Genomic DNA, 56,198 nt, shown 5'->3' with positions numbered 1-56,198 from the left:
TCGCGCAGATGGTGGTCGTACCGCTGCTCCAGCGGCACCGGATTCTCACCCAGGTCTCCGGTGACCACCTGGAGGTGATCAAGCTGATCCCGCCGCTGATCATCACCGAGCGGGATGTGGACCGGTTCATCGACGCGTTCACCGATGTCATGGACGACGCGCACCGGGGCAGCGGCCTGATGTGGGACTTCGGCCGGACGCTGGTGAAGCAAGCGGTCGGCAACCGCTGAGCGCCGCGGTCGGCCCGGTCGGCGGCGGAGAGTACGGGCACGGGGTGGGAGGTCGGCGGGGCCGACTTCCCACCCCGTGGGAGATACCGCGTCAGAGCTCTGTCCGGCGGCGCCGGATGACGACGACGAGATCGACGACGGCGAACAGGGTGAGCAGCCCGCAGGCCACCGCGAAACCGGTGAGGGTGCCCCGGCTGGGGGCGCCGTACGCGGGGGAGTTGGCCGCCCAGATCGCGAAGGCCGCGGTGGCGAGGGCGAACAGCGGTGTGAAGGTGAGTGAGAGCAGATAACGCAGCTTGAGGTCGCTGCGGGCGGTGGCGGGCTCGGTGCCGCTGCGCCACCGGCGCGGGGTGGTGGTGCGCATGTCCGTTCACCTCCCGGATCCGGGTGCGGCCGGTGTGGGCGGTCTACGATTCCAGCGTACGTCCGGGGCGAGCAGGGGAGCGGCGATGGCGGACGCGGAGGGCTATGCGGGGCTGCGGGTGGAACGGGCCGAGGAGCTGGCCCGTCGGCACGGCTGGGCCTCGGTCCGGGTGCTGCCGCCCGGGGCGATGATGACCATGGACCACCGGGAGGGCCGGCTCAACCTCGCGGTGCGCGACGGGGTGGTGGAGCGCAGCTGGGAGGGGTAGGGCCGGCCGGCCTCCGGGAGCCGGTGAGCCGCCGCTCGGCGGCGGCGACCAGGGGTTCGAGCAGGGGCAGCGAGAGCAGCACCAGCAGGCCGGCGGCCCAGCCGGCCAGGACGTCGGTGACCCAGTGGGTGCCGAGGTAGAGGGTGGTGAGCCCGACCGAGCAGGCGGTGGCGGCGGCGAGCACCGCGCCGGTGCGCCGCCAGCGGGCCGCCAGGTAGGCCAGGACGCCCCAGGTGACCACGGCGTTGGCGGTGTGCCCGGACGGGAATATGGTGCCGCCGGAGAACAGCTCGGGCGAGCCGACGTACTGGGCGTAGTGCGGGCCGAGGCGGCCGGTGGCGATCTTCACCGCGCCGACGGTGGCGTTGAGCAGCAGCAGGGCCACAGCCATCACCAGCAGGGGGCGCAGCCGCCGTAGCCGGTGGGCGCGCCAGCCGAGCCAGGCGAAGGCCGCGACGGCGGACGGACCGCGCTGCCCGGCCACCACCCAGATGTCCAGCAGTGGCTCCAGGCTGGGCCAGCGTTCGTACGGGCGCATCAGCCGTACCGACCAGTCGAGGTCGACCAGCGCGGTGTTGAGCAGCACGCCGGCCACCACCAGCAGATAGCCGAGGGCGGTGAGGGCCAGCGGTCCGGCCTGCCGCCGGGCCGTCGGCGGACCGGACGCCGCGGGGGTGGGGCGTGGGCGCTCGCGGCGGGAGGTCAGGTTCTCCGGCAGTTCACTCGGCGCTTGCACGGTGGTGACGGTACCCACCTGTCCGGCGGCAGTCCCCGGGGAGTGGAGATTTTCCGGGGAAATCGGGGACAAGGCTGAAATATAGCTGCTTGGAGGTGCTTTCCCGATATTCTTCCGTCGAATATCGGTGTGGCCTTCGAATGGTTATTCCAAAGGGTGTGCAAAGCGAACGGAGTGGGAGGCTGGTCGGCCGGCTTCCCACTCCGTGGTAACCCTGCGTAGGTTCGGTGCTCAGTCGAGGGGGCCGCCGGCCACGTAGATCACCTGTCCGGAGACGAAGCCCGCACCCTCGCCGGCGAGGAACGAGATGGTGTGCGCCACGTCCTCCGGGACGCCGACCCGCTGGACCGGGATCTGGCCGGCGGCGGCGCGCTTGAAGTCCTCGAAGTCCATGCCGACCCGGGCGGCGGTGGCGGCCGTCATGTCGGTGGCGATGAAGCCGGGGGCGACGGCGTTGGCGGTGATGCCGAACTTGCCCAGCTCGATGGCCAGGGTCTTGGTGAAGCCCTGCAGACCCGCCTTGGCGGCGGAGTAGTTGGCCTGGCCGCGGTTGCCCTGGGCGGAGGACGAGGACAGGTTGACGATCCGGCCGAAGCCGGCGTCCACCATGTGCTTCTGCACCGCCCGGGTCATCAGGAAGGCGCCGCGCAGATGAACGTTCATCACCGTGTCCCAGTCGGACTCGGACATCTTGAAGAGCAGGTTGTCGCGCAGCACGCCCGCGTTGTTCACGAGGACGACCGGGGCGCCGAGTTCGGCGGCGATGCGGTCGACCGCGGCCTGTACCTGCCCGGCGTCCGAGACGTCGGCGCCGACGGCGAGGGCGCGGCCGCCCGCCGCGGTGATCCGGTCGACGGTGTCCTTGCAGGCCGCCTCGTCCAGGTCGAGGACGGCGACGGCGTACCCGTCGGAGGCCAGGCGCAGCGCGGTGGCGGCGCCCAGGCCGCGCGCGGCGCCGGTGACGACGGCGACCCTGGGGGCGGTGCTCTGCTCGGTCATGCTCGCTCTCGTCTCTCTTGGTGGACCGCTGAGGTGGCCACACCTTACCCGCGAGTAGGGTGCCCGGCCAGGGTGGAGAGCCGCAGGTGACCGAGGGTAAGGACCGACCGGTCGGCTTTCTCCTGCGAACGGGTTACGGTCGGGGCGACGCGGCGAGTAAATATGCCAATGTTGCCGAACCTGCGTCTACTATCCGCCCCCGCCTGCCAGCGAGGGCCCGCCGTTTGTATAGTGTCCGCCAGCAGCCACCGGCTGCACGGCTGGAGCGCCCTCCCTCACAGCGGGACGCCCACTCGCCGTTACTGCCCCACCCGGGTGTCCCACACACACCGGGTGTGACATCGGGACGGATACATGGTGCTGGGGGAGATCCCGACGACCCGCGTGTCCGCGCGACTGCAGCAGTCGCCCGGACACCTCATCCGCGTTGCACAGCAGGTACACACCCGTCTGTGGTCCGAACATGTCGGAGCCGATCTCACGGCCCCGCAGTTCGCCGTACTGCTGGTCCTCGCCCTGGAACCGGGCGCTGACCAGCGGACGGTCGGCGAGAGAGCCTCGCTGGACAAGGCCACGATGGCCGAGATGGTCGCTCGGCTGGTCCGTCGTGGACTGGTGCTGCGAAGGCGCGATCCGGCCGACGGCCGGCGCAAGCTGCTCGCTCTCTCGCAGAGCGGCGCCCAGGCGGTGCGCGAGGCCACCGGCGGAGTGGTCCGCGTGCAGCGCACGCTCTTCGAGCCGCTCACGGCCGAGGAGCAACTGGAAATCGTCCGCGTGATGGCCAAGATAGCCAGGCTGGAGCCCGCTGCGGTCGCCGTCCTCACGGACGCGCGGCCGATGCTGGACGCCCAGCGGGCGATCGGCTATCTGATCAGGGTGAGCCAGCAGGTTCACACCAAACTCTGGTCGGAGCACGTCGGTTCGGACCTGACGGCGCCGCAGTACGCGGTGCTGGACGCGCTCGAACTGGAGCCGGGCGCCGATCAGCGGACGGTCGGCGAGCTGGCCTCGCTGGACAAGGCCACGATGGCCGAGATGGTCAGCCGTCTCGTCCGGCGCGGTCTGGTGCAGCGTCGGCGCGACCCCTCGGACGGGCGGCGCAACCTGCTGTCGCTCTCGCCGGCGGGGCAGGACCTGCTGCACCGCTCGGCCGCGGGCGTGGCGGAGGTTCAGCGGTTGTTGCTGGCCGCGCTGGAAGAGGAGGAACACGCACCCGCCCTGGCGTTGATCGCCAAGGCGGCCAGGCTCTAGGCGCCCTTCCTCGCGCGCTAGCCAAAACGATTCGCCACCGTGCCGGAGGTCCTCCTGTCGAGGGCCGAAGGAGCGTGGTCGGACCGGTCGGTAGGGCTGCGCGCCGAGCGGCGGGACGGTTCCGGCCGACATCGCGGGCCCTTCACACCGAAGGCCGCCCACCCCGAACGGGGTGGGCGGCCTTCGGTGTTGACGCTCGGTCGGGGGCGGTGCCGTCGAACACCGGTCCGGCGTCGACGGCGCCGAGGCGGCGTTAGTTCCAGTCGAAGCTCTGCGGGTCCGGGCCGATCCGCTCGCCGGTGGCGATGCCGGCGATCGCGGTCAGGTCGGCCGCGTCCAGCTCGAAGCCGGTGACGTCCAGGTTCTCCTTGATCCGGGCCGGGGTGACCGACTTCGGGATCGCGATGATGCCGCTCTGCAGGTGCCAGCGGAGCACCACCTGGGCGACGGTGCGGCCGTGCTTCTCGGCGATCTTCACCAGCACCGGGTCGGCCAGCAGCTCCTTGCCCTGGCCCAGCGGGCTCCAGGCCTCGGTGGCGATGCCGTGCTGGGCGTGGAAGGCGCGCAGTTCGCCCTGCGGGAAGTACGGGTGCAGCTCGACCTGGTTCAGCACCGGGGCCACCGAGGCCTCGTCGAGCAGGCGGGTGAGCTGCTCGGCGCCGAAGTTGGAGACGCCGATGGACTTCACCCGGCCGCCGGCGAGCAGCTGCTCCAGGCCCTTCCAGACGTTCAGGAAGCTGCCGTGCATCGGGCGCGGCCAGTGGATCAGGTAGAGGTCCACGTAGTCCAGGCCGAGCTTGGCCAGCGAGGCGTCGAACTCGCGCAGTACCGCGTCGCGGCCCTGCTCGCCGGACCAGTCGCGGGTGCCGGAGTTCCACAGCTTGGTGGTGATGTAGAGGTCCTCGCGGGCCACGCCGCCCGCGAGCGCCTCGGTGATCGCCTGGCCGGTGCCGGCCTCGTTCTCGTAGATCGCCGCCGTGTCGATCGAGCGGTAGCCCGCCTGGATGGCGTTGCGGACGGCCGCCGTCGCCTCCGCGTCGGGAACCTGCCACACGCCGAAGCCGAGCTGCGGGATCTGCGAGCCGTTGTTGAGGGTGATGCTGGGGATCTTGCTCACGGGAAGGGGTGCCCTCCTGGTTGACCATCGTTTCCAGTGAAGGCCAACCGGTGGCGCCGCGGGATTGTTCCCGTCCGGCGAAAGAATTTTCCGACGCGTTGTACCGGCGTACGCAGGGGTTCTCGGCGCCGGGTCCGTCGGGCGGCCGCCGGGAAAACCTGTTGCGCAGGTCACATCCGGATTGGCAGGCTCGCTGCCATGACGTCCTGACCAACCCCTCGCCGTGACCGTGCCGGCCGCCTTCGCCGCTGTTCCCCCACCCCTCCCGGTCGCCGTTCCGGCGCCCGGACCGCCGCCGTTCCGGTGCGCCGTGAGGTCCGAGATCCGGGCCGCGCCACCGGCCGTCCGCGCCACCCGCCCGTACCACCCGCAACGGAGCGTCATGCCGCTCAAGACCTTGCCGCTGGCTGATCCCGGCAGCCCCGATCTCTCTTCACCGCTCGCCTTCCTGCGCTGGCTGCAGCGCAGCCAGCGGCGCGGGCAGGTGCTCTCCACCTGCTGGGCGCTGCTCGAGATGGGGTGCCAGGCGGCCCTGCCGATACCGCTCGGACTGGGCGTCCAGGCCGCCGTCGACGGCGACGGCGCCGGGATCTGGCGGGCTGGGGCCGCCGTCCTGGCCCTCGCCGCGGTCGCCTCGCTCGGCGCGGTGCTGCTGCACCGTCAGGCGGTGTGGAACTGGATCCACGCCGCCACCCATGTCCGTCAGCTGGTGGCCCGTCAGGCCTCCGGCCTCGGCGCCGGGTTGTCCCGCCGGATCGCCACGGGCGAGATCGTGGCCGTCGGCAGCGGGGACGTCGAGAAGATCGGCTGGTATGTCGAGCTGATCGCCCGGCTCCGCGCCGGGGTGGTCGTCTGGCTGGCGGTGGGCTGCGCCGTGCTGGTGGCCGAACCACTGCTCGGCCTCATCGTCCTGCTCGGTGTACCGGTTCTGGCCGCCGCGGTCTGGCCGCTGCTCGGCCCGTTCGAACGGCGCTACTCCGAACAGCGCGCGCTCGGCGGCAAGGCCACCGAGCTGGCCGCCGACACCGTCGCCGGGCTGCGGGTGCTGCGCGGCATCGGTGGCGAGGAGCTGTTCCTGGCCCGGTACCGGGTCGCCTCGCAGAAGGTCCGCGCCGCCGCCGTCCGCTCGGCCCGGGTCCGGTCCCTGATGCAGGCTCAGCAGGTCCTGCTGCCGGGACTGTTCGTGGTCGGCGTCACCTGGTACGGCGCCCACCTGGCCGCCGACGGCCGGATCACCATCGGCACCCTGGTCGCCGTGTACGGCTCCACCGCCTTCCTGGCCGCGCCGCTGCGCATCCTGGGCGAGGCCGCGCACGCCTGGAGCGTCGCCAGGGTCTCGGCCGGCCGGGCCGTCCGGGTGCTCTCGCTCAGCCGCACCGACGGCACGGCCGGGGCCGCGCTGAGCCGGCCCGGACAGGCCGACCTGTACGACCCGGCGACCGGCCTGACCGCCCGCGCGGGCGAGCTGACCGCCGTGGTCTGCGGCGACCCGGACTTCGCCGGCGCACTCGCCGAGCGGCTCGGCGGACACGTCCCGCTCGCCGACGGCGAGCAGCCGCAGCCCTCCGTCCGGCTCGGTGGCACCGAGCTGGACACCGTCCCGCTGACCGAGGCCCGGGCGGCGGTGCTGGTCCACGACAAGGAGCCGGTGCTGCTCTCCGGCACTCTGGCCGGGCTGTTCGACATCCCCGCCTCGGGCCGGTTCGCGCCGGCCGACGCGCTCGCCGCCGCCCGTGCCGACGACGTCCTGGACGCCCTGGTGGACGGCTCGCCGGACTGCGCGGGGGACGCGATGCGGGCGCGGATCACCGAGCGCGGCCGCTCGCTCTCCGGCGGCCAGCGTCAGCGGCTGGCGCTCGCCCGCTCGCTGCTGGCCGACCCGCCGGTCCTCGTCCTGGACGAGCCCACCAGCGCGGTCGACGCCCACACGGAGTCGCGGATCGCCGCCGGGCTGCGCAGGCACCGGGAGGGCCGCACCACCGTGGTCTTCGCGACCAGTCCGCTGCTGCTCGACCAGGCCGACCGGGTGGTGCTGGTGCTGGACGGCCGGGCCGTCGCGGCCGGCCGCCATCGCGAGCTGATGCACACCGAGCCCGGCTACCGGGCCGTGGTCACCCGCGACGAGGAACCGGCCGCCGTCGGGGAGGGCGCATGACCGTCGTCCGCCCCCCGGCCCGTCCGGCTTGCCCCACCCACCTGGCCCGCCCTGCCCGCGGCGAACGTCCGGCCCACCGCGACCGCCCGGCCGGAGAACAGAGGAGCACCGTATGAAGCCCCCCGCCCATCAGGAGCAGGGGCCGGCCACCACGCTGCCGGTCGGCTCCCCGGCCGCCGTGCGCTCCTACCTGCGGCTGCTCGCCCGGCGTCACCGGGCCGGCTTCTCGTCCGTGGTGGCGCTGCACTCGGTGGCCACCGTGGCCGGGCTGGTCGGGCCCTGGGTCCTCGGCACCCTGGTCGAGTCACTGGCCACCGATACCGCCGAGACCGCCGTCGCGGCCGCCGTCGGCTGGTACCTGCTGGCGCTGGTGGTGCAGTCCGCCTTCACCTGGTGGTCCCGGATGCGCGGCAGCATCCTCGGCGAGCGCGTCCTGGCCGACCTGCGCGAGGACTTCCTGGTCCGCTCGGTCGCGCTGCCCACCGGCGTGCTGGAGCGGGCCGGTACCGGGGACCTCGTCTCCCGGGGCACCACCGACATCGACCGGCTGGACAAATCGGTCCGCGAGGCGGCGCCCGAGCTGGCCGTCGCCGTGGTCTCGCTGCTGCTGGTGCTGGGCGCGCTGGTGATCACCTCGCCGCTGCTCGCGCTCACCTCGCTGATCGGCCTGCCGCTGCTGCTCGCCAGCTCCCGCTGGTACTTCCGGCGGGCCCCGCAGTCCTACCGGAACGAGTCGGCCGGCTACGCCGCGGTGAACACCGTGCTGGCCGAGACGGTGGACGCCGGGCGGACGGTCGAGGCGCTGCGCCTCGGCGACCAGCGGGTCCGGCTGACCGACCGCAAGCTCGGCGAGTGGCTCGCCTGGGAGCGGTACACCCTCTGGCTGCGGTCGGTCTGGTTCCCGACCATCGACGCGGTCTACGCCCTGGCCGTGCTCGGGACCCTGGTCCTCGGCGGGCTGTTCACCCTGCGGGGCTGGATCACCGTCGGCCAGCTGACCACCGGCGTGCTGTACGCCCAGGCGCTCGTCGCCCCGGTCGACCTGATCCTGCGCTGGTACGACGAGCTGCAGATCGGGCAGGCCTCGCTGGCCCGGCTGGTCGGGGTGCGCGAGGTACCCGAGCACGAGAGCGACGAGGACGCCCTTCCGGACGGCCGGCAGGTCCGGGCGACGGACGTCCGGTTCGGCTACCGCGAGGGCGCCGACGTGCTGCACGGCATCAGCCTGGACGTCGCCCCGGGAAGCCGGGTGGCGCTGGTCGGGCCGTCCGGCGCGGGCAAGTCCACCCTGGGCCGGCTGCTGGCCGGGATCTACGCGCCCGGCCGGGGCAGTGTCACGCTCGGCGGGGCGGCGCTGGCGAGGATGCCGGCCGAGCGGGTCCGGGCACAGGTCGCGCTGGTCAACCAGGAGCACCACGTCTTCGTCGGCACCCTGCGGGACAACCTGCGGCTGGCCGTGCCGGAGGCCGACGACACCGAGCTGCGCGCCGCGCTGGACGCGGTGGAGGCCGGTGACTGGGTGGACGCGCTGCCGGAGGGCCTGGACACCGAGGTCGGTTCGGGCGCCACCGCGCTGACCCCGCCGCAGGCGCAGCAGCTGGCCCTGGCCCGGCTGGTGCTGGCCGATCCGCACACCCTGGTGCTGGACGAGGCCACCTCGCTGCTGGACCCGCGGGCCGCCCGGCACCTGGAGCGCTCGCTCTCCCGGGTGCTGGAGGGCCGGACGGTGATCGCCATCGCCCACCGGCTGCACACCGCGCACGACGCGGACGTGATCGCCGTGGTCGAGGGCGGGCGGATCAGTGAGTACGGCAGCCACCCGGAGCTGGTGGCGGCCGGTGGTCCGTACGCGGCGCTCTGGCGCTCCTGGCGCGACGAGCGATGACGCGAACGGTCATGATCGACTACAGCTGGTGAGCGAAGGTAAACCCGCACGGGGTGAGATTGCCCCGTGTGGGTTACTCCTGGGCGCGTAACCGGACAAATCGGGTTCGCGGCCAGCAGACTGCGCGGGTGACCAAGATTTCAGACGGCTCGTCCGGTTCCAAGTGCAGCGAAATCGCGGGAATCCCCACCCGGTACATCGGGATCGGCGTCATCGTCGTCCTGGCGGTGTGGTTCCTGTTCGCCAACCTCGACAAGGTGAAGATCCAGTTCTGGGTGCTCACCGTCACCGCGCCGCTCTGGATCGCCCTGCTGGCCACCCTGCTCGCCGGCGGCGCACTGGGCTGGCTGCTGAAGGGCCGGCGCGGCAAGTGACCACCGCCCCCGGGGCCTCCGGCTTCACGCCGCTGATCGAGCTGCGCGGCGTCAACAAGCACTTCGGGGACCTGCACGTCCTGCAGGACATCGAACTGACGGTCGGGCGCGGGGAGGTCGTGGTGGTGATCGGCCCGTCCGGCTCCGGCAAGTCCACACTCTGCCGGGCGATCAACCGGCTGGAGCCGATCGAGGCCGGCACCATCGTGATCGACGGGCAGGCGCTGCCCGAGGAGGGCAAGGGGCTGGCCCGGCTGCGCGCCGAGGTGGGGATGGTGTTCCAGTCCTTCAACCTGTTCGCGCACAAGACCGTGCTGCAGAACGTCTCGCTGGCCCAGATCAAGGTCCGGGGCCGCTCCCGGACGGAGGCCGACGCCAAGTCCCGGGCGCTGCTGGAGCGGGTCGGTCTGGCCTCGCAGGCGGACAAGTACCCGGCGCAGCTCTCCGGCGGCCAGCAGCAGCGGGTCGCCATCGCCCGGGCCCTCGCCATGGAGCCCAAGGCGCTGCTCTTCGACGAGCCCACCTCGGCCCTCGACCCCGAGATGATCAACGAGGTGCTGGACGTGATGCGCCGGCTCGCGAACGAGGGCATGACCATGGTGGTGGTCACCCACGAGATGGGATTCGCCCGCGCCTCCGCCAACCGGGTGGTCTTCATGGCCGACGGGCGGATCGTCGAGGACCGCGCCCCCGAGGCCTTCTTCAGCGCTCCCGAGAGCGCGCGCGCCCGGGACTTCCTGTCCAAGATCCTGAAGCACTGAGGCGGCGCCATGAGGGAGATGACCGCCGCACGGCTGCTCGCCGTCGCCGCGCTGGCCCTGCTGCTCACCGGCTGCGGCAAGCCGGGCACCCCGCCGCCCAAGGGCCCGCAGGCCGGTGCCCTGCCCAGCTACCAGGTGCGGAACGCCGCTGACATCACCGGCTCGCCCACCCTGGACGCCGCGCGCAGCCGCGGCCACCTGGTGGTCGGCGCCAAGGAGGACCAGCCCTACCTCGGCGAGAAGAACCCGGCCACCGGGGAGTACTCCGGCTTCGACATCGAGATCGCCAAGATGGTCGGTGCCTACCTCGGGTTCGCCCCGGACCGGATCGAGTTCAAGACCATCGCCTCGGCCAACCGCGAGACCGCGCTGCAGAACGGTCAGGTGGACTTCTACGTCGGCACCTACACCATCAACGACAACCGCAAGAAGCTGGTCGGCTTCGCCGGGCCGTACTTCATGGCCGGACAGTCGCTGCTGGTGCGCAAGAAGGACAACAGCATCCACGGTCCGGAGGACCTGAACGGCAAGAAGGTCTGTTCGGCGGCGGGATCCACCCCGTACCAGCGGATCCAGCAGCAGTACCCGAAGGCCAAGCTGATCGGCTACGACACCTACTCGGCCTGTGTGGACAACCTGATCACCGGCCAGGTGGACGCCGTCACCACGGACAACAGCATCCTGCTGGGCTACGCGGCCAAGGTGCCGGACGAGCTCAAGGTGGTCGGCCCGCTGTTCTCCCAGGAGCCGTACGGGATCGGGACCCCGAAGAACGACACCGTGCTGCGCGACGCGCTGAACGACGCCCTCGTCCAGCACGAGGAGAACGGCGACTGGAAACGGGCCTTCGAGGCCACCCTCGGCCTCTCCGGCGCGCCCGCGCCCACCCCGCCGCCGATCGACCGGTACTGAGAGGGCCCGCGCTGTGAAGACGCTGACCGACAACTGGTCGATCTACTGGAACGGCTTCCTCGGCACCCTTTCACTGTTCGCGGTGAGCGCCGTGCTGTCGCTGGTGCTCGGCGTGCTGATCGCGAGCTTCCGGGTCTCGCCGGTGAAGCCGCTGCGGATCTTCGGCACCGGCTGGGTGACCCTGCTGCGCAACACGCCCCTGACGCTGCTGTTCTTCATCGTGGTGCTGGGCCTGCCGCGGTTCGACATCACCCTGCCGTTCTTCACCTTCGCGGTGCTCGCGCTCGGTTGCTACACCTCGGCGTTCGTCTGCGAGGCGATGCGCTCGGGCGTCAACACCGTGCCCTCCGGGCAGGGCGAGGCGGCGCGCAGCCTGGGGATGACCTTCGGCCAGACGATGGGGCTGGTGGTGCTGCCCCAGGCGTACCGGTCGGTGGTCGCGCCGATCGGCAGCGTCATGATCGCGCTGGCCAAGAACACCGCGATCGCCGGCTCGTTCAGCGTGACCGAGCTGCTCGGCACCTATCGGACCATCAACGAGCTGGGCTACAGCATCGTCTGGACCTTCGTCTGGATCGCTGTCGGATATCTGATCATCACCCTGGCTATCAGCGCCGTCTTCAATCTGCTGGAACGACGAGTGGCGGTGTCGCGATGACCCTTCAATCCTCGGCGCTGTACGACATTCCGGGCCCACGGGCGATCGCCCGGCACCGGCTGTACGGCGTGATCGCGCTGCTGGTCATCCTGGCGCTGATCGGGTGGATCGTCTACATGCTGTTCCACACCCACCAGTTCACCTACCGGAAGTGGATGGCCTTCGAGTACCAGGGCGTCCAGGAGCTGCTGCTGCGCGGGCTCGGGAACACGCTGAAGGCCTTCGGCTGGACGGTGCTGTTCGCGCTGCCGTTCGGCGCGCTGTTCGCGGCCGGGCGGCTCTCCGACCACCGGGTGGTGCGCCGGCTCTCCACGCTGGTGGTCGAGTTCTTCCGGGCCATGCCGCTGCTGGTGATGATCTTCTTCATCTTCGTCGCGCTCAAGGTGCAGCCACTCTGGGCGCTGGTGGCCGGGCTGGTGCTCTACAACGGTTCGGTGCTCGCCGAGGTGTTCCGGGCCGGTGTGCTGGCGGTGCCCAAGGGGCAGCGGGAGGCGGCGTTCGCGCTCGGGATGCGCAAGACCCAGGTGATGACGTACGTGCTGGTGCCACAGGCCAACCGGGCGATGCTGCCGGCCATCATCAGCCAGCTGGTGGTCGCGCTCAAGGACACCTCGCTGGGGTTCCTGATCACCTACGAGGAGTTCCTGCACGCGGGCAAGCTGATCGCCACCAACCTGGACTACGATCTGCCCTTCATCCCGGTGGTGATGGTGATCGCGCCGATCTACATCGGGATGTGTCTGCTGCTCTCCTGGCTGGCGCACCTGGTCGAGCGCCGCGGCCGACGCCGCCCCAGCATGCGCGGCGGCCCGCCGGTGGCCAGGGCGGAGGTGGCGATGGGGCTGCCGCCGTCGGTGCAGCAGTAGCCGGGAGCGGTGGGGGAGACGGTTCGCTCCTGGACCATAGGTGCGGATGGGGTTATGCCAATGACCTCCAAAGTCTGCTTATGATTACCCGCGCGGGGAGCAGCGGACGGGCGGTCGGAGGGCGGTGGAGCCGGTGTTCGACTCACGCCACATCAGGACCTTCCACGAGGTCGTCCGGGCCGGTTCCTACTCGGCGGCCGCCCGCGAACTCGGCTACACCCAGCCGGCCATCACCCAGCAGATGAAGGCCCTCGAACGCACCGTCGGCGTACCGCTGTTCACCCGGGCCGGGCGGGGGCTGCGGCTCACCGAGGCGGGCGAGGCGCTCTCCCGGCACGCCGAGGTGATCCTCGGCAGCCTCTCCGCCGCCCAGCAGCAGCTCGCCGCGCTCGCCCGGCTGCGCGCCGGGCGCGTCCGGGTCTGCGCCTTCCCCAGCGCCAACGCCACCCTGATACCCGAGGCGATGGCCAGGCTGCTCGCCGAGCACCCCGGGGTCCGGGTCGAACTGCTGGAGGCCGAGCCGCCGGACTCCGTCCAGCGGCTGCTGCGCGGCGAGTGCGACATCGCGCTGGCCTTCCGCTACCCGGGTGTGGCCGCCGAACTGCCGGACGGCCTGGACGAGATACCGCTGATGGAGGACCTGCTCACGGTCCTGCTGCCGGTCGGCCACCCGCTCGGCCGCCGGCACGCCGTCCGGCTGGCGGACCTCGACGGCGAGCGCTGGATCGCCGGCTGCCCGCGGTGCCGGGCCAACCTGCTGCACGTCTGCGCGGAGGAGGGCTTCGCCCCGGACATCGTCTTCTCCACCGACGACAACCTCGCCGTGCAGAGCCTGGTCGCCGCCGGGGTCGGCATCGCGCTGATGCCCGCGCTGGTGCTCTCCTTCATGTGCCACCGCAAGGTCACCGGCCGGGCCGTCGAACCGCACCTGCGCCGCCAGGTCAGCGCGTACGTGCTGCGCGACCACCGCCGGATCCCCGCCACCGCGCTGGTGCTGGACCAGTTGCGGTCGGCCGCCGCGGCCAGGGTCGGCTGCTGAACCCATAAGCCCGCGTTGGGTAACCCTGAAGAAACCCTCGTTGGACGTGATAGGTCGGCCGGGTCGAACCTGCTGGCATGACACCCTCAGCCACGGTCGGCAGTGACCGGCTCACCGAGCGTATGGCCGCCCTGATCGGCGAGATCCGCGCCGTCGTGGACCGCGGCCTGCCTCCGGAACTCACCGCCTACCTGGTCGGCGAACGACTCGCCCCGCACCTGCTCGCCGGCCCTGACGGCGCCGACGCGCTGCTCACCGCTGGCCAGCGCGAGGGCGACCCGGACCGCTACCGTCAGCACGTCCTGCACGCCGAGCCCGACGGCGGCTTCTCCGTCGTGGCCCTGGTCTGGCTGCCCGGCCAGGAAACCCCGATCCACGACCACGTCTCCTGGTGCGTGGCCGGCGTCCACCAGGGCCAGGAGAGCGAGACCCGGTACCGGCTGGTCTCCGACGGGCGCACCGCCCACCTCGTGGAGACCGAGCACGTGGTCGGCCCGGTCGGCAGCGTCGCCGCCTTCGCCCCGCCCGGTGACATCCATCTGGTCCGCAACGCCTGCGGTTCCACCGCCATCTCGATCCATGTGTACGGCGCCGACATATCCCGGCTCGGCACCAGCATCCGGCGGGTCTACCGGCTGCCCGCCGACGGGCGACGGTGAGCGCGCGGTGGCACTGACCGTCCGGGAGCGGCACACCCGCACCCGTCTGCTGCCCCCGCTCGGCGGGGACGCCCCCGGCCTGCTGCTCGCGGCGCTCGGGGTGGCCGCCGCGATCGCCGTCCACCAGGCCGTCCCCGCCGTGCCCAAGCTGACCGCCGCCGTCGTACTCGGGATCGCGGCGGCCCACCTGCCCGGGCTGCGGCCGGTGGTCCGGGGGGTGGCCAGGTCCGGACTGTCCACCGCCGGGCGGCGGCTGATGCGGATCGGCATCGTGCTGCTCGGCCTCAAGCTCGGCCTGGACGACGTGCTCGGCCTCGGCTGGGCCACCGTCGGCATGGTGCTCGCCGTGGTCTCCGTGACCTTCGCCGGCACCTGCTGGCTCGGGCGCCGGCTCGGCCTGCCCGGCGACCAGCCGCTGCTGGTCGCCACCGGGTACTCGATCTGCGGGGCGTCGGCGATCGGCGCGGTCAGCCAGGCCGCCGGCAGCGAGGAGGAGGACGTCGCCGCGTCGGTCGCCCTGGTCACCCTCTGCGGGACCCTCGCCATCGCCGTCCTTCCGCTGCTCCAGCACCCGCTCGGGCTCGGTGAGGCCGACTTCGGGCGGTGGGTCGGCGCCAGCGTGCACGACGTCGGCCAGGTGGTCGCCACCGCGCAGACCGGTGGGGCGGGTGCGCTGCGCGAGGCCGTACTGGTCAAGCTGATGCGGGTGGTGCTGCTGGCGCCGCTGGTCGCCGGAGTCGCCGTCGCGGTGCGGCGCGCGCACCGGGCCCGCGCTGCCGGGTCGGACGGGTCGGACGGGTCGGACGGGGGAGCGGCGGGCGGGCGGGCCGGGCGCCCGCCGATCGTGCCGCTGTTCGTGGCAGGCTTCCTCGGGATGATCGCGCTGCGCAGCACCGGTGTCCTGCCCGAGCGCGCGCTCACGCTGGCCGGCGACGCCCAGGAACTGCTGCTGGCCGCCGCCCTGTTCGGCCTCGGCAGTGCCGTGCACCTGCCCAGCCTGGTGCGTACCGGCGGGCGGATCGTTCTGCTGGGCCTCGCCTCGTGGGTGATGATCGCGGGGATCTCCTACGCGGGGGTGCTGGTCACGACGTGAGCGAGGGACGCGGGGGCTCCGCTATTGTCGGGCGGGTACTCGCTCGGCGAGAGAGCCCGAGCCCGGAACCGAGCTTCGAGGAACGCCGCATGTCCACCGCACTGCCCGAACGGGACGGTTACGACGCCGTCGTCACGCTCGACCGGCGGGAGGGCCCGTTCGGCGAGGTGGTACTGCGGCAGCGCGGTCGGCACTTCGAGATCATCGCCAACGGCTGCTTCCTGATGGACACCGCCGACGGGCGTTCGGAGCGGCTGCTGATCCAGGCGGCGCTGGACGAGCTCGACCGCACCGGTGCCGCGGTGGAGCGGCCGTCGGTGCTCATCGGCGGGCTCGGGGTGGGCTTCTCGCTGGCGTACGCGGCGGCCGAGCCGCGCTGGGGCCGGATCGCCATCGTCGAGCGGGAGGACGCGATCATCGACTGGCACCGCACCGGGCCGCTGGCGGCCTTCTCGGCCGGCGCGCTGGACGACGAGCGGGTCGCGGTGCTCCACACCGATCTGCTGGAGTACCTGGCCGCGGCGGACGGCGAGCGGTACCACGCGCTCTGCCTGGACATCGACAACGGCCCGGACTGGACGGTGACCGACTCCAACGCCGGGCTGTACGGCGCGGACGGGCTGGCCGTGCTCCGGCACCGGCTGCGGCCGGGCGGGGTGCTGGCGGTCTGGAGCGCGCAGCCCTCCCCGGCCTTCGAGGAGGCGCTGCGCGCGGCCGGCTTCGCGGACGTGGTCACGCACGAGATCCCGGTCGCCCGGGGCGTGCCGGACGTGGTGCACCTGGCCCGCCGCGCCGGCTGAGCGGGCGGCGGGCAGGTGCGGCGACAGCCGGGTTACTTCAGGCCGTTGTCCACGGCGGCCATCAGCTCGCCGCCGGCGGTGTCACCGTCGAAGGACCAGACCATCGCGCCGGCCAGCCCCTGGGACTTGATCCAGGCGGTCTTGCGGGCGATCTCGGTCGGGTCGTCGTAGGTGTAGAACACCGTCCCGTTGTAGAGGTACGAGAAACCGGCCACCGGATCCCGGTAGAGGGTGTAACCGCCGCTCGTGGCCAGGTCCTTGAGCTTGTGGTAGTCCTCGAACCCGGCCTCGTAGCTGCCCGGCGCGGGGCCGGTCGCGCTCTGGAAGAGGCCGTTGGTGGTGCCGCGCGGCACGCCCGTCCAGCCGCGTCCGTAGAACGGGATGCCCAGGGTCAGCTTGCTCTTCGGGGCGCCGCCGTTGACGTAGGCGTTGATCGCGATCTCGGAGCTGAACTGGCGGTCCGGGGTACTCGGGTCGCCGGCCGCGAGCTTGATCGCGGACTGCTGGTTGGTGCTCATCTCCCAGCCGCCGTGGTAGTCGTAGCCCTGGATGGTGGCGAAGTCGAAGGCGCCGAACAGGCCCGGGACGTCGATGCCCGCGGTGATCTTCGCCGGGTCGGCCGGGAGGAAGGCGCTCAGCGTGTAGTGCTTGCCGGTGGTGGTGCCGAGCGCGTCCAGCTGACGGCGGAACTCCTGGGCCAGCAGGGTGTAGTTGGCCTTGTCGGCGGGCTTGTAGATGTTGCCGAGGTGCCCGTCGGAGTTCGGCCACTCCCAGTCGAGGTCGATGCCGTCGAAGATGCTGGCCGCGCTGCCCGCGCCGCCGCGGCCGTCGATGACCGGCAGGTTCCCCTTGATGTACATGTCGATGCAGGAGCTGACCAGCGCCTTGCGGGAGGCGTCGGTGGCCGCCGCGTCGGAGAACCACTTGCTGTACGACCAGCCGCCGATCGAGATCTGGATCTTGAGGTTGGGGTACTTGGCCTTGAGCTGCTTCAGCTGGTTGAAGTTGCCGGCCAGCGGCTGGTCCCAGGTGTCCGTGGTGCCCGCCACCGAGCTGCCGGCGTCCCAGCCCTTGCCGAAGTCGGCCCAGGCGTCACCGGCGCCGTCGCCCGCGTTGGGGTCGGAGTCGTTGCCGGCCGCCTTGTTGGTGATGAAGCACTGCTTGGTGGTCGGGTGGATGTTGGCGAAGGCGTAGTTGAGCGTGGTGAGGCGGCCGGCCGAGCCCGAGGTGTCCAGCTTCTTCACGCTGTAGCCGCGGGCGTAGATGGACCACTGGGTGAAGTAGCCGATCTTCAGCGCGCCCGGGTTGGTGCCGCCCGGCTTGGTCTTGCCGGTCACCGGGCCGGAGGCGGTGGAGACGTTTCCGGCCGCGTCGCGGGCCTTCACCGTGAAGGTGTACGAGGTGTCCGGGGCCAGGTTGCCGACGGTGGCGGCGGGGTCGGTGACGGTCGCGGCGAGCGCGGTGCCGTTGTAGACGTCGTAGGCGGTGACGGCGACGTTGTCGGTGCTGGGGGCCCACGCCAGGGAGATGCTGTTGGCGTCCGAGCCGGTGACGGTCGGGGTGCCGGGGGTGGTCGGCGCCTGCCTGTCCGGGTCGGTGGGCGGCTTGGTCGTGACGCTCAGCGGACCGGCGGCGGCCGAGCGGTTGCCCGCAGCGTCGAAGGCCTGCACGGTGAACTGGTAGGTGGTGCCGGCGGTCAGGCCCTTGACCGTGACGGCGGTGGTGCTGCCGTCGGTGGTCGCCACCTTGGCGCCGTTCTGGAACACGTCGTAACCGGTGACGGCGACGTTGTCGGTGCTCGCCGTCCAGGACAGATCGGCCGTGGTCTGGGTGGAACCGGTGGACTGGAGGCCGCCGGGAACGCTCGGCGCGGTCTGGTCCCCGCCCGTGCCGTCACACGGCTGGCCGTTCAGCTTGCAGTTCAGCAGCGGCGCGTAGGTGCCCGAGTAGGAGACGTTGAAGCCGAGGTTGTACGAGCCGCCGGGCGGCAGGCTGCCGGCCCAGCTGGGGTTCTTGACCGTGACGTGGGAGCCGGAGGTGGTGTAGGTGGCGTTCCACAGCGAGGCCAGCGTGTTGGCGGTCGGCAGGTCGAACTCCAGGGTCCAGCCGTTGACCGGCGCGCTGGAACCGTTGGCGATGGTGTAGCTGCCCTCGTAGCCGGCGCCCCAGTCGCTGCCCTTGGTGAACGTCGCCGTGGCGGAGCCCGCGGCGGTGGCGGGGCCCGCGGCGGCGGTGGTGGCGGGCAGTGAGACGGCGAGTAGTGGGACGAGCAAAGTCCCGGCCGCGAGCAGCGGCAGTTTGATCCGACGTCGTTGCATGAAGATGGCTCCTGTCCTGGGGCCTCCGGGCATGCCGGGTCGCCCCGTTACCTGTGGGGAGGTGTCAGGTGCGTGGAGCAGCGTGCGGGAGCTCCGGCCGTGGGGTGGCGCGGAACGGGAGACCTCGGGCCGTCGGGGTGCCACGGAGGGTCCTGTGCTTACCGAGGGTAAAGAGCCCTTCGTCAACTGGCAATAGGTCTGTACCAGTTGGCGGCCGTGTGCATGGCAGAGCCCTGCGGCGGGCCTTGGTTGACCTGGGGCTTTGTCAACAGCATTGGGCCGGTTGGCTGTTCGGTGTGGCTTCGGTGCGGAGGGAATGGGGGTGGGGGCTTCTGGCAACGGCGCGGTGGCCGTCCCGTCTGGGGACGGGACGGCCACCGGGGCGCGGTTGGGCCTGGCGTTCGGCCTCGGCCTCGGTTTCGGCCTGGGCCTCAGCCGAAGGGGCTGGTCTCCGGTGCGGCGGCCGGGGCGGTCTCGGCCGGGGCGGGGGAGGGGAGGTCCTGCGGGGCGAAGGGGTTGAAGTCCGGCGGCGGGATCATCACCGGCGTGCCCTTCGGCTTGCGCTCCGGGTCGTCCGGGGTGTCAGCGCCCTGGGCGGAGACGGTCGGCGGGGCCGAGGGCGGCGGCGGGACGGGCGCGGGCTGCCGCGGGATGGTGGTGCCGAACGGGTCGGCCGGCTGGTCGGCCGTCACCGTGCCGAACGGGTCGGCGGTGTGGACGGCGGCCGGGACGGTCTCGGCCGGGGCGGGGGACGGGAGGTCCTGCGGGGCGAAGGGGTTGAAGTCCGGCGGCGGGACCATGACGGGGGTGCCCTTGGGCGGCTCGTCCTGCGGTCGTTCGGCGGGCGCGGGGTCGGCGGTCGTGTCCCGCAGGTGCGCCGGCAGCGGGGCGGAGGCGTCGGGTGTGGTGCCGTCGGGTGTGGTGTCGTCCGGCGAGAGGGCGCCGGACGTGCTGTCGGGTGCGGCCTCGTCGGGGGCGTCGGGGGCGGAGGCGTAGGTCAACGGTGCGGGCTCGACGGCGGGTGGCGCGGCCTCGACGGGCACGGCCGGCGCGGTGGTGACGGCGGGGGCGGGCAGCGTGCCGGGCACGCCGTCCCAGCCGAACTGCACGCTCTTCAGCAGCTCGGCGAAGACCTCGGTGTACAGCTCCCAGTCCTGCGGCTGGGCGGTGGACAACTGGACGCAGAGCACCGAGACGCCGTCCGGCAGCGGGACGAACGCCTCCACGACCGAGGTGACCACCCAGCGCCGCAGTCCGTCGGCGGCCAGCGGGCCGGGCACCGGGATGCTGCGGGCCTCGACCAGGACGGCGGCCGGACCGGCGGGCAGCAGCACCGTCCAGACCTCGGCGTGCCGGCGGACGGTGGCCAGTTCGGTGGCGAGGCCGGTGATCGGCAGCGGGTGGCGGGCCAGCGAGACCACCAGAGTGGCGTCGGTCGCCCGGCCGTTCGCCTCCAGCGCGGACACGCCCGCGTAGACCGCGCCCGAGGAGGTGACCAGGTCCGCCAGGGTGGCGGCGATCACCGCGAAGTCCCGGCGCGGTGCCGGGCCGGTACCGCTGAACAGCTCCTCGGCGGTCTCGGCCAGATGTGCCGTCAGCTCCTCGGCTGCCGCGGCGGCGGCCGGATCCGTACCGTTCCCCGCTGCCGGGCCGGTCGGCACCGTCCGGGCGGAGACGCCCGCCGGGCCGCCCGGGGCGGTCAGCGGGTGGAAGCCGGGCGGGAGCACCAGCCGGACCTCGGCGCCCGCGCCGGTGGGCAGTTCGACCGCTTGCCGGGTCTGCTGCCCGGATGCCAGCGCGGCCAGCGCGGCGGCGAACGGCGGGCGCAGCTTCAGGTCGGCGATCTCGCCGGTCACCGGCAGCTCGAACAGCGCCGCCGAGGTGGTGCCCCGGTCGGCCACCGCGCCGCGGACCGCTCCGCCGCCGTAGCGGGCGAGCAGCCCGGCGGTGACCCGCTCGGCCACCGGGGTACCGCTGCCGGGACGGGTCGTGCCGGCGGTGAGTACGGTGCCGAGCCGGTCGACGGCCGCGTGCACCGGGCCGTTCGGCGCGAGCGGCAGGTTGAACAGCGCCTCGGCCTCGGGGTGTGTGCCCGCGCGCAGGGCGGTCAGCGAGGCCGCGGGGTGGCGCGAGGTGAGCTCGTCGAGGAGCGCGTCGGTGAGTGTGCCGAGGGTCGCGGAGACCTGCTCCGCCGCTGCGAAGGGGCTGGTCTCCGCACTGAACTGGCCGTGCTGGGTCAACTGGTGAGCCCCCGCTCTGCTGCGTGTACGTGTGGTGGTGCCGGCAGATCCGTGCACATTCCTATCAGAGGCCGCCGCCGGGGCAGAACCGGCCGCCGGGGGGCCGGGCGGCCGGGCCCGTCAGAGGGCGGCCGGAGGGACGGATCCGGAGGCCAGCGCGGCGACGGTGTCCGCGATCCCGGGGGCGGCGAACAGGGCGGCGAGGTCGCGCACCAGGCGCCCGGTCGGGCCGTCGGGGCGCTCCCCGGCGAAGAACCCGGCGAGTTCGGCGGCCAGCGCGGGCTCCCGGGCGGCGGTCAGCGTCAGGGCGGCCACGAACTCCTGCACCAGGTGGAGTTGGAGCTCCTCCAGCGGCACCGAGCGGTCGGCCAGCCACTCCAGTGAGGTGATCTCGGCGTTGGCGATCCAGGCGCGGACGGCCAGTCGCAGACCGGGGCTCGGCGACGGGACCGCCAGATGGGCCAGGATCTGGTCGTGCGCGGCCCGCCGGACCTCGTCGATCACCGCCGAGGTGCCCGGGCTGGCCGCCACCGAGCCGCCGCGCAACAGGGCCGCGAAGCCGGGGCCGTGGCTCTGGACGAAGTCCAGGTAGCGGCCCATCACCCGGTACAGCCGCTCCGACAGCGGGCCATCGGCCGGCTCCTCGAAACGGCCCGCCAGCTCGTGTCCGGCCCGGCGCAGCGACTCCTCGTACAGCGCCTGTTTGCCGGGGAAGTAGTGGTAGACCAGCGGCCGGGAGGCGCCGGCCGCCGCCGCGATGTCGTCGATCGACACCTCCTCCGGCGGGCGGCGGCTGAACAGCTCCAGCGCGACGGCGATCAGCTGCTCGCGCCGCTCGTCCACGCTGAGCCGCCGACGCGGCCGTTCGGCGCCTCGGTCGCCGCTCCGGCCGCGGCCGTGGACGTCACCGCTTCGGTCGGGGCGTGCGGACGTGGGCGACGCCGACGGCGTTCGGGAAGCCATGCGCGCCACCCTATCCGGCCCGTGCCGCGCGCCCTAGCCGGGCGCATCGGACCGTCCAACAGGGCGGTCCGATACGCCCGGACCGGGGGAGTGGCCCCGTCAGGGGGATCCGGCCCGCCCTCCGCTTCCGCCCCCCCCCGGAGCACCGGCGCGGGCGGTCCTGGTGCCGCGTCAGCACTCCCACTTGTGGGAGCGCAGGTAGGTGCCGGCCCCGGAGAGGTTCAGCTTGGCGTCCTTCGCCAGACAGAACACCTTGGTGCCGCCCCAGTCGGTGGCCGTGTAGGCGGACACGGGCGCACCCGACTCGCCGTGGTTGTAGACGGACCGAACCCGGGTGCCGGCGGCCCAGCCGCACACGATCTGGCCGTTGGACCAGTCCGCGTCGTCGACCCGCCACTCGCACCTGGATCCGGTCCCGTTGTCGCCGGTCCAGGCGCAGAACAGTCCGGACGCGCAGTCCGGGTAGCCGGTGGCCGTCGCCTCGGCGGAGGCCGGGAACAGCCCGCTCAGCGTGGCCGCCACGGCCATCCCCGACACCACTCGCACCACCCTGCTGATTCGCACCATCAGATCCCCTCGTCCCAGGTCGCTCGGGCATTGCCGTGGTCACGGCAGTGCGGACACGAACCTAGAACCCCCAACCGCCGGGCGGCAGGGCGCGACCAGGAGCGCGGAGGATCGTGCACGGGAGTGCGGCTCACCGGATCACGCCCCTGCTGGAGGAAGCGTCGCGCGGAACTCCAGGTAGCGGCGGTACGCCTCGATGCCGTCCGGGACGAACTCGTCGCGGGCCAGCCGGGCGTCCAGCTCCCGCGGGGTCAGCCAGGCGTGCCAGGCGACCTCCGACTCCTGCGGCGCGACCGGGCCGTTCCACCGGGCCTCGTACACGTCGCACCACCAGGAGAGGCCGTCCCGCCGGAACAGGAACTTGAACAGCGGGCGCGGCTCGATCCCGCTGACCCCCAGTTCCTCCTCGGCCTCCCGGACGGCCGCGCCCGGGTAACTCTCGCCCGCGCCGACCACCCCGCCGACGAACATGTCGTACACGCCGGGGGCGAACATCTTGGTGTCGGTGCGCCGGTGGACGAAGAGCCGTCCGGCCGGGTCGCGGACCAGGACGAAGACGCACCGGTGGGTCAGCCCCCGCCGGTACACCTCCCCGCGCGTGGCGGTACCGGTCACCCGGTCGTGCTCGTCGACGACGTCCAGCAGCTCTTCGGCAGGGTTGGTCATGACGGACAGGTTAGGGTTCTCCGGGCCCGGATCGAACGCGGGCACGAGTACGGAACGACGGGTTGAGGCGGCACGCGGTGGTGGAGATCCGGGGCGGGACGGCCGAGGGCTTCGAGCCGGTCAGGGCGGCCTTCGCGGGCGGCTTCCGTGAGCACGGCGAGCTCGGCGCGGCGTTCGCGCTGTACGTGCGCGGCCGCAAGGTGGTCGACCTGTGGGGCGGCGACGCCAGGCCCGAGGTCGGCGGGCGGCCCGCGCCGGCCGTGCCGTGGACGGCCGGCACCGCGCAGGTGCTGCGCTCGGTCACCAAGGGCCTGACCGCCACCACGGCGCTGCTGCTGGCCCAGCGTGGGCAGCTCGACCTGGACGCGCCGGTCGCCGAGTACTGGCCGGAGTTCAAGGCGGCCGGCAAGGAGCGGGTGCCGGTGCGCTGGCTGCTCTCGCACCAGGCCGGGGTGCCCGCGCTGGACGTGCCGCTGGGCCTGGCCGACGTGCTCGGCTGGGAGCAGGCGGCGGCCGCCGTCGCCGCCCAGGCGCCCGCCTGGGAGCCCGGCACCGCGCACGGCTACCACCCGTACACCTTCGGCTGGCTGGTCGGCGAGGTGGTGCGGCGGGCGAGCGGGCGGACCGTCGGCCGGTACTTCGCCGAGGAGATCGCCCGCCCGCTCGGCCTCGACCTGTGGATCGGACTGCCGGCCGACGCCGCGCACCGGGTCGGGCGGCTGGTGGACCTGCCCGCGCCGCAGGCCGCCAGGACCGGCCCGAGCGGGCTGCGGCTGCGCCCCAAGCAGGCGGTGCGGGACGCCTACCGGGACCCGGCCTCGCTGACCGCCCGGGCGTTCGCCTCGGTGCGGCCCGAGGTGGACCTCAACGACCCCGTGGTGCAGGCCGCCGAGATACCCGGCGCGGGCGGCATCGGCACCGCCCGCTCGCTGGCCCGGTTCTACGCCGCGCTGATCGGTGTCGCCGACCGGCAGGGGGGTGGCACGGCGCCGCCGCCGCTGCTCGGGCCGGAGCTGCTGGCCCGGGCGGCCGGTCCCGCGGTCAGCGGGCCGGACCGGGTGCTGATCGTGAACTCCGCCTTCGGCCTGGGCTTCTTCCGGCACGGCCCGACGTCCCCGATGGCCTCGCCGGCGAGTTTCGGCCACCCGGGCCGGGGCGGTTCGCTGGGCTTCGCCGACCCGGACCTGGGCATCGGCTTCGGGTACGTCACCAACGGCATGCAGCCCGGCGTCACGGGGGACATCCGTTCCCGGGGCCTGATCCGGGCGGTGCGGGCTTGCCTGGACGGGGGCGCCGCGGACCACCTGCGGTAGGGCCGGGCGGCGCCACGTGCGTGTGCTTCGCGCGTCGGCCTGTGCGGTGGACCGGGCCGGTCAGGCCTGGCCGGTCTCGAAGCGGCCGATCCGGTCGCCGACGACGGTGAACCGCCAGACGGTGCGCATCTCGCCCCAGGTCTCGTTGCTGTAGTTGGCGATCAGCGACCGCCCGCTGTCCGATTCCGACTGGACGTCCATGTGGCCGCGGCTGGAGAAGATCTCACGGTCGATCCAGTCCCGCAGGTCGCGGTCGGAGCCGTCGTCGGACATCGTCGCGTCCGCGGTGAGCAGGTTCAGGAAGGCGTCCTGGTCGCCCGCGTTGATCGCGGTGACGGCGGCGCGGACGGTCGGGTCGGAGAGTTTGGCGGTGGCGATGGTCATGCGGGGTCTCCCAGGAGTGAAGGGTCGGGACTCCTGTTTATGGCGTCACCCGGTCGTGTTCGGGCATGTCGGCGGCGCGTCGGAGATTTCGGACATCCATGTGCTTGGATCCCGATATCGGTGAGGTGCTCAGCGAGGGAGACGCGGCCGGGAGCTCGTACGGGCGCCGGGCCGCGGGCCACGGGGAGTGGTTGCGGGGTGGGAGGCCGGACCGGCCTCCCACCCCGCTTCTTCGCTTCCCCGGTGAGGGGCGTGCCGTCGCCACCGGGGCGCGCCGGGTCTAGAAGAAGCCGAGGGCGTCGGGGGAGTAGCTCACCAGCAGGTTCTTGGTCTGCTGGTAGTGCTCCAGCACCGCCTTGTGGTTCTCCCGCCCGATGCCGGAGTTCTTGTAGCCGCCGAACGCCGCGTGTGCGGGGTAGGCGTGGTAGCAGTTGGTCCACACCCGCCCGGCCTGGATGGCCCGCCCGGCCCGGTACGCGGTGTTGCTGTCCCGGGTCCAGACGCCCGCGCCGAGCCCGTAGAGGGTGTCGTTGGCAAGGGTGATCGCGTCGTCGAAGTCCTCGAAACGGGTGACGGCGAGCACCGGACCGAAGATCTCCTCCTGGAAGACCCGCATGCCGTTGACGCCCTCGAACACGGTGGGCGTCACGTAGTACCCGCCGGACAGCGCGCCGCCGAGGTCGGCCCGTTCGCCGCCGGCCAGCACCTTGGCACCCTCGGCCTGACCGATCTCGATGTAGGAGAGGATCTTCTTCAGCTGGTCGTCGCTGGCCTGGGCGCCGACCTGGGTCTCGGTGTCCAGCGGGTTGCCCTGGCGCATCGAGCGCACCCGGTCCAGACCGTCGGCGAGCAGCCGGTCGTACACCGAGGCCTGGATCAGCGCCCGGCTCGGGCAGGTGCACACCTCGCCCTGGTTGAGGGCGAACATCGCGAAGCCCTCCAGCGACTTGTCGTAGAAGGCGTCCTGCTCGGTGGCGACGTCGGCGAAGAACAGGTTGGGGCTCTTGCCGCCGAGCTCCAGCGAGACGGGGATCAGGTTGCCGCTGGCGTACTGGGAGATCAGCCGGCCGGTGGTGGTCTCGCCGGTGAAGGCGATCTTGCGGATGCGGTTGCTGGACGCCAGCGGCCGGCCGGCCTCCAGGCCGTAGCCGTTGACCACGTTGAGGACGCCGGGCGGCAGCAGGTCGGCGGTCAGTTCGGCCAGCAGCAGCACGGACGCCGGGGTCTGCTCGGCGGGCTTGAGCACCACCGCGTTGCCCGCCGCCAGCGCGGGGGCGAGCTTCCAGACGGCCATCAGGATCGGGAAGTTCCACGGGATGATCTGGCCGACCACGCCCAGCGGCTCGTGGAAGTGGTACGCCACGGTGTCCTCGTCCAGCTGGGAGAGGCCGCCCTCCTGGGCGCGCAGCGCACCGGCGAAGTAGCGCAGGTGGTCGACGGCGAGAGGCAGGTCGGCGGCCAGCGTCTCGCGCACCGGCTTGCCGTTCTCCCAGCTCTCCGCGACCGCCAGTGCCTCCAGGTGCTCGGCCATCCGGTCGGCGATCCGCAGCAGGACCTGGGCGCGTTCGGCGGGCGGGGTGCGGCCCCAGGACGGGGCGGCGGCGTGGGCGGCGTCGAGCGCGGCCTCGATGTCCTCGGCGGTGCCGCGGGCGACCTCGGTGAAGATCTCGCCGGTGACCGGGCTCGGGTTCTCGAAGTACTCGCCGCGGACCGGCGGCGTCCACCGGCCGCCGATCCAGTGCTCGTAGCGGGGGCGGTAGGCGATGATGCTGCCGGGCTGTCCCGGGGGCTGGTAGACCGTCATGCTCGGGTGTCTCCTCGCGATGTCGGGCGCCGCCCCGGCGCACGGAGGGGCGGCGCGCCGGGCCGCGAACCGGGCGGCCCGGCGGAGGGTACGGACACACATGGACCGGGCGTCCCGCCGGGGCACCCGCCGCCGATCACGATAGCCGGGGACGGCGGGCGCGGCTACGGGCCGTGCGGGTCGGCTCCACGCAGAGTGGCGGGATCCGGGCCGGGTGGGGCGCCGCGGGCCGGTCAGGCCGTCTGGTAGCGGCCGGTGCGGGCCTCCCAGTCGAGGTAGCCGGCCAGCCAGGTGAGCAGCCCGTCCGCGTACCGCTGGGCGATGATCCGCTCCACCCTCGCCAGGCCCAGCTCCCGGTAGACGGCGGGGAGTTGACCGTGCAGGTGGTGGCAGCGCCCGACCATGAGCTGGGCCTCCGCCATCACCACCGCGCACGCCTCCTCGGCCGAGCAGCGGCGCTCCCGCTGCTCGATCATCACCAGGTTGTTGACGTCGCCGCGCGGCGCCTCCAGCGGGAAGGACCGGACGTCGTTGCTCAGCGAGGGGATGTCGGCGGCCAGTTGGCGCAGTTGGCGCAGGACCGGGTGGTGGAGGATGGCGGCGGGCACCTCGAAACGCCCGAGGCGCTCCACCATGTCGAAGATCGTCTCCATCGCGGCGGTGCCCCGCCTGAGTACCAGGTAGCCGTCCCGGTCCGGGGGGCGCTCGGAGATCCGCCCGGCGGCCTCGGCCGGGTGGCTGGCCAGGTACCACTCCCAGTTGTAGGCGGCGCGGGCCTGCCAGCGGGCGGGCATGCCGCTCACGCTGCGGTCCCAGAGGTCCGCGAAGGCCGTCTCCACGGGGGAGGCGGCGTTCGGGCGGGCGCCGTGCAGGACGGCGACCAGCCGCTCGCAGATCGGGGTCACCTCGGTGGGGCGGCGGCCGATCGGTCCGTCGAACTGGTCGTCGAAGAGGAAGTAGAAGCCCATCAGGTCGGCGGCCAGGGCGAGTTCGTCCGGGTCGGCGTCAGGGTAGCCGAGCGCGGCGAGCTCGACCACCTCCCAGTGCGCGTAGGAGGGGTGGCCGGGGTCGGGGAGCAGCGGGTGGCGGGTCAGCCAGTCGCGGTGCAGTGCGGCGGCGTACGGTCCGTGGAGACTGCGGCGGTGCGGGAACGGAATCTGAAGTGATGTGTCGTCAGACATCGGACTCCCGGTGCAGCGAAGGGTGGGGGCACTTCTGGTGCGAGCAGTGGTCGTGGGGGAGTTGAGGCGGCGCCTCGACAGCCGGAGGCTTGCATGACAAGATCAACTCAGCCTCGCGGGCCGTAGAGTATCCGATGCAATGATCCGACGTTAGGGATATAGGGCAATTGCCCTGGGTCGACGGCCCGAACCCTCAATCTCCGCCCCCGCCAGGGTGAATGCCGCGCGGCATGCCCTCGGCGGCGCTAATCTCGGCTCCACGAGCAGGGAACGGCGAGGCGGAGGCGCGACGGTGACCGAGCAGGGACACGAATATCGGGCGGTGGGCGGCACCAGCCGGGAGGGGGACGCCGCGACACACCGGATCAGACTGCGTGACCGGGACTCGGAACTCCGCTCGGCGGAGACCGCCGTGGACAAGCTCTGCCGCGAGTTCGCCGCCGGCGGCACCGAGATCGGCGAGCTGCTGACCTTCTCCGGCCGGCCCGGCATCGGCAAGACCAGCCTGCTGCACGAGGTCCGCCGGATCGCCAAGCTCCGCGACGGCGCCACCGTGCTGTTCGCCCGGGGCGGCGAGCGCCAGTTCAACGAGCCCTACCACGTCCTGCGCCAGCTGCTCCAGCCCGTCCTCAGCAGCCTCCCGCCCGCCGAGTTCCGGCAGGTCATGGGCACCTGGGAGGAGGTCGTCGGACCGGCCATGGGCCTCAAGCAGCCCAAGGTCGGGGCCCGTCGCCTCGACCCGCAGGGCGTGCGCGACGGACTCGACTACGTCCTGACCCAGCTGGCGCCCCGGCGAGCCCCGTTGGTGATGATCGTCGACGACCTGCACTGGGCCGACCTCGAATCCCTCGGCTGGCTGACCCAGTTCGCGGTACGCGCCCGCGAACTGCCGGTCCTGCTGGTCTTCGCCTACCGCGACGACATCGTGGACTGGCAGAGCGAGGCCCACCAGCACCGTACCGCCGTCATCGAACTCGCCACCCGTCGGCATGAGCTGAACCGGCTCTCCCTGGTCTCCGTCACCGACATCATCCGCGCCGAACTCGGCGACACGGCGGAGGACGCCTTCTGCTACGAGTTCTGGAACGTCGTCAACGGTAATCCCTACGAGGCCGTCGCCCTGCTCGACCAGGTCCGGGACCAGGCACTCGACCCGGTCGAGGAGAACTCCCTCCAACTGCGCGAACTCGCCGTCGACGCCACCGGCATGACCCTCAAGGGCTGGCTGGAGCGGCTCGGTGCCACCACCCTGCGGTTCGCCTGGGCCGCCGCGATGCTCGGCACCGACATCCGGCCCGACCTCGCCGCCCGGATCTCCACCCAGAGCGCCGAGGGCGCCCGCGAGTCCATCAAGCAGCTGCGCAAGCAGCGGGTCCTCACCCAGACCCCCAACGGGAACCTGGAGTTCGTCCACCCGCTGATCGGCAGCTCCATCTACAACACCATGCCGGAGTCCACCCGCACCGGCATGCACGGGGTCGCCGCCGCCGAGATCGAGAACGCCGGGCTCGGCCTCCTCGCCGCCTCCCGCCACCTGGTGGAGACCTTCCCCGGCGAGGGCGACGACCGCACCGTCCGCAAACTGCGCCGGGCCGCCGCCGAACACCTGCTGATCGGCGCCCCCGAGGCAGCCCAGCGCTGTCTCCACCGCGCCATCGCCGAACCGCCGGACGACGAGGACCGCGCCGAGGTGCTGTACGAACTCGGCTGCTCCGCGCTGCTCACCGACCCGGTCGCCACCGTCAACCAGCTACGGCTCGCCCTTGACCCGGAGGAGGGACCGCTGCGCCCCTCCCTGCGGGTGGACGCCACCTTCCGGCTCTCCGAGGTCCTCGCCCACAGCGGCGAGCTCGGCCAGGCCGCGGTGGTCTGCCAGGAGGAGGCCGAGAAGACCACCGGCGACCCGGCGGGCCGGCTCCGGCTGGAAGCCGCCTCGTTCATGTGGCACGCCTTCCGCAAGTCCGAGGAGAACGGGCCCGCCCGCTCCGAACGCCTCGGCGAGCTCTGCCGCAGCCTCACCGGCCGCGAGGCCGCCGACCGGGCCGTGCTCGCGATGCGCGCCTGGGACCTCACCCTGCGCGGGCAGGCCTCCGCCGAGGCCCTGCGGCACGCCGACGACGTGCTCGACCACGGCCGGCTGCCCAAGGGCCTCGGCTGGACCGACAACACCTGGGGCTTCGAACTGCCCTCCATGCTGGGCCTCACGTACACCTACAACGACCGCATCGCCCAGGCCGAGCGGCTGTTCGCGGATGCCATCGTCCAGTTCGAGATCGCCGGATGGAGCGGCGCCCACCGGGGCTTCGCCTACTTCCTGATGGGCCTGGCCCGGTTCCGCCGCGGACTGCTCGCCGAGGCCGAGGACTTCCTCCGCCGCGCCCTGCGGCTCTCCGAGCGGATCGGCCCCAAGCTGCCGCTCGCCTGGGACGCCGTCGGCGTGCTGGTGGACACCCTGCTCGCCCGCGGCCGCACCCGCGAGGCCTGGGACCTCGCGATCGGCTTCGGCTTCAACCCGCCGTACCACGCCAACGCCATGGTGCTGCCGGACGCGCCCTCGCTGTACGGCAAGCTGCTGCTCGCCGTGGACCGGCCCGCCGGGGCCGCCGCCGCGCTCACCGAGGCCGGTGCCCAGTTGCAGGCGCGCGGCTGGCACAACACCGTGTGGGCGCCCTGGGCCAGCCACCTCGCCATCGCGATCGCCCCGGACGAGCCCGAGCGCTCCCGTGACCTGGCCCAGCGGGCCGTCCAGGACGCCCAGGCCTTCGGCACCGCCTCGGCGATCGGCACCGCGCTGCGGCTGCACGCCCAGATCGAGGACGGCCAGCAGGCGGTGGAGCTGCTGGAACAGGCCGTCACGCACCTCGGCCAGTCGCCCGCCGGGTACGAACACGCCGTCGCCCTGGTCGACCTCGGCGCCGCACTGCGCCGGGTCGGCCGGCTGGAGGACGCCCAGGAGTACCTGTACCAGGGCATCGAGCTGGCCCAGCACTGCGCCGCCGACGGCCTGGTCGACCAGGCCCGCCGCGAGCTGGCCAACTACGGCCTGCGGCCCAACCGGCTGGGCGACTTCCGCGAGACGCTCAGCCAGCCCGAGTGGGACGTCGCCCGGCTCGCCGTCCGGGGCGTGCCGCCGCAGCGGATCGCCGAGGAACTGGGCGTCCAGCTCAGCCTGGTCAACCGTCGGCTGGCGGCCGTCTACCGCAAGGCGGGCAGCGGCCCGGACGGCCTCGCCTCGGCCCTCGGCCTGCCGCCCGAGCAGCGCGGCGGCTCCGACTGGTCCGACAGCGGTCGGCGGTAGCGCGCGGGGGCGCGGGGGCGGCGCGCAGGACGGCCGTACCGCCCCCGCCCCCACTGCTCTGGCTAGGCTGACGCACACCGGGCCCGCCACAGCGGCCCCGGACGGACCCGGAACCAGGTGGCCGCGGTGCGCCGTGGCCCACCAGTGAGGAGCAGGCCATGGCGACGCCCCCGGCGAACGGGCCGCAGGCGACCAGCGTGCGGCGCGAACCCTTCGAGGCCTCGGGCGCGGGTGCCGCGATCGAGCGCTGGACGCTGCGCGCCGGCCCGTACGAGGCGAGCGTGCTCACTCTCGGCGCCACCCTGCACACCCTGACCGCCCCCGACCGGGCCGGCCGGCCCGCGCAACTCCTGCTCTCCACCGACCGGCTGAGCGAGATCCTCGGCCCGGCCCGGCACTACGGCACCGTCGTCGGCCGGTACGCCAACCGGATCGACCGCTGCGGGTTCACCATCGACGGCGAGGAGTACCCGCTCGCCCCCACCGGTGGCGGCGTCACCATCCACGGCGGCCCGGACGGCTTCGCGCACCGGATCTGGGAGGCCGGGCAACTGCCCGCAGGCGTGCGGCTGCGGCTGCACAGTCCGGACGGCGACCAGGGCTTCCCCGGCGCGCTCGATGTCACCGTCGACTACACCCTCGACCCGGCCGGCGAACTGGTCATCGCCTACCGGGCCGTCACCACCAGGCCGACCGTCGTCAACCTGACCAATCACGCGTACTTCAATCTTTCGGGCGAAGGCAGCGGAGACATCCTCGGCCACCTGCTCACCCTCGACGCCGAGGAGTACACCCCGGCCGACGCGCGGCAGATCCCGTACGGGCGGACCGAGCCGGTGGCCGGCACCCCGTTCGACTTCACCGCGGCCCGGCCGATCGGCAAGTCCGTGCACGACGAGCACCCCCAGCTGGCCGGCCCGGGCGGCTACGACCACAACTGGGTGCTGCGCCCGCGTCCGGCCGACGGCACCCCGGCCCGGGCCGCGCTGCTGGAGGACCCGGCCAGCGGCCGCACCCTGGAGGTGCTGACCACCGAGCCGGGCATCCAGGTCTACACCGCCAACACGTTCCAGGGCGCGGTGACCGGCGCGAGCGGTGTCCCGTACGGGCCGTTCGCCGGGATCGCGCTGGAGACCCAGCACTTCCCGGACTCCCCGCACCACCCGGCCTTCCCCAGCACCGAGCTGCGGCCGGGGGAGGAGTTCCGCTCCACCACCGTGCTGCGCCTGGGCGTCGCCTGACCGGTCAGCCGCGGGGCGGTTCCCGGCGCATGCAGAGCCTGGGCCAGCGGTCCAGACCGTGCTCGGCCTCCTTGCGCCGGATCTCCCGCAGGCCGGGGGTGACCTCGGCGTCGGCGAGCGGCCGGAAGCCGCAACGGGCGTAGTAGGGGGCGTTCCAGGGGACGTCGGCGAAGGTGGTGAGGGTGAGCGCGGGCGCGTCGGTGGTGGCCGCGAGGTGCTCGATCAGCGCCCGGCCGATCCCCTGGCGGGCGTGGCCGGGGTGGACGGAGACCTGTTCGATGTGCAGCGCGCCGTCCACCGGCTCGGCCAGCAGATAGCCGACGGGCGCGCCGCCGTCCTCCTCCAGGGCCACCAGGGCGACGCCCCCGTCCAGGTAGTGGGCGAGCTCCTCGGGCGCGGGCGGTTCGTCCTCGGCGATCTCCGGCATCCCGATCGCGGCGAACGGCGCCCCGGCGGCCCGTTCCAGCTCGCACAGCAGCGGCAGTTCGTCCCTCTTCGCGGCTCTGATTCGCATGCCGTCAGTCTGCTGCAAGCGGCGCTCCGCGGTTCAGGCGGGTGGGGGCGGAGCCGGTCCGGGCACGGTACGGAGCCGGACGAAACGGGCGAACGCTGATGATTCGTCCACTGTCAACCACCGGGTGGCAACGTCGAGGACACGTGGATGTAACGATCGGCATTTCTTGCAGAAACTTGCTGCAAGGTCTTTCCGTGGCGATTGCGCCGCTGTTAACTTCCTTCCGAGCCCGACGGCAGCAACGGTGCGGTCGCGGCGAGGCAGCCATTATGCGCCTGCCTCCCACTATCTCGGGCACCCCCACCCTCCCAAGGAGTTCTCATGCGGCGTGGCATCGCGGCCTCTGCCCTCGTTGTGGCCCTCGCGGTCTCGATGGCTGCCTGTGGCAGCAGCGGCTCCAGCTCGAACGGCAAGGCCGACGGGCCGGTCACCCTCACCTACTGGGACACGTCGAACGCCACCAACGAGGCGCCGAACTACCAGGAACTCGTCAAGAAGTTCGAGGCCGCCAACCCGACCGTCAAGGTCGACTTCGTCAACGTGCCGTTCGACCAGGCGCAGAACAAGCTCCAGACCGCCATGGGGGCCAAGGGCGCTCCGGACGTGTTCCGCTCCGAGGTCGGCTGGACCGCCGCCTTCGCCAAGGCCGGCTACCTGGAGCCGCTGGACGGCACCCCGGCCGCCGCCGACTCCGCCGCCTTCCAGCCCAGCCTGGTCCAGCAGGCCAAGTACGAGGGCAAGATCTACGGCGTCCCGCTGGTCACCGACACCCTGGGCCTGCTCTACAACAAGGAGCTGTTCACCAAGGCCGGTATCACCGAGGCCCCCAAGACCTGGGACGAGCTGAAGACCGCCGCCGCCGCCGTCAAGGAGAAGGCCGGTGTGGACGGCTTCTGGCTGAAGGCCGCCGACGGCTACTACGCGATGCCGTTCCTGTTCGGCGAGGGCACCGACACCGTCGACGCCGCCACCAAGAAGATCACCGTCGCGTCGCCCGAGGCCGTCAAGGGCATCGAGACCTACAAGTCGCTGTTCACCTCGCCCGGCACCGTCAAGGCCGACGTCACCACCGACGCCTACGCGCACATGATGGACGCCTTCAACAGCGGCAAGGTCGCGGCCATCATCCAGGGCCCCTGGGAGATCACCAACATCTACAAGGGCTCCGCGTTCGCCGACAAGACCAACCTCGGCATCGCCCCCGTCCCGGCCGGCTCCGCCGGCAAGGCCGGCGCCCCCACCGGCGGCCACAACATCTCCGTCTACGCCGGCGCCGACCAGGCCCACAAGGCCGCCGCCGAGAAGTTCGCCGCCTTCATGACCTCCGCCGAGAGCCAGGCGTTCATCGCGCAGAAGAACTCCACCCTGCCGACCCGCGCCGACGCCTTCACCCCCGAGGTCAAGGCCGACCCCGGCATCGCGGGCTTCCAGGCCGTGCTCGGCAGCGCCAAGCCGCGCCCCGAACTGCCCGAGTACAGCTCGCTGTTCGCCTCGCTCGGTACCAACCTCGGCAAGGTGGCCCAGGGCACCGGCACCCAGGACGGCCTGAACACCGTCGCCACCGACTACGCCAAGCTCCTCCCGGGCTTCGCCAAGTAGTCCGGGGGCTTCCCCGACAAGCCCCCGTCGTCCGGCCCGCCGCGCTCCCTCCCGGCGGGCCGGACGGCCAGCTCCGTACCAGCAGTCGCCGAAGCGGGCGGCGGACCTCCTGAGAAGGTGTCAATCGATGTCAGTCGCCGTGCAGGGCGCCACCGGCAAGGGCAGCCGGGAGCGCGATTCGCGTCCGGGCCCGATGGAGCGGCTCAAGCGCTCCTACGCCAAGCACTGGTACGCCTACGCGATGATCACGCCGGTGGTGCTGGTGCTCGGCGTGCTGGTGCTCTACCCGCTCGCCGAGGGCATCTGGCTCACCCTCACCGACGCCAACAGCCTCAACGCCGCCCGCAAGATCGGCGTCAACGAGATCCCGGCCAGCTACAAGTTCGTCGGCTTCGACAACTACGCCGACATCCTCTGGGGCCCCGGCTCGTACGACCGCTTCTGGTCGCACTTCGTCTGGACCATCACCTGGACGGCGCTCTGCGTTTTCCTGCACTACACCATCGGCCTGGGCCTGGCCCTGCTGCTCAACCAGAAGCTGCGCGGCCGCGCCGTCTACCGGATGCTGCTCATCCTGCCGTGGGCCGTGCCGACCTTCGTCACCGTCTTCTCCTGGCGGCTGATGCTCGCCGACGGCGGCGCCGTCAACGGGCTGCTCTCCTCCCTGCACCTGCCCGAACCCGGCTGGCTGGACGACCCGCTGGCACAGAAGGCCGCCGCGATCCTGGTCAACACCTGGGTCGGCGTGCCGTTCATGATGATCTCGCTGCTCGGCGGCCTGCAGTCGATCCCGGCCGAGCTGTACGAGGCCGCCGAGATGGACGGCGCCACCCCCTGGCAGCGCTTCCGGTACGTCACCCTGCCCGGGCTGCGCACCGTCTCCTCCACCGTCGTCCTGCTCGGCGTGATCTGGACGTTCAACCAGTTCGCGGTCATCTTCCTGCTGTTCGGCACCAGCGGAGCGCCCGACGCCCAGCTGCTCGTCACCTGGGCCTACCGCCTCGGCTTCGGCCAGCAGCCCCGGGACTACGCGCAGTCCGCCGCCTACGGTGTGATCCTGCTCTCCATCCTGATCGTCTTCACCGCCTTCTACCGGCGCTGGCTCGCCCGCAACGAGCAGGCCAACGGCTGACGCCCCGCAACCCCAGCGACCACGAAGGCAGGTACCCCCGATGAGCACCACCACCGACCGACCCACCGTCCGCACCGCGGGCGCGGCCGCCCCGGCCGCCAAGCCGGCCCGGGTCCGCCGCCGCGGCGAGGCGAGCCCGCTGGTCAAGACGCTGTCGCACGGCACGCTGATCCTGGCCAGCCTGATCGCGCTCTTCCCGGTGGCGTGGATCCTCTACGTCTCGCTCGGCCCCGACAAGACGGACTACCTCCACCCCGGGGAGATCTTCGACAAGATGACGCTGTCGAACTACCACACGGTGCTGTTCGACACCGACTTCTTCACCTGGTTCGGCAACGCGTTCCTGGTCTCCGGGGTCACCACGGTCTTCGGCGTGCTGATCGCCGCCACCACCGGCTACGCCGTCTCCCGGATGCGCTTCCCCGGCCACAAGCCGCTGATGTGGTCGCTGCTGGTCACCCAGATGTTCCCGATCGCGGTGCTGATCGTGCCGATGTACACGATCCTCTCCGACCTCGGCCTGCTGGACAGCTACCTCGGACTGATCCTGGTCTACTCGACCACCACCGTCCCGTACTGCGCCTGGCTGCTCAAGGGCTACTTCGACACCATCCCGGTGGAGATCGACGAGGCCGGGCGGGTCGACGGGCTCAGCCCGTTCGGCACCTTCTGGCGGCTGGTGCTGCCGCTCGCCCGGCCGGGCCTGGCGGTGGCGGCGTTCTACTCCTTCCTGACCGCCTGGGCCGAGGTGGCCTTCGCCTCCACCTTCATGCTCAGCTCCGACAAGTACACCCTCGCCGTCGGCCTGCAGACCTTCGTCAGCGAGCACGACGCCCAGTGGAACCTGATGGCGGCGACCGCGGTCCTGATCGCGATCCCCTCCTCGGCCCTCTTCTACCTGGTGCAGCGTCACCTGGTCACCGGTCTCACGGCCGGCGCCTCCAAGTCCTGACCGCTGCCGTATCCACCGCCTAGTCCCCAAGGGATACCGTCCATGACCCAGAACCTGGCCGACACCTCCCGGCCCGCCGCCGACGCCACCGCTCACGAGGCGAGCACCGGCGCGTCCAGAGACTGGTGGCGGGACGCGGTCATCTACCAGGTGTACCCGCGCAGCTTCGCCGACTCCAACGGCGACGGCATGGGCGACCTGCCCGGCATCCGCAGCCGCCTGCCCTACCTGCGCGACCTCGGCGTGGACGCGGTCTGGCTCTCGCCGTTCTACGCCTCGCCGCAGGCCGACGCCGGTTACGACGTGGCCGACTACCGCGCGGTGGACCCGATGTTCGGCACCCTGCTGGACGCCGACGCGCTGATCCGCGACGCCCACGAGCTGGGCCTGCGGATCATCGTGGACCTCGTCCCCAACCACTCCTCCGACCAGCACGAGTGGTTCCAGCGGGCGCTGCGCGACGGCCCCGCCTCGCCGCTGCGCGAGCGCTACCACTTCCGTCCGGGCAAGGGAGAGAACGGCGAACTGCCGCCCAACGACTGGGAGTCCATCTTCGGCGGCCCGGCCTGGACCCGCTCGGAGAACCCGGACGGCACCCCGGGCGACTGGTACCTGCACCTGTTCGCCCCCGAGCAGCCCGACTTCAACTGGGAGAACACGGCCGTCGCCGACGAGTTCCGCTCGATCCTGCGGTTCTGGCTGGACATGGGCGTCGACGGCTTCCGGATCGACGTCGCCCACGGCCTGGTCAAGGCCCCCGGCCTGCCCGACCTCGGCGGCGCCGACCAGCTCAAGCTGCTCGGCAACGACGTCATGCCGTTCTTCGACCAGGACGGCGTGCACGAGATCTACCGCAGCTGGCGGACCATCCTGGACGAGTACCCGGGCGAGCGGATCGGCGTCGCCGAGGCCTGGACCCCGACCGTCCAGCGCACCGCCAACTACGTCCGCCCCGACGAACTGCACCAGGCCTTCAACTTCCAGTACCTGGGCACCTCCTGGGACGCCGCCGAGCTGCGCGAGGTGATCGACCTCTCGCTCGACTCGATGCGCCCGGTGGAGGCCCCCACCACCTGGGTGCTCTCCAACCACGACGTCACCCGGCACGCCACCCGCTTCGCCAACCCGCCGGGCCTGGGCACCCAGATCCGCACCGCCGGCGACCGCGGCCTCGGCCTGCGCCGCGCCCGTGCCGCCACCCTGCTGATGCTCGCGCTGCCCGGCTCCGCGTACATCTACCAGGGTGAGGAGCTCGGCCTGCCGGACGTCACCGACCTGCCCGACGAGGTCCGCCAGGACCCGTCGTTCTTCCGTCAGGCGGGCCAGGACGGCTACCGCGACGGCTGCCGGGTGCCGATCCCGTGGTCCGGCACCGAGGCCCCGTACGGCTTCGGCCCGACCGCCGGCGGCCCGAGCTGGCTGCCCCAGCCCGCCGAGTGGGCCGCGCTCAGCGTCGAGGCGCAGACCGGTGACCCGACGTCCACCCTGGAGCTGTACCGCAGTGCGCTGGCCGTCCGGCGTGCGCAGCCCGGGCTGGGCGCCGGCACCGAGGTCGAGTGGCTGGACGGCCCCGAGGGCACCCTGACGTTCCGCCGCGGCTCGTTCGTGTGCACGGTGAACACCACCGACCAGCCGGTCAGGATAGCCGTGCCCGGCCGGCTGCTGCTCGCCTCCGCCGACCTGGAGGTGGACGGCGGCGAGACCGTGCTGGCCCCGGACAGCACCGGCTGGTGGGCGGTCTGACGTGGTTGCAATAGGCTCTGGGACCGTGACTACGGCGCGACTCTCAGACATCGCGGCGCAGGCGGGGGTCAGCGAAGCCACCGTCTCCCGCGTACTCAACGGCAAGGCGAACGTCTCCGCCGCCACCCGGCAGACCGTGCTGGCGGCGCTGGACGTGCTCGGCTACGAGCGGCCGACCCGCCTGCGCCAGCGCAGCGCCGGACTGATCGGGCTGATCACCCCGGAGCTGAGCAACCCGATCTTCCCCGCGCTGGCCCAGGTGATCGAGCAGGTGCTGAGCCGGCACGGCTACACGCCGGTGCTCTGCACCCAGACGCCCGGCGGCTCGACCGAGGACGAACTGGTCGAGATGCTGGTCGACCGGGGCGTGGCGGGCATCGTCTTCGTCTCCGGCCTGCACGCCGACACCACCGCCGACCACGACCGGTACGCCCGGCTGGCCGGCCGGCAGGTGCCGTTCGTGCTGATCAACGGCTACAGCGAGAAGATCGACGCGCCGTTCATCTCGCCGGACGACCGGGCCGCGATGTGGATGGCCGTCCAGCACCTGGCCGAACTCGGCCACGAACGGATCGGCCTGGCGGTCGGGCAGCGGCGGTACGTACCGGTGCTGCGCAAGATCGAGGGCTTCACGGCGGCCATGCGGGCGGTGCTCGGCAAGACCCAGGAGGAGGCCGAGGACCTCGTCCACCACACGCTGTTCAGCGTGGAGGGCGGGCACGCGGCGGCCGGCGCGCTGCTCGACAAGGGCTGCACGGCGATCGTCTGCGGCAGCGACATGATGGCGCTCGGCGCGATCCGCGCGGTGCGTCAGCGGGGCCTGGCCGTCCCGCAGGACGTCTCGGTGGTCGGCTTCGACGACTCGCCGCTGATCGCCTTCACCGAGCCGCCGCTCACCACCATCCGCCAGCCGGTCGAGGCGATGGCCACCGCCGCCGTCGACGCCCTGCTGGAGGAGGTCGGTGCGAACGCCGCCCAGCGCGGGGAGTTCATGTTCCAGCCGGAGCTGGTGATGCGCGGCTCCACCGGGGCCTGCCCGCGGTGAACCGGTGCCGGGGCCCCCGGGGAGCGAACGCTCCCCGGGGGCCCCGGCCGTGCCGCGCTCAGCCCTCCTGGACGGTGGGGCGCTCCTGGTTCACCCGCTGTCCGTCGGCGGCGTCGCCGGTCCGGGTCCCGGTGCGCCGGCCCCGGGCGAGGTGGTCGCGCGGGACCAGTTCGACGGCGTCCTGCGGGTTCGTGGTGCCGGAGAGCGTCATCGCGTCGATGGCGAGATCGGCGTCGAGCGTGACGGTGACCTGGGCCATGTGACTCCTCCTCGGGTACGGAGCAGCAGCATGCCCTGCCGGCGCCCGCGTTGACCACCGGTGGCCCCGCCGGTACCCGGCCGGTGCGCGACGGCCGGGGGAGACAGGCCGAGGCCCCCGGGGAGAGCGACCAGACTCTCCCCGGGGGCCTCGGGGTCGGGGGCGTGCCGGGCACGCCCGGCGGGTCAGACCCGGCCGGCGAAGTCCGGGGCCCAGTTGGCGACGGTCTGGGTCCGCACGCCCGAGCTCGGGTTGGCGGCCTCGACGTACTTCCCGCCGCCGATGTAGATCGCGACGTGGTAGACGCCGGAGTCCTTGCCGTTGTTGGACCAGAACAGCAGGTCGCCCGGGAGCAGGCTGTCCAGCGAGACGTGGGTGCTGGCGGCGGCCTGGTCGGCGGCGACGCGCGGGACGGAGACGCCCGCGGCGCGCAGCGCGGCCTGGGTCAGACCGGAGCAGTCCCAGCCGCCGTTGCCGGTGCCGCCGTAGATGTAGGCCTGACCGACCTTCGACTGGGCGAAGGAGACGGCGGCGGCCATGCTGCCGGTGGCGGTCTGCGCCGGGGCCTGGGTCTGCGCCGGGGCGGCGGGCTTGGCGACCGGCTTGGCGGCGGGCTTGGCGGCGGGGGCCTGCGCGGCCGGGGTCTGCGCGGCCGGGGTCTGGGCCGGGGTCTGCGCGGCCGGCTTGCCGGTGGAGGCGCCGGTGGCGCCCTGGCCGGACTGCTGGGCCTGGCCGCCCTTGCCCAGGGCGAGCTGCTGGCCCGGGTAGATGACGTGCGGACCCTGGGTCAGGGTGCCGCGGTTCAGCTCGTACAGCCGCTCCCAGCCGCCCTGGACGTTGTTCTTGTCGGCGATGGAGGAGAGCCAGTCGCCCGCGATGACGGTGTAGTCGGTCGGCTGGGCCTGGCTGCCGCCCTTGGCCTGGGCGGAGTCGGCGGGGGCCTGGCTCTTCGCCGGGGCCGGGGTCTGCGCGGGGGCCTGCGGGGCGGGCTTCGGCGCGGGGGTGGCGGCCGGGGCAGCCGGCTTGGTGGCGGCCGGCTTGGTGGCGGCCGAGGTGTCGACGGCGGCCGGGGTGCCGCCCTTGGTCAGGCCGGCCTGGACGGAGCAGACGGGCCAGGCGCCGGGGCCCTGCGAGGCGAGGACCTTCTCGGCGACCGCGATCTGCTGGTCCTTGGTGGCCTGGTGGGCCTGCGGGGCGTACGCGGTACCGCCGAAGGCGGCCCAGGTGCTGGAGGTGAACTGCAGGCCGCCGTAGAAGCCGTTGCCGGTGTTGATGGCCCAGTTGCCACCGCTCTCGCACTGGGCGACCTTGTCCCAGGTGGCGACCGGGGCGGCGGAGGCGGTGCCGGTGGTGAGGCACGGGACGGTCAGGCCGACACCCGCGACGCCGACGGCGGCGATCAGGCGGCGGGCGCGACGGGGCAGACTGGTGCCGTTGACGGGCAGCATGAAGACGCGATCCTCTCCCACGCCTGCGAGGTGAGCTGTCGGATTCGGGCTGGAGTTGCCCGGCCGCGCCTTGGCGCGGCTTCACCCCTAGCCCTGAACCGGTTTCGGGAACCGGTCCGGGGCGACTTACCTGTGGGTCCCCCGCTCCTGCCGTGGTGCGTTTCTGCGCTGCCAGCACAACCGACGGCAGGACTCGGCGTTGCGGATGGGCTGGGTTCGTGTAGCCACGAACGGGGAGCACGTTAAGCAGACTCCCGTTCAAACCGCAAACATGTGTGATGTCCGTCACGGTTTACGGGTGAGGGGTTGATTGGCTGTCCACCATGATCAGAAATGACCGATTTTCGGCAACGCCCCTGCGGCCGGACCCAACTGCCTGTGCTTCAGGACGTCAGTACCGACGCGGCCGTCCGGCGGGAGGGCTGCGCGGTGATGGCCAAGGACGAGGACCCGCGTGCCGGGCGCCCGACCGTCAGGCCTCGGGGGGTGCACCGCCGGGCAAAACGCCGCAGAGTGGACATATCGCCCGAACGGCCCCGAACTCCCGTACGCCGCCGGACGATGCGGCGCTGGCCGGCGGTCGGCACGGTGTTCGCCGCGGTCGGCGGCGAGGAGATCCTGCGGCGCTCGCTGACCGGGCGGACGCAGCCCGTCGCGGCCACCGGCATGCCCGGTATGCCCGTGGCCCCGGACGGCCCCACCGACGCCGCCGCGGCCCCCGCCGAGGGCGCGGGCATGGACCACCGGCCCGCCGGGCCGCCGCCCGTCGGCACCTCCGGGGCCGGGCCCGCCGCCGCACCGACCGTCGACCTGGCCGGCCGCCGCTGGTCCGACCCGGCCGGCTGGGGCGGTGCGGTACCCGGCCCGCGGAGCGCCGTCCGGATCGCCGACCGGGTGCTCCTCGACACCGATGCCACCGTGGGCTCGCTGCTGGTCGAGCCGACCGGCGCACTCACCTTCGCCGCCGACCGCACCCTCACCCTCGCCTCGGACGGCAACGTCGAGATCCGCGGCACCCTGGCACTCGCCCCCGAGGGCGCCGCCGTGCACACCGTCCGCTTCCCGTCCGTGGACGAGCGGCGCTTCCAGGGCGACGGCGCCAAGGTGGTCGACACCGACACCGACACCGACACCGACACCGGGCTCTGGGTGACCGGCGCCGGCTACCTGCGGCTGGACGGCGCGGCCAAGACCGCCTGGGTCCGCGCCGACCGCGAGCTGCGGGCCGGTGACACCTCCATCGGCCTGGCCGCCGAGCCCACCGGCTGGCTGCCCGGCGACGAACTGGCCGTCACCCCGACCGGCCCGCCCGACGCCGAGGACTTCTCCGCCCGCTACGACCTGGTCACCGTCCGGTCCGTCAGCGGATCCACCGTCACCCTGGACTCCCCGCTGAAGTACGCCCACCCCCGGGTGACCGCCGGAGGGGGCGTCACCGTCGGCGCCGAACTGCTCAACGTGACCTGCGGCGTCCGGGTCGAGGGCACCGCGAAGGGCCGCGCGCACGTCCACGTCACCGGCTCCCGGCCCGCCGACGTACGGCACGCCGCACTGCGCTGGGTGGGTCCGCGCGCCGACACCGAGGAGACCTGGAAGGGCCAGGACGGCACCGTCCCCGTCACCGCGCCCGTGCTCGGCCGGTACGGGCTGCACTTCCACATGCTCGGCGACACCACCCGGGGCACCGTCGTCGAGGGCGTGGTGGTCCGCGACGCGGGCAGCCACGCCTTCGTGCCGCACGCCAGCCACGGCATCACCTTCCGCAGCTGCGTCAGCCACGACACCTGGGAGGACGCCGCCTGGTGGGACGGCCCGCCGGACACCCGTACCCCGCAGCGCCCGTCCGACGACATCGTCCACGAGTCCTGCGTGGCCTCCCGCACCCGGCTCGAACCCAACCCGCGCGCCTACCGCCTGACGGGGTTCAACCTCGGCGCGGGCACCGGCGGCCGGGCGGTGGACTGCGTGGCCGTCGGCGTCCAGGGCTCCACCGGCGCCTCCGGCCACGAGTGGCCGGAGAACAGCGAGGGGGTGTGGACCTTCCAGCGCTGCCTGGCCCACAACAACCTGCAGGACGGCACCTTCGTCTGGCTGAACGCCCGGCATCACCATGTGGTCACCGAGTTCGCGGCCTACCACAACGGCGGCCGGGGCATCGAACACGGCGCCTACCTCAACGACTTCGACTACACCGCGAGCGTGCTGTACGGCAACGCCGCCGGGGGAGTGGCCCCGCACGCGCTCGGCCGGGACAAGGGCAGCCTCTTCGACGGGCTGCTGATCGACGCCGCCGGGCACGAACTCGCCGGGGAGGCCGTCACGTTCAGCCGCAGCCGGTTCACCGGCTACCGGAAGGCCGGGGTCGCCTTCCGCGCCGCCGCGGACGGCAAACCGGACGATATGGCCGTGCTGGACTGCGAGTTCGGCGGCAACGAGCTCTGGATGGACCCGGAGTCGGCGCCGCCCAGGAGCATCGTGCTGCGCCGGGCCGGGCGCTCCGAGGCGCTCCAGGTGCGGAAGGCGGACGGCGGCGGTACGGCGCAACCGCAGTGGAACGCCGCCGTCGGGCCGGTGCCGGCGCTCGCCGCCCGGGCCCGGCCGGTGCAGCCGCCCGCGCTCAGGCTCAGAGGCGCCGCCGCGCCCACCACCCGGGTGGGCGGCCGCTCCTGAGCCGTCCGGACGTCCGCAGGGCCCGGAACGGAGGCGTTCCGGGCCCTGGCGTCGTCGGACGGCCGCGCTATTCGGCGGCGGTCTCCCCGCTCTCCCCGGCGTACGCCCCGGGGTCGGGGACCGGCAGCGCGGCCAGGTAGGTGGAGGCGATCAGCTGGCCCACCGTCGGGTAGGCGCCCAGCGGCGCGGCGCTCGGGCAGCCGGTCTCCTCGGCGGCCGTGGCGAGCAGCTCGGAGTCGGCCTCCGGGCCGATCACCAGCGGGGCCAGCGCGGGGCGCTGGGAGCCGGTCTCCTTGAGGTGCGCGACGGCGGCGGCCACCGAGCCGGGCACGTCCAGCGCGGCCGGGACGACCGGGACGGCGAGCCGGGCGGCCAGCAGCACCCCGGTGACCCCGGCGGCGGCGGTGGCCTCCTCGCCGCCGACGGTGGTGAGCACCACGCCGTCCGCGGCGGTCGCGATGGCGAACAGCCGGGCGCGGTCGGCGCGGGCCAGACCGGCCTCGGAGAGGCGGACGTGGACGGCCTCGGCCAGCAGCGGGTGCGGGCCCAGCACGTCGGTGACGGGGGCGCCGTACTCGGCGGCGAGCGCGTGGAGTTCGGCCAGGAAACCGTGCGGGCCGGGAACCAGCGGCACCACGACCGGCGCGGGCAGGCCCGCCCCGGCGGCCTGGGCCAGCAGCTCGGCGACGGTGCGCTCGTCCCCGGTGCCCTCGAAGTCGCCGTCCCCGACCGGGAGGTACCCGGCCGTGGTCTGGACGCCGTTCTGCTCGCTGCGGACGATCGACAGCAGTTCCTCGACGACGGAGCGGGACTCGGGCCCGGCGGTCGCGGGCACGGCGAGCACCAGGGCCGGGGAACCGGCCGGAATCTCGGGGCGCTCGGGGCGGCGGTGGCGCCCCCGCGCACGGGAGCCTGGGGTTCGGACGGGCAGTGGCGCGCCCGGGATGGCTGCGGTGCTCATGGCGGAGATCGTAGGACATCGCTCCGCCGGTCCCGCAGTCGGCTGCCGTTCCGAGGGCGGTGACCCACGCCGAATCAGGACATAACGCACCCAATCCCGCGCAGTGGCCGGTATCGCCTTCGACGCGGTCGGCCGGGGCGGGAGTTGCGCCTTCCCGGCGTGAGATGTCTCACAGGCCGGAAGGGGTCTGACGGAGGGTCACGGAGGCGCGACTCCCGGCGCTGGAAGATCAACATTCAGCGGGGGGTCGCTTACGGGCGGTTATCGGCGACTTGCCGATTCAGTCGGCTATGTCCGCTTACGGGCTGCCGGGCGGCGGGTGGTGAAGAGTTCCGGCCGATCCGTTAAAGAGGCCGTGCACCTGCACTGTCCCGTGCTGATGCACGTGCACTGGAGCTATCATCACGTCAAGTGAGGCGTTATGCCGGGCCGGTACGGGGCCGGTCCAGTCGTTCGGCCTGTGCCGGGGGCGCCGCGCTGGACGACCACTCCGGAGCTCTTCGGGAGATTTCTATGCACGACAGGTACGACACGAACGACCCGTACAACGGGATGGCGGCTGCGGACCTCGAGAACGTGGTCTGGCAGAAGAGCCTGCACAGCAACTCTCAGGGCAACTGCGTCGAGTTCGCCGCTCTGCCGGGAGGGGACGTGGCGATGCGCAACTCGCGCTTCCCGGACGGTCCCGCGCTCATCTACACCCGGGCCGAGATCGCGGCGCTGCTGCTGGGTGCCAAGGACGGGGAGTTCGACCACCTGGCGGTCTGACCGGCCGTCGCCTTCACCATCGGGGGGCCGTCGTGGGTGCTGACACCGCGGCGGCCTGTGTCTGACGGCGCCCATTCCCTGGTACGGGCGCCGTCGCGCCGGGCCGTTCTTCCGGTCGTGTGCGGCCGCGAGTACGGACGGCCCGACCGAACAGGTCACCTGCCCCGCCGCCCGGCTTGATGTCCGCTCCGATGCCTGCCCTGATGTACGCGCTGACGCCGGGCCGGGCCGCCGGCCGGGACCGTCGAGCAGGGGTGTGCCGCCCGTGCCCGCGCCTCCTGTGCTCAAGCCGCTCGTGCCCACTGTCGCCGCCCTGCCCGGTCCGGAGCTAGGCCGAGCGCCGGTGCCGTCCGCCGACCTCGGGGGTCGCGCACTGCTCCGCCTCGAAGAGCGCCCAGACCACCTTGCCGCCGCCCAGCGGGTGCCAGCCCCAGGAGCGGCTGAACGAGTCCACCAGGTGCAGCCCGCGGCCCGACTCGGCCACGAAGTCCGCCTCCCGTGCCACCGGGCCGATGCTGCTGGGGTCGCTCACCGCGCAGACCACCTGCGGGGCGCGGTGAACCAGGCTTATTCGGATCGGCAGCCGGCCGTCCGCCGCCTGGGTGGGACAGTCGTAGCCGCCCAGGGCGCCGCCGGCCGGGTCGGGCCGTGCGCCGATCGCGTGCCGGAGGGCATTGGTCACCAGCTCCGAGGCCACCAGCGCGACATCGTCGAACAGCTCGCCCAGCCCCCAGCGCTGCAGGGCGCTCCGGGCGAAGTCGCGCGCGGTTCTGACGGCTTCGTAGCGAGGAGCGAGCGTACAGGTGACCACATGGGGGTCGACTGCCAAAGCCGTACCGGTGCTCATGAAGAGCTCCTCCCATAAGGGGGCGGACACGGCTGGACCCGCCGGGGTCATGCCGGTCACCTCCGACTCGCTCGGCCGCACGGCCGCCCCCTCGACCAGTCGCGCGCGCACACGAACGCCCGGTGGCGCGAGGGGCGCTGCCGGGCTGGTGCACGGAGTCGCGCGTGGGGTCGACGCGGAGCCCGCGGGATTGCCAGGGATGTGCAGGTGCACGTGCACCATGGTCCTCTGCGCTCACTGCAGATGCAAGAGTCGATTCACGTGCAGTCGCACTATTGGCATATGCAAGCGCCGAATGCACGTGCATCCTGGCGTGTGGAGTGCGGAACTGATAGGAACATCCGTCAGTATCGGCACCGTGAGCGCTCAACTGATGGCAGACTGTGCGCTGTTTGCCCTAGGTGGAGGTTTCGACCGCATGACCACAGTTCAGCCGGGCGGCGGCTCGATGGTCCGCCGGATCCTCCTCGGTTCCCAGCTGCGCCGGCTCCGCGAGGCGCGCGGCATCACCCGCGAGGACGCCGGGTACGCGATCCGCGCGTCCGAGTCCAAGATCAGTCGCATGGAGCTCGGCCGCGTCAGCTTCAAGGAGCGCGACGTCGCCGATCTCCTCAGCCTCTACGGCGTGGACGACGGCATCGAGCGCGAGGCCCTGCTCGGCCTGGTCCGTGAGGCCAACAAGTCCGGCTGGTGGCACAGTTTCAACGACGTGCTGCCGGGCTGGTTCCAGACCTACGTCGGCCTGGAGGAGGCCGCCGCGCTGATCCGCACCTACGAGGTGCAGTTCATCCCCGGCCTGCTGCAGTCCGAGGAGTACGCGCGAGCGGTTTTCGGTCAGAGCCGCCCGGTCATCAGCGCGGAGGAGGTCGAACGGCGGGTCAGCCTCCGGCTGCGCCGCCAGAAGCTGCTCGCCGAGGGCAACAACCCGCGGCTCTGGGCCGTCATCGACGAGGCCGCACTGCGCCGCCCGGTCGGCGGGCCCGAGGTGATGCGCGGTCAGGTGCAGTACCTGATCGACGTCGCCGAGCAGGCCAACGTGGTGATCCAGGTGATGCCGTTCCGCTTCGGCGCCCACGCCGGGGAGTCCGGGGCGTTCACCATCCTGCGCTTCCCCGAGCAGGACCTCGCCGACGTCGTCTACCTGGAGCAGCTCACCAGCGCGCTCTACCTGGACAAGCGCGACGACGTCGACGCGTACATCCAGGTCATGGAACGGCTCTGCGTGGACAGTCTGACGCCCGAGCGGACCATCGATCTGCTGGCGTCGATCCTGAAGGAACGCTGACAACGAGCTGACCGGCGGCTGACCGGCCGCCGTACAGTCGTCGTCGAACGGCCGTCGCCCCGCGCTCACCCGCGGGCCGACGGCCGTTCGCGCTGCGGCGGCCGCGGCTGCGGTGGCCGGCCCAGCTCCCAGGCCAGGTCGTAGCGGCCGAACAGGTCGGCCCGGATCGGCGCCAGCGATATCTCGGCCCCCGGCAGCAGCACGCCGATGCAGCCGCCCATCAGCGCACTGCGCAGCACCGCGTGTTCGGCGACCGGGTCGGGCGCGCCCCAGTCGCGCAGCAGCCCCTGGAGGAGTGCGCCGAGCCGCTGCTGCTCCGGGTCCTGGACGAAGGCGCCGGAGTCCGGGTCCAGGATCAGCGCCAGATGCGAGCGCATCACCCGGGGGTGCTCCATCGCGAGCGCCAGCACCGCGTCGATCGCCCGGGCCAGCCTGGCCTGCGGAGAAGCGTCCGGTGCCAGCGCGGCCAGGGCCGCGGAGAGCTTCTGGTGCATCATCCGGTGCGTCGCGGACTGCATCAGCAGCCGTTTGCCGTCGAAGTAGTAGGAGAGCAGCCCCCGGGCGAGACCGGCCCGTTCGGCGATGTCGGTCAGCGTGGTGCCCGCGTAGCCGCGCTGATCCACCAGCTCGACGGTGGCGCACATGATGCGCCGGCGGGAGCGTTGACGCATTTCCTCGTTGACCGAATCCCCGCGAGGTGCCATCGTGTCTGCTCCGTACGTTCGTTGGCTCCCGGCCAATATACTGGCGGAGCGAACGGCCGAACCGGGGAACCCGCAAGTCGGCGGGTGCCACGGACCGGCTCGTACGGAGGTGCCGGCTCCACCAAGACGGGGGTTTGGTGGAGCCGGTGCCTGCCCGGCGGCGACCCCGGTGACGACGGGGCGGCCCCGGGCGGCGGTCAGCTCTTGGTCAGAAGCCCGCTCCGGGCCGGCTCGCCGGAGTCGAAGAGCTCGGTCGACGGGCCGTGATGGTCGGCCACCGGCCGGGGAGCCGAGGCCTTCCTCCGGTCCAGCACGGCACCGACGGCGGCGATCAGGAAGCCCAGCAGTGCGACCGCCGTGACGAGGACCAGCGCGGGCCGGTAGCCGTCCAGCTGCGCCTGGGCGCTCTCGCCGCCCCCGCTCCCGGCGGTGATCATCGCGGTGGCCCCGGCGAGTACGACCGCGGTGCCGACCTGGATCGCGGTGTTGACCAGCCCGGAGGCCAGGCCCTGTTCCTCGTCGGCCACGCCGTCGGTGGCGGCGATGTTGACCGAGGGGAAGGCCAGCGAGAAGCCGACGCCCAGCAGGATCATCGACGGCAGCACCAGGGTGAGGTAGGAGCTGTGCTCGTCCAGGCGCAGGAACAGCGCGAAGGCGAGCACCAGGGCCAGCACGCCGATCGGCAGCAGCCGGGAAGTGCCGAAGCGGTCCACGACCGGGCCCATCAGCGGCGCGGACAGCGCGATGAAGGCGCCGGCCGGCAGCAGACCGAGGGCCATCTCCAGGGCCGACCAGTGGAGCAGGTGCTGCAGGTAGAGGGTGACGACGAACTGGAACCCGCCGTACGCGCCGGTCATCGCGAAGGCGACGACGTTGGCCCGGGCGACCGAGCCGTTGCGGAAGATGCCGAGCCGGACCAGCGGGTGCGCGGTGCGGCTCTCGATCGTGAGGAAGGCGGCGGCCAGGGCCGCGACCACGAACAGCGAGCCGATGGTGCGCAGGCTCAGCCAGCCGGCCCCCTGGGCCTCGGTGACGGTGAAGACCAGCAGCAGGACGGTGAGCGTGCCGGTGATCGCGCCGGCCACGTCGTACCCGCCCTTGGCGCGCTCCTCGGTGGGGCGGGGGAGCAGCCGGACGGCGAAGGCCAGGGCGAGCAGGGCGACGGGGACGGGCATCAGGAAGGTCCAGCGCCAGCCGACCGAGGTGAGCAGGCCGCTGAGCACCAGGCCGAGCGAGAAGCCGCTGGCGCCGCAGGTGGTGTAGATCGACAGCGCCCGGTTGCGGGCCGGGCCCTCGGCGAAGGTGGTGGTGATGATCGACAGCCCGGCGGGGGCGGTGAAGGCGGCGCTGACGCCCTTGAGGAACCGGGCGGCGATCAGCAGGCCGCCGTCGTCCACCAGGCCGCCGAGCAGGGAGGCGGCGGCGAACACGGCCAGCGCGACCAGGAAGACCCGGCGGCGGCCGAGCAGGTCGGCGGCCCGGCCGCCGAGCAGCAGCAGCCCGCCGTAGCCGAGGACGTAGCCGGAGACCACCCACTGCAGGGTGGAGGTGGAGAGGTGGAGTTCGGATCCGATGGACGGGAGGGCGACGCCCACCATGGAGACGTCGAGGGCATCCAGGAACATCGCGGCGCAGAGCACGATGAGCGTGCCCCAGAGGCGGGGTGTCCAGTTCAGCCCGCTGGTTGATGAGTCGTCAGGGGACGTGACGGTCGCGGTGGTCATGGGGAGGAGATTACATGCGCGTGCATTCAATGCAAATGAATAAGATGTGAACGCATAAATTTCTGGCGCGCGTGGTACTGTGGCGCCGTGGCTGAACTCGACTCTCCGGCGGAGGCAGGTCTGGTCGCCGAATGGCGAGACCTGCTGGCCCGCCATGCCGCCACCAGCTGTGCGCTCGACCGCGAGCTGGGGGAGAGGCACGGTCTCGGCATGAGCGAGTTCGAGGTGCTGGAGCGCCTCGTCGAGGAGCGCGACGCCGACCGGGGCCATCAACTGAGGGTCCAGGAGCTGGCCGACACCGTGCATCTGAGCCAGAGCGCGCTGTCGAGGCTGATCGGCCGGCTGGAGAAGGCCGGCCTGGTCACGCGGGCGATGTGCGCCAGTGACCGGCGCGGCATCCAGATCACGCTCACCGAGGCCGGCTGCCGGCTCTACGCCGAGGCCCGACCGCTGCACCGCGAGGTGCTCGCCCGCGCCATCGGCGGCGGGCCCGACGACTCGTGCCAGCCTGGCTGACGAACCCTCAGGCCTCTTCTGCCGCATGGGTGTTGCGGCGCGCCTTGACCGGAGGGCCCGGCGGTGGCGGAGCCCGGTGGGCCGTTACAGCAGGGTCGAGAGCCCCGGTGCGGCGGCCAGCAGGACGGCGGCGGCGGGCGCGGCCAGCGCCGCGACGGTGAGCCGCAGCCGGTGCGGGACGGAGAGCCGGGGCCGCCCGGCGAGCAGCCGGTCCACCCGCTTCGGGGACTGCGCCAGCCCGGGCGGGCAGGCGCCGAACACCCCGCGGCCCAGGTTGAGTTCGGCCAGTGCCAGGGCGGTGGTGTGCCGCCCGTGCCGGCGCGCCGCCCGGTCGTCGGCCGCCAGCTCCACCAACTCGCCCACCTGGTCCCGGAAGGCGCTGAACACCCCGACGCCGGGGAAGCCGGAGGCGAGGGCCTGGGCGCACTGGGACAGCCAGTGGTGCCGGGCCCGGACGTGCCCGCGCTCATGGCTCAGCACAGCCGCCAACTCCCGGGCGGTCAGCTGCTGGAGGGCGCCGGTGGTCACCACCAGGCGGGAGTTGTGGCCCGGCAGCGACCAGGCCTCGGGGCGGACGTTCTCCAGCACCACCAGCCGCTCGCGCCGGCTGCGCAGAGTGTCGATGGACTCGGGCAACTCGGGTGCCCGGCTGCTCAGTTGGGCGTGTCGGTGGTCGCGGAGCGCCTTCGCGGACCGGACCTCGCGGGTCAGTGCCAGCAGGGTCTGCACCCCGCCCGCCGCCAGCACCGCGGCGCAGAGCCGCCCCCAGCCCTCGGCCTCCTGCAACCCGTACGCGGCCTCCACACCGTGCGGCGCGCCCGCGAACACCAGCGCCCGAAGCTCGGGCAGCGCGGCCGCGGCGGCCAGGACCAGGCCCAGCGCGCAGCAGAGCAGTACGGCCACCACCAGGCACTGCCACACCAGCAGGGCCAGTACGGGTTCCCGCTCCACCCATCGGGCCCGGGTCAGCAGTCGGGGCACCACGGTCGAGAGCAGCAGTCCGAGCAGCAGCAGGCCGAGCAGGGCCGTCATGGCATGGGCTCCCCGAGTACACACGGAGCGCGACAGCGCGCTCCCCGCCAACCTAAGCGCTGCCGACGCCCGGTGGAACGACTTTCGGCCGGCCAGTGACCAACGCCACGCGCGGAGTCGGCGGGGTGGGCCCCAGTAGGCGTCACATCGTCAGGAGCATGGCGAACATCCCGATGCCCATCGAGAGCCGGCAGGCCTGCGGCAGCCCGGCGGTGCCGACCGGGAGCCCGCCGCCCGGGGTGCCCAGCAACCGGGTGCCGGTCCAGAGCGAGTAGCCGCCGAAGTAGAGCAGCAACGCGCCGGTCAGCAGCGGCGCGCCGACGCTCGCGGCGTGGTGCGCATGGGCGGGCGCGGCGGCCATGGCGAGTGCCATGTAAGTCATCGCCAGGGTGCCGATCGCGTGGTGCAGCCGGTGCGTCCGCCGGGCCGGGTCGCGTACGGCGCCGAACAGGAAACAGACCGCCGGGACGCCGAACACCCAGGCCCAGACCATGGCCGGCACGACGGCCCCGGTGACGGCCATCGCCGCCATGCCGAGCCCCATCAACGCCTCGGCGGCGTCGGACTCGTGGGCGAGCAGCCGGTGCGGCGCGGGCTGCACGGAGGAGGGGACGGCAGAGGGGACGGCAGAGGGCCCGGGGGAGGGGCCGGTGGAGCAGGGGGCGTGGCGCAGCCGGGTGAGGCAGTAGGCCCCGGAGGCCGCGGTGAGAACGGCCAGCAGCCAGCTGACCAGAACCGGTCCGTGCAACGGCGACCTCCGCGGCGGCGCGTGCGGGCGTACCGTCCACGATCACCGCTCGGAGCCGCGCACAGCAGGGCGTGCACGGGGGCGCACGGAGTGCTCGCCGTGGTGAAGCCGTTCGGCGAGCACTCCTGTGGCCAGGGTCTGTCGTCAGACTCCCGCCGTCCGCCCGGAGGGCGGGCGCGGCGCCTCGGCGGGTCACTTCCCTCCGGTGGCGGCGCCGGAACACAGGCGGCATGGTCGGCGTACGGAGCCGCGTCCGCGGCGCCCCCGAGCCGGATCAGCGGCAGCGGCAGAGGCCGCGCGCGCAACAGCAGGAAGACACCCGGAGCAGGTCGATGTGGCGTCGGGCCACCAGGATCACCGCCGGGAGCATGACGGGAGGTTCGCATCCCCGTCGTGCATCTGTCCGGAACATCCAGATACCCGCCCACATGTCGGACATCCGGCGCCGGACCCCCTTGCCGGGACAATCAGCGGCCCAAGCCCCCTTGAACAGGAGAACCTTTCGTACTTATGGTGTTCCCGTTGAAATAACTCCTGCCGAAGTGAGTCCACGATGCAGAATCTTTCGCCAAGGCTCGCTGTGGCGGCCGACGCCCCGGTCTCCACCCTCGCCGACCACCCGGCCTGGCTGCGCCTCAAGGAAGCCGTCGAGACCCTGCGCCCGCTGCAGTCCAAGGACGGCTCGATCGACCTGGCCGCCGTCCAGCGGCACACGGTCGACCCGCTGGTCGCCACCGTCCGCAGCGCCGTCGGGGAGCTCGCCCCGCTCTTCCCGCACGACGCCGCCTACCTGGCCGCCGTCGACGCGGACCTGGCGAAGTGGGCCGACACGGGGTACCGGGAGCCCGACTTCCTGGACTCGCTGCTGGCCTTCCAGCCCGCGGAGCAGCGCGAGGACGGCCTGGAGCACCTCGTGGTCTTCCCGATGTACACCCAGAACGGCAACCCGGACCGCAACCTGGAAGCCGTCCTGCTGAGCGTGGTCTGGCCCGAGTGGCTGGCCGAGCTGGAGCGCACCCGCTTCGACAACCCGATGTTCGTGCCGATCACCTTCACCGACTTCACGGCCGGCTACGACACCAACTCCGCCGTCCTCTTCCCCGAGACCGTGGCCGTGCGCAAGGCACCGGAGCGTTTCACCTGGGGCGGCATCTTCTGCGACCGCGAGGCCGCCCGCTTCCGCGCCGTCACCACCAGCGCCGTCCAGCAGCTCGGCCTGGAGATCCCGGCCGACGCCGAGGGCCTGCTGCGGGAGCAGGAGCGCGCCCAGCAGACCTTCGTCCTGTGGGACCTCGTCCACGACCGCACCCACAGCCACGGCGACCTGCCGTTCGACCCCTTCATGATCAAGCAGCGCAGCCCGTTCTGGATGTACGGCCTCGAAGAGCTCCGCTGCGACCTCACCGCCTTCAAGGAGGCCGTGAAGCTGGAGGCCGAGGGCAACGCCCACGCCCGCGACGTCCAGTACGCGATCCTCTTCGACCGCCTCTTCCGCTTCCCGGTCAGCGGCGACCGCGTCCGCAACTACGACGGCCTCGGCGGCCAGCTGCTCTTCGCGTACCTGCACAAGCACGACGCGCTGCGCTGGCGCGACAACCGCCTCAGCATCGACTGGGAGCGCGCCCCGCAGGTGACCAACGCGCTCTGCGCCGAGATCGAGACCCTCTACCGCGACGGCATCGACCGGCCCAAGCCGGCCCACTGGATCGCCGCCTACGAGCTGGTCTCCCGCTACCTCACCCCGCACCCGGCCTCCACCTGGGCGAAGGGCCCCGACGCGCTGCCCCTCGACCTCATCGACGGCAAGGCGCTCAACAAGGCCCTGTGCGACGCCGTGCTCCCGGACGAGTTCCCGCTGAGCATGTTCTACGAGGCCCTCAACAAGAAGCTCAGCGGCGTCATCGCCGCCACCGCGGGCATCACGGCCGCCGGTATCCAGGGAGTCGCCGCATGACCACCGCACCCAACGGACCGCTCACCGGCAAGGTCATCGCCGTGGCCGGTGCCACCGGCCCGGCCGGCCATGCGACGCTGCGCCGCCTCGCCGCCGACGGTGCCACGGTGATCGCCGCCAGCATCGACGCGCGAGCCCTCGAGGCCGAGATGGACGCCACCCGCGCCGCCGTGCCCGGGGCCCGTCTCAGCGGCCAGGTCATCGACCTGCTCGACCCGCAGGAGGTCCACGACTGGGCCGACCACCTGGAGGCGGAGCACGGCCACGTCGACGGCCTGTTCCACCTGGTCGGTGGCTGGCGCGGCAGCAAGACCTTCTTCGACACCCGGATCGACGACTGGGACTGGCTGCACGACACCGTCGTCCGCACCCTCCAGCACACCTCGCTGGCCTTCCAGCCCGCCCTGGTCCGCAGCTCCGCCGGTCGCTACGCGATGGTCTCCGCCGCGTCCGCGCACAAGCCCACCGCCGGCGGCGCCGCCTACGCTGCGGCCAAGGCCGCCACCGAGGCCTGGACCCTCGCGATGGCCGACTCCTTCAAGAAGGAGACCACCGCCGCGGACGGCGATCCCACCGCCGCAGCTGCGATCCTGGTCATCAAGGCGCTGGTCAGTCCCGAGATGCGGGCCGAGAAGCCCGAGGCGAAGTTCACCGGCTTCACGGACACCGCCGACCTCGCCACCACCCTGGCGGGCCTCTGGGACCGCCCCGCAGCAGAACTGAACGGACAGCACCTGTGGCTGACAGCCCGATGATCCACCCCGGCTCGCCGGAGGACCCCCGCACGGACGCGGTACGACGGCACGACCCCGCCGTCCGCGGTTTCGCCAGCGACAACTACGCCGGCGTGCACCCGGAGATCCTCGCCGCGATAGCCCTCGCCAACGGCGGCCACCAGGTCGCCTACGGCGAGGACGACTACACGGCGCACCTGCAGGACGTCTTCCGCCGCCATTTCGGCGAGCAGGCCGAGGCGTACCCCGTCTTCAACGGCACCGGCGCCAACGTCGTCGCCCTGCAGGCCCTGCTCCCGCGCTGGGGTGCGGTGGTCGCGGCCGAGAGCGCCCACATCAACGTGGACGAAGGCGGCGCCCCCGAGAAGATGGGCGGCATCAAGCTGCTCACCGTCCCCACCCCGGACGGCAAGCTCACCCCCGAGCTGATCGACCAGCAGGCCTGGGGCTTCGGCGACGAGCACCGGGCCCAGCCGCTGGCGGTCTCGATCACCCAGAGCACCGAGCTGGGCACGCTCTACACGGCCGAGGAGATCCGGGCGATCACCGACCACGCCCACCAGCTCGGCATGCTGGTCCACGTGGACGGCTCCCGCCTGGCCAACGCGGCCGCCTCGCTCGGCCTGCCGCTGCGTGCCTTCACCACCGATGTCGGCGTGGACGTCCTCTCCTACGGGGGTACGAAGAACGGCCTGCTGTTCGGCGAGGTCGTGGTGGTGCTCAACCCGGAGCGGGTACGCAACATCAAGTACCTGCGCAAGACCTCGATGCAGCTCGCGTCGAAGATGCGCTTCGCCTCGGTCCAGTTCGAGGCCCTGCTCTCCGGTGACCTCTACCTGCGCAACGCCGGCCACGCCAACGCGATGGCCAGCCGGCTCGAGGCCGCCGTCCGGACCATCGAGGGTGTGACGGTCGTCCGCCCGGTCCAGGCGAACGCGGTGTTCGCGATCCTCCCGCGGGAGGTCAGCGAGCGGCTGCAGAAGCGCTACCGCTTCTACTTCTGGAACGAGCACACCGGTGAGGTGCGCTGGATGTGTTCGTTCGACACCACGGAGGCGGATATCGACGCCTTCGCGGCGGCCATCGCCGAGGAGATGGGCCGCGCCTGACGGCGCTCGTGGACAGCCGATCGTCCCGTCCTGCGACAGCAGGGCGGGACGATTTGCATGTGGCGTGCCCGGGCCCGTACAGTTCCGGAGTCGCACCGAGAGGGGCGGCGGAAAGCGAATCCGATGAATGAAACTCCGGAAAACGGAGCGGAAAGCATCTGATAAGCTTGAAACACGAAAGAACGAAGCGCCCGGAGGGCCCGCTGGAAGGCGGCCTGAAGGAAGTGTCCGTTCCTTGAGAACTCAACAGCGTGCCAAAAGTCAACGCCAGATATGTTGACATCCCCGGCCTCGGATTGTTCCGGGGTTGGA

The 56,198-nt window shown here is 72.5% G+C and carries 51 protein-coding genes and 1 riboswitch (1 of these 52 running past the window's edge); of the genes, 29 read left to right on the top strand and 22 right to left on the bottom strand.

Annotation, left to right across the window (positions count from 1 at the left end; genetic code table 11):
• A protein-coding gene (locus tag ACIP82_RS00255; protein WP_400649241.1) for an aspartate aminotransferase family protein crosses the window boundary here: on the top strand, positions 1–230 show its final stretch. Its footprint begins 1,177 nt before the window's first position; the window shows 230 of its 1,407 coding nt (coding positions 1,178–1,407); its start codon lies beyond the left edge, outside the window; its stop codon occupies positions 228–230.
• A 91-nt stretch (positions 231–321) separates the two neighbouring features.
• Here ACIP82_RS00255 and ACIP82_RS00250 read toward each other — a convergent pair whose 3' ends face one another.
• Entirely contained in the window at positions 322–594 is a 273-nt protein-coding gene (locus ACIP82_RS00250; protein ID WP_363611738.1) for a DUF6343 family protein, read from the bottom strand.
• A gap of 85 nt (positions 595–679) precedes the next feature.
• Between ACIP82_RS00250 and ACIP82_RS00245 the strand changes: the two genes are divergently transcribed.
• Entirely contained in the window at positions 680–862 is a 183-nt protein-coding gene (locus ACIP82_RS00245; RefSeq protein WP_363611740.1) for an I78 family peptidase inhibitor, read from the top strand.
• Here the strand turns inward: ACIP82_RS00245 and ACIP82_RS00240 are convergent.
• Together ACIP82_RS00240 and fabG are read right to left on the bottom strand one after the other, a co-directional pair.
• Entirely contained in the window at positions 813–1,598 is a 786-nt protein-coding gene (locus ACIP82_RS00240) for a phosphatase PAP2 family protein (RefSeq protein WP_363611742.1), read from the bottom strand. The two genes, ACIP82_RS00245 and ACIP82_RS00240, sit on opposite strands and share 50 nt — an antisense overlap.
• A gap of 231 nt (positions 1,599–1,829) precedes the next feature.
• Positions 1,830–2,597 carry a 3-oxoacyl-ACP reductase FabG gene (gene fabG / locus ACIP82_RS00235; protein WP_400649239.1) on the bottom strand — a complete coding sequence of 256 codons (768 nt, stop codon included), beginning with the start codon at positions 2,595–2,597 and terminating at the stop codon, positions 1,830–1,832.
• 384 nt (positions 2,598–2,981) lie between these two features.
• Between fabG and ACIP82_RS00230 the strand changes: the two genes are divergently transcribed.
• Positions 2,982–3,848 (top strand): MarR family transcriptional regulator, encoded by an 867-nt coding sequence (locus ACIP82_RS00230; protein ID WP_363611746.1) that lies wholly within the window; start codon positions 2,982–2,984, stop codon positions 3,846–3,848.
• Positions 3,849–4,101: 253 nt separating this feature from the next.
• Here ACIP82_RS00230 and ACIP82_RS00225 read toward each other — a convergent pair whose 3' ends face one another.
• Positions 4,102–4,965, bottom strand: a complete 864-nt coding sequence (locus tag ACIP82_RS00225; protein ID WP_363611748.1) for an aldo/keto reductase — start codon at positions 4,963–4,965, stop codon at positions 4,102–4,104.
• A gap of 382 nt (positions 4,966–5,347) precedes the next feature.
• On the opposite strand from ACIP82_RS00225, the gene ACIP82_RS00220 reads away from it, so the two are divergent.
• The 11 genes from ACIP82_RS00220 to ACIP82_RS00170 all read left to right on the top strand — a co-directional run bounded on the left by ACIP82_RS00220 (position 5,348) and on the right by ACIP82_RS00170 (position 16,167).
• Positions 5,348–7,120, top strand: coding sequence for an ABC transporter transmembrane domain-containing protein (locus ACIP82_RS00220; protein WP_400650274.1), 1,773 nt, complete (start codon positions 5,348–5,350; stop codon positions 7,118–7,120).
• A 112-nt stretch (positions 7,121–7,232) separates the two neighbouring features.
• Positions 7,233–9,005, top strand: a complete 1,773-nt coding sequence (locus tag ACIP82_RS00215) for an ABC transporter ATP-binding protein (protein ID WP_363611750.1) — start codon at positions 7,233–7,235, stop codon at positions 9,003–9,005.
• A gap of 128 nt (positions 9,006–9,133) precedes the next feature.
• On the top strand, positions 9,134–9,379 hold the full coding sequence (locus ACIP82_RS00210) for a LapA family protein (protein ID WP_400649234.1): 246 nt from the start codon (positions 9,134–9,136) through the stop codon (positions 9,377–9,379).
• A gap of 32 nt (positions 9,380–9,411) precedes the next feature.
• Entirely contained in the window at positions 9,412–10,140 is a 729-nt protein-coding gene (locus ACIP82_RS00205) for an amino acid ABC transporter ATP-binding protein (RefSeq protein ID WP_363611796.1), read from the top strand.
• Between the two features lie 9 nt (positions 10,141–10,149).
• Entirely contained in the window at positions 10,150–11,052 is a 903-nt protein-coding gene (locus ACIP82_RS00200) for a glutamate ABC transporter substrate-binding protein (RefSeq protein WP_363611754.1), read from the top strand.
• A gap of 13 nt (positions 11,053–11,065) precedes the next feature.
• Positions 11,066–11,710, top strand: a complete 645-nt coding sequence (locus tag ACIP82_RS00195) for an amino acid ABC transporter permease (RefSeq protein ID WP_363611756.1) — start codon at positions 11,066–11,068, stop codon at positions 11,708–11,710.
• Entirely contained in the window at positions 11,707–12,576 is an 870-nt protein-coding gene (locus tag ACIP82_RS00190; protein ID WP_400649230.1) for an amino acid ABC transporter permease, read from the top strand. The genes ACIP82_RS00195 and ACIP82_RS00190 overlap by 4 nt, the downstream gene beginning before the upstream one ends.
• A 133-nt stretch (positions 12,577–12,709) precedes the next feature.
• Positions 12,710–13,615, top strand: coding sequence for a LysR family transcriptional regulator (locus ACIP82_RS00185; protein WP_363611760.1), 906 nt, complete (start codon positions 12,710–12,712; stop codon positions 13,613–13,615).
• A gap of 77 nt (positions 13,616–13,692) precedes the next feature.
• On the top strand, positions 13,693–14,274 hold the full coding sequence (locus tag ACIP82_RS00180) for a cysteine dioxygenase family protein (RefSeq protein WP_363611762.1): 582 nt from the start codon (positions 13,693–13,695) through the stop codon (positions 14,272–14,274).
• A gap of 7 nt (positions 14,275–14,281) precedes the next feature.
• Complete coding sequence (locus tag ACIP82_RS00175; RefSeq protein WP_400649228.1) at positions 14,282–15,367, top strand: YeiH family protein; 1,086 nt, start codon at positions 14,282–14,284, stop codon at positions 15,365–15,367.
• A gap of 89 nt (positions 15,368–15,456) precedes the next feature.
• Entirely contained in the window at positions 15,457–16,167 is a 711-nt protein-coding gene (locus tag ACIP82_RS00170; protein WP_400649225.1) for a spermidine synthase, read from the top strand.
• Positions 16,168–16,199: 32 nt separating this feature from the next.
• Here ACIP82_RS00170 and ACIP82_RS00165 read toward each other — a convergent pair whose 3' ends face one another.
• The 5 genes from ACIP82_RS00165 to ACIP82_RS00145 all read right to left on the bottom strand — a co-directional run bounded on the left by ACIP82_RS00165 (position 16,200) and on the right by ACIP82_RS00145 (position 22,921).
• Positions 16,200–18,485 carry a glycosyl hydrolase family 18 protein gene (locus ACIP82_RS00165; protein WP_400649222.1) on the bottom strand — a complete coding sequence of 762 codons (2,286 nt, stop codon included), beginning with the start codon at positions 18,483–18,485 and terminating at the stop codon, positions 16,200–16,202.
• A gap of 431 nt (positions 18,486–18,916) precedes the next feature.
• Positions 18,917–20,725: a hypothetical protein gene (locus ACIP82_RS00160; protein WP_400649219.1), complete on the bottom strand. Its 1,809-nt coding sequence runs from the start codon at positions 20,723–20,725 to the stop codon at positions 18,917–18,919.
• Positions 20,726–20,845: 120 nt separating this feature from the next.
• Positions 20,846–21,688 (bottom strand): TetR/AcrR family transcriptional regulator, encoded by an 843-nt coding sequence (locus ACIP82_RS00155; RefSeq protein ID WP_363611770.1) that lies wholly within the window; start codon positions 21,686–21,688, stop codon positions 20,846–20,848.
• Positions 21,689–21,859: 171 nt separating this feature from the next.
• A complete protein-coding gene (locus ACIP82_RS00150; RefSeq protein ID WP_400649217.1) occupies positions 21,860–22,255 on the bottom strand; it encodes a peptidase inhibitor family I36 protein in 396 nt (131 codons plus the stop codon).
• A gap of 138 nt (positions 22,256–22,393) precedes the next feature.
• Positions 22,394–22,921: an NUDIX hydrolase gene (locus ACIP82_RS00145; protein WP_400649214.1), complete on the bottom strand. Its 528-nt coding sequence runs from the start codon at positions 22,919–22,921 to the stop codon at positions 22,394–22,396.
• A 77-nt stretch (positions 22,922–22,998) separates the two neighbouring features.
• Here ACIP82_RS00145 and ACIP82_RS00140 point away from each other — a divergent pair, with 77 nt between their 5' ends.
• Entirely contained in the window at positions 22,999–24,234 is a 1,236-nt protein-coding gene (locus ACIP82_RS00140; protein ID WP_400650271.1) for a serine hydrolase domain-containing protein, read from the top strand.
• Positions 24,235–24,294: 60 nt separating this feature from the next.
• Here the strand turns inward: ACIP82_RS00140 and ACIP82_RS00135 are convergent, their stop codons facing one another.
• From ACIP82_RS00135 to ACIP82_RS00125, 3 genes are all read right to left on the bottom strand, one after another.
• Entirely contained in the window at positions 24,295–24,618 is a 324-nt protein-coding gene (locus ACIP82_RS00135; RefSeq protein ID WP_363611776.1) for a nuclear transport factor 2 family protein, read from the bottom strand.
• 280 nt (positions 24,619–24,898) lie between these two features.
• Positions 24,899–26,422 (bottom strand): aldehyde dehydrogenase family protein, encoded by a 1,524-nt coding sequence (locus ACIP82_RS00130; RefSeq protein ID WP_400649211.1) that lies wholly within the window; start codon positions 26,420–26,422, stop codon positions 24,899–24,901.
• Positions 26,423–26,655: 233 nt separating this feature from the next.
• Positions 26,656–27,603 carry a terpene cyclase gene (locus tag ACIP82_RS00125; protein ID WP_363614039.1) on the bottom strand — a complete coding sequence of 316 codons (948 nt, stop codon included), beginning with the start codon at positions 27,601–27,603 and terminating at the stop codon, positions 26,656–26,658.
• A 292-nt stretch (positions 27,604–27,895) separates the two neighbouring features.
• Between ACIP82_RS00125 and ACIP82_RS00120 the strand changes: the two genes are divergently transcribed.
• Entirely contained in the window at positions 27,896–30,901 is a 3,006-nt protein-coding gene (locus tag ACIP82_RS00120; protein ID WP_363614037.1) for an AAA family ATPase, read from the top strand.
• 158 nt (positions 30,902–31,059) lie between these two features.
• Positions 31,060–32,142, top strand: a complete 1,083-nt coding sequence (locus ACIP82_RS00115; RefSeq protein WP_363614035.1) for an aldose epimerase family protein — start codon at positions 31,060–31,062, stop codon at positions 32,140–32,142.
• 4 nt (positions 32,143–32,146) lie between these two features.
• Here ACIP82_RS00115 and ACIP82_RS00110 read toward each other — a convergent pair whose 3' ends face one another.
• Positions 32,147–32,656: a GNAT family N-acetyltransferase gene (locus ACIP82_RS00110; RefSeq protein WP_363614033.1), complete on the bottom strand. Its 510-nt coding sequence runs from the start codon at positions 32,654–32,656 to the stop codon at positions 32,147–32,149.
• A 321-nt stretch (positions 32,657–32,977) separates the two neighbouring features.
• On the opposite strand from ACIP82_RS00110, the gene ACIP82_RS00105 reads away from it, so the two are divergent.
• From ACIP82_RS00105 to ACIP82_RS00085, 5 genes are all read left to right on the top strand, one after another.
• Positions 32,978–34,255 (top strand): extracellular solute-binding protein, encoded by a 1,278-nt coding sequence (locus tag ACIP82_RS00105; RefSeq protein ID WP_400649207.1) that lies wholly within the window; start codon positions 32,978–32,980, stop codon positions 34,253–34,255.
• A 127-nt stretch (positions 34,256–34,382) separates the two neighbouring features.
• Positions 34,383–35,387: a sugar ABC transporter permease gene (locus ACIP82_RS00100; protein WP_363614029.1), complete on the top strand. Its 1,005-nt coding sequence runs from the start codon at positions 34,383–34,385 to the stop codon at positions 35,385–35,387.
• A 40-nt stretch (positions 35,388–35,427) separates the two neighbouring features.
• Positions 35,428–36,339 carry a carbohydrate ABC transporter permease gene (locus ACIP82_RS00095; RefSeq protein WP_363614027.1) on the top strand — a complete coding sequence of 304 codons (912 nt, stop codon included), beginning with the start codon at positions 35,428–35,430 and terminating at the stop codon, positions 36,337–36,339.
• Positions 36,340–36,381: 42 nt separating this feature from the next.
• The gene (locus ACIP82_RS00090; protein WP_363614025.1) at positions 36,382–38,082 is read left to right on the top strand and encodes a glycoside hydrolase family 13 protein; all 1,701 of its coding nucleotides are present in this window, start codon (positions 36,382–36,384) and stop codon (positions 38,080–38,082) included.
• Positions 38,083–38,107: 25 nt separating this feature from the next.
• Positions 38,108–39,127: a LacI family DNA-binding transcriptional regulator gene (locus ACIP82_RS00085; RefSeq protein WP_363614023.1), complete on the top strand. Its 1,020-nt coding sequence runs from the start codon at positions 38,108–38,110 to the stop codon at positions 39,125–39,127.
• A 58-nt stretch (positions 39,128–39,185) separates the two neighbouring features.
• On the opposite strand, the gene ACIP82_RS00080 is transcribed toward ACIP82_RS00085, so the two are convergent.
• Positions 39,186–39,386 (bottom strand): hypothetical protein, encoded by a 201-nt coding sequence (locus ACIP82_RS00080; RefSeq protein WP_363614021.1) that lies wholly within the window; start codon positions 39,384–39,386, stop codon positions 39,186–39,188.
• Positions 39,387–39,571: 185 nt separating this feature from the next.
• The gene (locus ACIP82_RS00075; RefSeq protein WP_400649201.1) at positions 39,572–40,855 is read right to left on the bottom strand and encodes a transglycosylase family protein; all 1,284 of its coding nucleotides are present in this window, start codon (positions 40,853–40,855) and stop codon (positions 39,572–39,574) included.
• Positions 40,842–41,012, bottom strand: a riboswitch (cyclic di-AMP (ydaO/yuaA leader). It overlaps the preceding gene by 14 nt.
• A 383-nt stretch (positions 41,013–41,395) precedes the next feature.
• On the opposite strand from ACIP82_RS00075, the gene ACIP82_RS00070 reads away from it, so the two are divergent.
• Positions 41,396–43,504: a hypothetical protein gene (locus ACIP82_RS00070; RefSeq protein WP_400649199.1), complete on the top strand. Its 2,109-nt coding sequence runs from the start codon at positions 41,396–41,398 to the stop codon at positions 43,502–43,504.
• A 67-nt stretch (positions 43,505–43,571) separates the two neighbouring features.
• Here ACIP82_RS00070 and ACIP82_RS00065 read toward each other — a convergent pair whose 3' ends face one another.
• Positions 43,572–44,465 carry a hypothetical protein gene (locus tag ACIP82_RS00065; RefSeq protein WP_400649196.1) on the bottom strand — a complete coding sequence of 298 codons (894 nt, stop codon included), beginning with the start codon at positions 44,463–44,465 and terminating at the stop codon, positions 43,572–43,574.
• 513 nt (positions 44,466–44,978) lie between these two features.
• Between ACIP82_RS00065 and ACIP82_RS00060 the strand changes: the two genes are divergently transcribed.
• Positions 44,979–45,233, top strand: a complete 255-nt coding sequence (locus ACIP82_RS00060) for a DUF397 domain-containing protein (RefSeq protein ID WP_363614015.1) — start codon at positions 44,979–44,981, stop codon at positions 45,231–45,233.
• A gap of 328 nt (positions 45,234–45,561) precedes the next feature.
• Here ACIP82_RS00060 and ACIP82_RS00055 read toward each other — a convergent pair whose 3' ends face one another.
• Positions 45,562–46,080, bottom strand: a complete 519-nt coding sequence (locus ACIP82_RS00055; RefSeq protein ID WP_363614013.1) for an ATP-binding protein — start codon at positions 46,078–46,080, stop codon at positions 45,562–45,564.
• A gap of 418 nt (positions 46,081–46,498) precedes the next feature.
• Between ACIP82_RS00055 and ACIP82_RS00050 the strand changes: the two genes are divergently transcribed.
• The gene (locus ACIP82_RS00050; protein ID WP_363614011.1) at positions 46,499–47,365 is read left to right on the top strand and encodes a helix-turn-helix transcriptional regulator; all 867 of its coding nucleotides are present in this window, start codon (positions 46,499–46,501) and stop codon (positions 47,363–47,365) included.
• Between the two features lie 65 nt (positions 47,366–47,430).
• Here the strand turns inward: ACIP82_RS00050 and ACIP82_RS00045 are convergent, their stop codons facing one another.
• Positions 47,431–48,036, bottom strand: coding sequence for a TetR family transcriptional regulator (locus ACIP82_RS00045; RefSeq protein WP_363614009.1), 606 nt, complete (start codon positions 48,034–48,036; stop codon positions 47,431–47,433).
• 230 nt (positions 48,037–48,266) lie between these two features.
• Positions 48,267–49,793, bottom strand: a complete 1,527-nt coding sequence (locus ACIP82_RS00040; protein ID WP_400649192.1) for an MFS transporter — start codon at positions 49,791–49,793, stop codon at positions 48,267–48,269.
• A gap of 87 nt (positions 49,794–49,880) precedes the next feature.
• Here ACIP82_RS00040 and ACIP82_RS00035 point away from each other — a divergent pair, with 87 nt between their 5' ends.
• Positions 49,881–50,309 (top strand): MarR family transcriptional regulator, encoded by a 429-nt coding sequence (locus tag ACIP82_RS00035; protein WP_363614005.1) that lies wholly within the window; start codon positions 49,881–49,883, stop codon positions 50,307–50,309.
• Between the two features lie 84 nt (positions 50,310–50,393).
• On the opposite strand, the gene ACIP82_RS00030 is transcribed toward ACIP82_RS00035, so the two are convergent.
• The 3 genes from ACIP82_RS00030 to ACIP82_RS00020 all read right to left on the bottom strand — a co-directional run bounded on the left by ACIP82_RS00030 (position 50,394) and on the right by ACIP82_RS00020 (position 52,459).
• A complete protein-coding gene (locus ACIP82_RS00030; RefSeq protein ID WP_363614003.1) occupies positions 50,394–51,341 on the bottom strand; it encodes a M56 family metallopeptidase in 948 nt (315 codons plus the stop codon).
• Between the two features lie 142 nt (positions 51,342–51,483).
• Positions 51,484–52,089: a DUF5134 domain-containing protein gene (locus ACIP82_RS00025; protein WP_400649189.1), complete on the bottom strand. Its 606-nt coding sequence runs from the start codon at positions 52,087–52,089 to the stop codon at positions 51,484–51,486.
• A gap of 274 nt (positions 52,090–52,363) precedes the next feature.
• The gene (locus ACIP82_RS00020; protein ID WP_363613999.1) at positions 52,364–52,459 is read right to left on the bottom strand and encodes a putative leader peptide; all 96 of its coding nucleotides are present in this window, start codon (positions 52,457–52,459) and stop codon (positions 52,364–52,366) included.
• A gap of 183 nt (positions 52,460–52,642) precedes the next feature.
• On the opposite strand from ACIP82_RS00020, the gene ACIP82_RS00015 reads away from it, so the two are divergent.
• The 3 genes from ACIP82_RS00015 to ACIP82_RS00005 are packed head-to-tail and all read left to right on the top strand — an operon-like array spanning position 52,643 to position 55,886.
• The gene (locus tag ACIP82_RS00015; protein WP_400649187.1) at positions 52,643–54,043 is read left to right on the top strand and encodes a DUF6421 family protein; all 1,401 of its coding nucleotides are present in this window, start codon (positions 52,643–52,645) and stop codon (positions 54,041–54,043) included.
• Positions 54,040–54,798 (top strand): SDR family NAD(P)-dependent oxidoreductase, encoded by a 759-nt coding sequence (locus ACIP82_RS00010; RefSeq protein WP_363613995.1) that lies wholly within the window; start codon positions 54,040–54,042, stop codon positions 54,796–54,798. Before ACIP82_RS00015 ends, ACIP82_RS00010 begins: the two co-directional genes overlap by 4 nt.
• The gene (locus ACIP82_RS00005; protein ID WP_363614042.1) at positions 54,795–55,886 is read left to right on the top strand and encodes a low specificity L-threonine aldolase; all 1,092 of its coding nucleotides are present in this window, start codon (positions 54,795–54,797) and stop codon (positions 55,884–55,886) included. The genes ACIP82_RS00010 and ACIP82_RS00005 overlap by 4 nt, the downstream gene beginning before the upstream one ends.
• Positions 55,887–56,198: the final 312 nt, after the last annotated feature.

It is taken from the genome of Kitasatospora sp. NPDC088548, from assembly GCF_044753005.1.
GTDB lineage: Bacteria > Actinomycetota > Actinomycetes > Streptomycetales > Streptomycetaceae > Kitasatospora.
This window is presented reverse-complemented; position numbering and strand designations above follow the sequence as displayed.

Bases quoted from the DNA above. Each gene is read 5' to 3' on its own strand.
- ACIP82_RS00250 (WP_363611738.1), bottom strand. From the start codon at position 594: ATGCGCACCACCACCCCGCGCCGGTGGCGCAGCGGCACCGAGCCCGCC.
- ACIP82_RS00245 (WP_363611740.1), top strand. From the start codon at position 680: ATGGCGGACGCGGAGGGCTATGCGGGGCTGCGGGTGGAACGGGCCGAG.
- fabG (WP_400649239.1), bottom strand. From the start codon at position 2,597: ATGACCGAGCAGAGCACCGCCCCCAGGGTCGCCGTCGTCACCGGCGCC.
- ACIP82_RS00220 (WP_400650274.1), top strand. From the start codon at position 5,348: ATGCCGCTCAAGACCTTGCCGCTGGCTGATCCCGGCAGCCCCGATCTC.
- ACIP82_RS00215 (WP_363611750.1), top strand. From the start codon at position 7,233: ATGAAGCCCCCCGCCCATCAGGAGCAGGGGCCGGCCACCACGCTGCCG.
- ACIP82_RS00200 (WP_363611754.1), top strand. From the start codon at position 10,150: ATGAGGGAGATGACCGCCGCACGGCTGCTCGCCGTCGCCGCGCTGGCC.
- ACIP82_RS00190 (WP_400649230.1), top strand. From the start codon at position 11,707: ATGACCCTTCAATCCTCGGCGCTGTACGACATTCCGGGCCCACGGGCG.
- ACIP82_RS00180 (WP_363611762.1), top strand. From the start codon at position 13,693: ATGACACCCTCAGCCACGGTCGGCAGTGACCGGCTCACCGAGCGTATG.
- ACIP82_RS00170 (WP_400649225.1), top strand. From the start codon at position 15,457: ATGTCCACCGCACTGCCCGAACGGGACGGTTACGACGCCGTCGTCACG.
- ACIP82_RS00165 (WP_400649222.1), bottom strand. From the start codon at position 18,485: ATGCAACGACGTCGGATCAAACTGCCGCTGCTCGCGGCCGGGACTTTG.
- ACIP82_RS00155 (WP_363611770.1), bottom strand. From the start codon at position 21,688: ATGGCTTCCCGAACGCCGTCGGCGTCGCCCACGTCCGCACGCCCCGAC.
- ACIP82_RS00150 (WP_400649217.1), bottom strand. From the start codon at position 22,255: ATGGTGCGAATCAGCAGGGTGGTGCGAGTGGTGTCGGGGATGGCCGTG.
- ACIP82_RS00145 (WP_400649214.1), bottom strand. From the start codon at position 22,921: ATGACCAACCCTGCCGAAGAGCTGCTGGACGTCGTCGACGAGCACGAC.
- ACIP82_RS00135 (WP_363611776.1), bottom strand. From the start codon at position 24,618: ATGACCATCGCCACCGCCAAACTCTCCGACCCGACCGTCCGCGCCGCC.
- ACIP82_RS00130 (WP_400649211.1), bottom strand. From the start codon at position 26,422: ATGACGGTCTACCAGCCCCCGGGACAGCCCGGCAGCATCATCGCCTAC.
- ACIP82_RS00125 (WP_363614039.1), bottom strand. From the start codon at position 27,603: ATGTCTGACGACACATCACTTCAGATTCCGTTCCCGCACCGCCGCAGT.
- ACIP82_RS00115 (WP_363614035.1), top strand. From the start codon at position 31,060: ATGGCGACGCCCCCGGCGAACGGGCCGCAGGCGACCAGCGTGCGGCGC.
- ACIP82_RS00110 (WP_363614033.1), bottom strand. From the start codon at position 32,656: ATGCGAATCAGAGCCGCGAAGAGGGACGAACTGCCGCTGCTGTGCGAG.
- ACIP82_RS00105 (WP_400649207.1), top strand. From the start codon at position 32,978: ATGCGGCGTGGCATCGCGGCCTCTGCCCTCGTTGTGGCCCTCGCGGTC.
- ACIP82_RS00100 (WP_363614029.1), top strand. From the start codon at position 34,383: ATGTCAGTCGCCGTGCAGGGCGCCACCGGCAAGGGCAGCCGGGAGCGC.
- ACIP82_RS00095 (WP_363614027.1), top strand. From the start codon at position 35,428: ATGAGCACCACCACCGACCGACCCACCGTCCGCACCGCGGGCGCGGCC.
- ACIP82_RS00090 (WP_363614025.1), top strand. From the start codon at position 36,382: ATGACCCAGAACCTGGCCGACACCTCCCGGCCCGCCGCCGACGCCACC.
- ACIP82_RS00080 (WP_363614021.1), bottom strand. From the start codon at position 39,386: ATGGCCCAGGTCACCGTCACGCTCGACGCCGATCTCGCCATCGACGCG.
- ACIP82_RS00070 (WP_400649199.1), top strand. From the start codon at position 41,396: ATGCGGCGCTGGCCGGCGGTCGGCACGGTGTTCGCCGCGGTCGGCGGC.
- ACIP82_RS00065 (WP_400649196.1), bottom strand. From the start codon at position 44,465: ATGAGCACCGCAGCCATCCCGGGCGCGCCACTGCCCGTCCGAACCCCA.
- ACIP82_RS00060 (WP_363614015.1), top strand. From the start codon at position 44,979: ATGCACGACAGGTACGACACGAACGACCCGTACAACGGGATGGCGGCT.
- ACIP82_RS00055 (WP_363614013.1), bottom strand. From the start codon at position 46,080: ATGAGCACCGGTACGGCTTTGGCAGTCGACCCCCATGTGGTCACCTGT.
- ACIP82_RS00050 (WP_363614011.1), top strand. From the start codon at position 46,499: ATGACCACAGTTCAGCCGGGCGGCGGCTCGATGGTCCGCCGGATCCTC.
- ACIP82_RS00045 (WP_363614009.1), bottom strand. From the start codon at position 48,036: ATGCGTCAACGCTCCCGCCGGCGCATCATGTGCGCCACCGTCGAGCTG.
- ACIP82_RS00040 (WP_400649192.1), bottom strand. From the start codon at position 49,793: ATGACCACCGCGACCGTCACGTCCCCTGACGACTCATCAACCAGCGGG.
- ACIP82_RS00030 (WP_363614003.1), bottom strand. From the start codon at position 51,341: ATGACGGCCCTGCTCGGCCTGCTGCTGCTCGGACTGCTGCTCTCGACC.
- ACIP82_RS00020 (WP_363613999.1), bottom strand. From the start codon at position 52,459: ATGCTCCCGGCGGTGATCCTGGTGGCCCGACGCCACATCGACCTGCTC.
- ACIP82_RS00015 (WP_400649187.1), top strand. From the start codon at position 52,643: ATGCAGAATCTTTCGCCAAGGCTCGCTGTGGCGGCCGACGCCCCGGTC.
- ACIP82_RS00010 (WP_363613995.1), top strand. From the start codon at position 54,040: ATGACCACCGCACCCAACGGACCGCTCACCGGCAAGGTCATCGCCGTG.
- ACIP82_RS00005 (WP_363614042.1), top strand. From the start codon at position 54,795: ATGATCCACCCCGGCTCGCCGGAGGACCCCCGCACGGACGCGGTACGA.